The following is a 57671-nucleotide window of genomic DNA, read 5'->3' on the forward strand; positions in this document are numbered from 1 at the left end:
TCAGGTGCAGTGGCGGGGCGATCTGGCTGGGGCTGTAGCCGTAGCCGACGGTGGGGGCAGCGGCTTCTTTTTCGACATTGAGCAGGGTGAGCACCAGGGTATTGTCCAGTTCGGTGACAGGGCTGCCGTCCAGCTTGGTCAGGTTGGACAGGGTGACCAGCGGCAGCCGGGACGGCAGGCGGCTGGCCAGTTGGTTGGCCAGTTGCTTTTGCAGAAAATTCAGGATGGTTTCCAGCATGGGGCGGTCCTTGGAGAAAATGGGCTGCATGGTTTGACTGCGCTGCGCGCAGGGTTGATTGAGACGGGGAGGCACCCCGTGCGCGCCCTTCTTTCTTTGCTTCGCCAAAGAAAGAAGGCAAAGAAAGGCGACCCGACTTCCGCGCCCAGCCTGCGGCTGGGTGCCCTGCGCTTCTCAACCCTCAGGGCCGGCCCGGGAACTCGCGTCGGCTGCGCCGCCGCTCAAACAACCGTGCCGGACGTCCCCCTGAGGGTCTGCGATGCTCGGCGCTGCATACGGGGGGTAAAGCGGCTAGGCACCACCGCCCGGTGCTATCACCGGGATTCGTGATTCAGTCAATATGCAGTCACTAAATCCGTCCATCCTTGCGCTGCTCCCGCGCCACGCCTTGCAGCAAATCCGCCTGGACAATCTGCGCCGGATCGCGCTGCACCGCCTGCAGCGCGGCATAGCGCAACACATTGCTGATGGCTCCGCCGCTAAGCTCCACCTGCTCGGCCAGGGTGGTAAGGTCGCAATCGGCGGCCAGCGGGCAGGGCAGGGTAAAAGCGTTGCGCCACAGCTGCAGCCGCTCCGGCGCGGCGGGCAGCGGGAAATACAGCATCGACTGAAACCGGCGGGAAAACGCCTCGTCGATATTGTTTTTCAGGTTGCTGGCCAGCAGGGTCACGCCGGGAAAATCTTCTACCCGCTGCAACAGATACGCCACTTCCTGATTGGCGTAGCGGTCGTTGCTGCTATTGGTCTGGCTGCGCTTGCCAAACAGCGCGTCGGCCTCGTCAAAAAACAGGATCCAGTTCTGCCGCTCAGCCTGGTCAAACACCCGCGACAGGTTTTTTTCGGTTTCGCCAATATATTTGGATACCACCAGTGACAGGTCTACCCGATACACCGGCATGCCGGTGGCCTTGCCCAGCAGGGTGGCGGTCAGGGTTTTGCCGGTGCCGGGCGGGCCGTAAAACAGGGCGCGAAAGCCGGGCTTGAGGTGGCGGTTCAGTTGCCAGTCGTTCATCAGCGTATGCCGGTGGCGAATCCAGGCGATGATTTCGCTCACTTCCTGGCGCAGCCCGCCGGGCAGCACCAGATCGTCCCAGTCCAGCGGGGTGGTGATGCGCTGGGCCGGAAAATCCTTGCCATAGTTGGGCTGGTGGGGCTGGCCGCTGGTCAGCAGGCTCAGGCTTTCCGGGCTGAGCTGCAGCGCTTGGCCCAGCAGCGCGGACAATGCCGGCGCATCGCTGGCGGGCAGCCCCCAGCTCAACACCCCGGCCCGGCGCAGGGGCGCATCGGCGGCAAACAGCGGGTACACCGGCAGGCGTCGCGCCATATCGTGGCCGGCCAGCAAAAACGCAGCGGTTTCCGCGCTGGGCCAGAAGCCGCGATGCTGCGGGCTGGGGCAGCCGGCAAATTCGGTAAATGGCTGGCCCAGCGTGCTGTTGGTCAGTAGTAGCAAATCCAGCGCCGACGGGCGCACATGCGGTGCCAGTGCCAGAATCAGCACCAGCCGCTCTGCCTCAGACAAACCCCATGCCGTCACCGCCTGGGTGTAGGCGGCGTCTTTCACCAGCGCGGGCGCGGGCGGCGGGGTGAAGGGCTGGTTCTGGAAATAACTGTCCAGCGCCTGGCTGATCCAGTGCTGCAGCCAGGCCAGCTCCTGCTCCAGTGCATGGGCGTGGTGCGCATTCCGGGTGGACGGGTGAAGGTGAGGGGGATGTGTCATGGTTTTATCTCCAGTGCACCCAGAGCACGCGCGGCATCCAGGGCAGTTTGATCATCGCCAGCCGCCACGGCAGGCTGTCGAGCAGCATGTCGTAGGCGCGTGGCGATACACTCAGGGTCAGGCGGTCATCGTGGTCACGCAGCTGGCCGTCGCGCAGCAAAAAGCTTTCGCGCAGGCCCGCCACCGAGGTGTGTTTCAGCTTGTCCCAGCGCTGGGTCACCATGTGCAGCAGGCTTAGCCCCAGCTGGGTGGCGTGTTCGTCTGGCGCGGCGGTCCACACCGGCGATTCGCTGGCCGGCATGCCGCACAGCAGCTTGTTCAGCCACAGCGCCGATTCCTCGTCATCGGCGTGGCCGCTGGCCAGAAACTGCAGCAGAAATACCGCCTGACTGCGGGCTGCGGCATCGACAAATACGCCGTCCACCACCAGGCCCAGCCGCTCGAAGTAATGGCCGATAAATGGCCATAGCAACACCAGCCCGGCGTTGCCGATGGCAATGGCCGGGCCGCTGCTGGCCGTGTCGGTTTCGGCATCGCGGCCAGCAGCGGGCTCAGCCGCTGGCACGCTGGCCGGGCGTGGCGGCGTTTCGGCTGGCAGGCTGTGCGCCACGGCCAGCTGCCACAGCGCCTGCACCTGCCCACGCGCCACCCTGGCGGCGCTGCCGGCCTGAGCGCTCAAGCGTGCCAGCAGCGCTGGCTGCCAGTGCGAGGCGCTCAGGCCTGTGTGACGGCGCAGCGATGGGCTGAAGCGGGCCAGCCAGTGCTGTGCCAGCCGTGCCCGCCGACCTGGGTCGGCCAGCAGGGCCAGCAGATGGTCCCAGGCCAGCGCCATGCCACGTTGACGCTGGCCAGCCGGCAGGCTGTGTGCCAAGGCGTCCAGCAGGCAGGCCAGCGCTGCGGCCTGAGGGTCTGGCAGCCACAGCCAGAGCAAACGCAGCCGCAGTGCTGGCGGCAGCTGCTGAATCAGTCGTTGCCGCAGCGGCGCGTGCGTCAGACCGGGCTGCAACGCGCGCCGCCAGTGCCGTCGCCAACCGCTGCTGCGCTGCGCCAGAGCGTGGCTGACGGCGTACAGCTGGCCCAGCTGCTGCCGATCCAGCGGCTGGCCGTGGCTGAGCAGGCGCTGCAGCGCGGCCAGTGCCACGGGTGCGCTTGGCTTTGCCGGGGCAGGCGCGTCCGGCGGGGGGCGATAGATCGGGCCTGGCCGGGGCGCGTGGGTGGCTGGGGTTGCCGCAGCGGCATCTGCGTCTGCGTCTGGCTGCGCGGTGTGCTCTGCCAGCCAGGCGCGAAACGGTGCTGTGGCCGCGCCGCCCTGCTGGCTGGCCGTGTCCGCCATGGCCTGACGGTACGCCGCCTGCGTCAGCCCCAGCGGCCCGGCCAGGCTGGCACTGATCTGCTCCAGCCACGCTTCGGCGGAGGGCGGTCCGGTCTGGCTGAGCTGAGCCAGGGCCATCTGGCCGTGCAACGCCAGGCAGTGCCGCCGCGCCGGTGGGCTAAGGAGCGGGTGCTGCGCCAGCGCCTGTGCGGTCCGCCACCAGTCAGCCAGCACACGGCTCAGACCGGGGTGTAGCTGTTGCCACAGGCATAGCAACGGCGCAGGCGGCAGGCTGGCCAGCAGACGCTGTTGCACATCAGGTCGGCCCAGTAGCGGGCGCAGTTGCGCCAGCCATGCGGCACCATCGGCGCGCTGCAGCTGGCGCAACAGGCGTCGCGCCGGGTCGGGCGAGCGGGTGCCGACCACAGGCCATTGGCCATGCTCCAGCCAGCGGTACAAGGCGGCGCGTTCGTCGGCGGCAGACGGCGGACTGCTGGCAGCCGGTGGTGGTAGAGGGCGTGTTGGTGCTGCTTCACCGTTTAACGCGGCCAGCACGTCAGCGTAGTCGCGCAGCAGGTGCAAGGCCAGCGCCTGTGCCAGCCGGGGCCGCGACCAGCCGTGCAGCCAGGCGTGCGCCACCCAGGGGCTGAGCTGGGCGGGGGGCAGCGCCAGCTGGCGGGTCAGCTGCCGCCAGTCCACGCCGGGGGCCAGGCGCGCCCACAGCGGCGCGTGTGCCTCGGCGGGAAGGCGGGCCAGATCGGGAAGCAGAGACGGCAAGCTCTGGCGCAGCCAGTGGGGGTCAAGCCGGGCTGCGCCATCGGGCGTGGCCAGCGCGTGGGCCAGCGTCTGATACCGGCTGGCGGGATGGCCGCTGGCCAGTGTCGGGGCCAGCGATGCAGGGCGGGGGTCTGGTGCGCTGGCTGGTGATGGCCAGCGCTGGTGCATGGCGGCCAGGTGGCGTGTCCAGGCGCTGGCGTCGCCCGTCAGGGCGGCATGCCAGTGCTGCTGCAAGCCCTCCCACAGCGGCCCGGCGGGACGCGCTTGCCGGGCCTGCGCATAGGCGGCGGTCAGCCAGAGGCGCGGCGGCTGGCCGCTGATGGCCGCCAGCGCTGGCCACAGCTGCGTCAGCCAGTCGCTGGCGGAGAGCGTGGCCGGGACGGTACTCCATACCGCCAGACAGGCGTCGGCCAGCCAGTCTGCCTGCAGTGGGGCGGCCCAGGCGCTGGTGCCAAGCCAGCTGGCCAGCTGCTGATGCTGGCGTTGGCGCGACAGTGACAGGCCCAGCCAGCGCCACAGCGGCTTGCGCTGGGCCGGGTTCAGGCTGCGCAGCAGACGGCGGCGGGCGGCTGGGTGGGCCAGTTCGGCGCGCAGCAAGGCCGCCAGGTGGGCTGGCTGGCTGTGCGCCAGCTGGGCCAGCAGCCCGGCCAGTGCCGGAGTGTGCCGGTCGGCGTGGCCGCGCAGGTGGGCACAGACTGCTGCGCTGTCGTGCTGGGCCGGGCTTTGCCGCGTCACGCCATCGGCCAGCGCCAGGTGTTCCAGCGTGTCGAGCAGGCTGCCGTGCTGGCCGGCACGGGTTTGCCAGTCTTGCAGGGTGGCGGTCAGCTGCTGCAGCAGTTCGGCGTAGTCCACCTGGTAATGCCGGGCGATGCGGCGCAGGGTGGCGGCGATGAAACTGCGCCGGTTGAACTCCGAGCCATGACTGACCAGCAGGTCGTGCAGGATCACCGACCACAGCGTGGTGTGAAACCCGGCGGCATCGCTGCGGACCAGCGCCTGTTGTTGCTGGCGCTGGCGCAGCTGCCGGGCGTAGCCGACGATGGCGTCGGCATGGCTGGGTTGCAGCAGTTGCACCAGCTGGCCCAGCAGCGCTTCCGGCAACTGGCTGGCCAGCCGGACGCTGACGGGCTGCGCGGCGCTGGCGTACAGCAGCTGGCGCAAGCTGGCTGGTGTGTAGGTCAGCGCGGCAGTCACCAGCGCGGCGGGCTGCAGGCGGGTTTGCCGGGCGAGCGCACCGTGTTCCAGCCACTGGCGCAGCGCCTGCCAGCGCTGCTGGCCGAGCGCGGTGTCTGCTGCTTCGGCGGTAGGCGTGGCGTGCAGGCTGCGCCCCAGTGCGTACAGCAGGGTGAGCAGGCCACTGCGCTGGCCGGCGCGTTGCAGCTGTTGTTCCAGATGGGCGGTCAGTTGCGCCAGCAGCACGGCGTAGTCCAGCCGGTAGCGCTGCGCCAGCCGGCGCAGGGTGGCGACCACAAAGCTGCGCCGGTTGAATTCTGAGCCGTGGCTGGCCAGCAGGTCGTGCAGGATCACCGTCCACACGCTGGCCTGAAACCCCTGGCGGTCGCTGCTGATGGCCAGTGCGGCCTGGCGCTGCTGCAACTGGCGGGCGTAGCTGACTATATAAGCGGCGTCGCTGGGCTCAAGCAGCGTGGTCAGCCGCGCCAGTGCGGTTTCCGGCAGGGTATGGGCCAGTTGACCGGCCAGCCGGGCCGGGTCGCGCTGGCTCAGCAGCAGCGGGCGCAGCGCCCCGGCATGGTTGTCCAGCGCCGTGGTCAGCCAGTCGGCCAGTTGCGCCGGGCTGGCGTGTGACTTGCCCTGGCTGATCCAGTCGCACAGCGCCTGCCAGCCGGGTGGCAGGCGGGGGGCTGACGGGCGCGACGGCGCGGGCAGGCCCAGCCGCTGCAGCTGGCTGCGCAAGGCATTGGCCAGACGGATGGGCAGCTCGCGCTCCAGGCTGGCCGCCGGCAGGCTGCCCAGGTCCAGAGTGAGCTGGCGCAGGTGCAGCCAGTCTTCGCCCGGTGCCGCCGCGTCCAGTGCGGCCTGCAGGCCATGTTCCAGCGCGCTGGGGCAACAGGCGGTGAGCCGCTGTTGCAGCGCCTGGCCGTGGCCCAGCCGGTCGGGGCTGGCGCATTCAAAGCGGATGTCCAGCCGCAGCTGGCCAATGCGGTGATGGCCGGGCAGTGCAGACATGGTCAGGGGGCCGGCGCGGGCAGCGCCTGCAAGAACTGGCGCAGCGCCTGGGTGGCCGCTTCAAGCTGGGCTGATGGGGTAGTGGCGCGCAGGCTGAGGGTTTTTTGCCTGGCCCAGGTGGCGTACAGGGTTTCAAACTGGCGCATCTGGTCAATGCCCAGCCAGTGGCAGCGGGCATCCAGATGCGCCGGGCAGTACTCGGCCAGCAGCACGTTCACGTAGGCGCGAAACTCCGGATTGCAAAAACGGATCGGCCAGTCAGGCAGCAGCACGCTCAGCCGGTAGCGGTAAAAGTCTTTGTCTGCCTCGCTGAGGGCATCCAGCTCGGCAGTGGGCGGGCGCAGCAGCAGGTGCTCCACCACATACAGCCCTTCTCCGGCGTACAGCGACGCCCATGCCGGCCCCTGGCGGCGCAGCCAGGCAATCAGCCGGTCGCGACTGTGCTCCAGTCCGGCGCGGTGGTGGCCGCGCAGGATGGGCTTCTGGCTGCCGTCCGGATAGCTGAACAGCAACTGATGGAAGCAGCCGCAGTCCGAGTGCGTGATCTGATAACGCACTTCATCGGTGCCGTACTTGAACAGCATGCCCAGCAGATTGGGGTCCTGGCTGAAAAACTGCAGGGTATGGTGGTCGTCGGCCTGGCTATTGGCCAGGCTGATTGGCGGTGTGGCGCTGAGTGGCGCGCGTGAGCGCGGGTAGCGCTGCAGCGGCTGTGTACCGCCCAGTCCCAGCCGCGCTGCCAGCAACTGCTCCAGCCCGGAGCCGCACGGCAGCGGCTGGGCCAGCCGCAAGGTAAAGTTGTGGCCATGGCCGCGTCGGGCGCTCCACAGCGGGTAGTTGAACAGCAGCGCGGCTTTCCAGCTGGCCAGTTCAAGCAAAAACCCATCGGTATGGGCCGGACGGGGGTCAAAGCTGTGCAGCAGCGCATCGTCAAAGTGCTCGTTAAAGCGCGCCAGCAAGTGGTTGAGAAAGCGGTTGCGCCGTTCCGGGTAAGGGGCGAAGCGCGCCATCAGGCGGTTCAGTTCGGCCAGATAATGCTGGCGCAGCGACGGACCGGGCGGCGGTGCATCCTGTTCGGGCAGCAGTTGCAGGTGCTTGCCAGTGGGCGCGCACTGGCAAGCCAGCTGGCGCACCCAGTCGGCCAGCGCGTGTGCGGCATGGCAGCAGGCGGTTTCGCTGGGGTGGCGTTGCGGGCTGACGGCCAGGGTGTGGCCGTCCGGGTGACGCAACACCAGCCCCCAGTGGCCGTCTGGCCAGCGTCGGTAGCTGTAGTGGTGCGGGTAGCGGCCAAAAAACAGCACGTCGTCCACTTTGGCCGGGCGTTCGGCCAGCCGACCCGGCCAGTAGGCGCACAGCAGCAGCTCGCCCCTGGCCCCGGTGATGCGCAGGCCCAGCGTGCCTTGCCGATGCTGGCGGATGGCATGCTGGGCCTGCGGCTGCGACAGCTGGCCAAGCAGGCGCTGAATCAGCGCCTGGGCGTCGGCGGCGCTGGCGCTGGGCTGCACCGCGTAGGCCAGCGCCACGCCGTCGTCATCACACAGCTGCACTTGCACCCGGCCCTGGCCATCGGGCTGCTGTCGGTAATTGCCCGGCTGGCGGCCTGCCTGGGCAATCCGCTCTGCCAGACGGGATGCCGCCTGCGGGCTGGCCAGCCGGGCGCTGCGCAGGCACAGGGTATGGCCGTCCAGATACACGCAGACAATCTGTCGCCAGCGGTGGTCTGGCTCTGCTGGCGGTTCGGGCGGGGCCAGCACCTCCAGGGTATTGGGCGGCGCGTAAGGCTGGCTGGCGTCGCCCACCAGCGACTGGGCAAAATAGCTTTGCGCGCTGGCCGGGGCCAGGGCAAACAGCTGGCGGGCATTGGCCAGCTGGGCAAAGGCATTGCTCAGCACCTGCTCAAACAGCAGCAGATAGGCACGCAGCTGCTTGACCTGGGCCTGGCGGCGCACGCCAGCGCTGACCACCTCCGGCGCAAACAGCGCACTTTCGTCATTGGCCTGCCAGTTCAGGTCGGCGGGCACGCCGTAGCGGCCCAGGCCATAGGTTTGCGGAAACTGATGCTGGATGGAGTCGTAGCGACCAATCTCCAGCGCCCGCCCGCTGGGCAGCTGGCCATAGGCCAGGCTGGCGGTGGACAGCTTGACGGCGGCTTCGCGGGTCAGGCCATCCGAGCGGTTTTTCAGAAAATAATGGCGCACCCGCGCCGCGTTGAGGGTGACTGGCGTGCCCTCCGCATTGATCACCTGAAACGGCCAGTCCGCGCCGGCTTCCGGCAGGTCGATAAAGGGGATGGAATCGGGGTCGAGTGTCAGGGTTTCCTGGGTGGGGTCGGGGACAAAATGCAACTGGCTGAGCCGTTGCACGCCCGGTGTGGCCAGCACAATGCTGGCGATGTGCTGCAGACTAACCTGGGTGGGCCGGGGTTGCAGATCGGCGTCGTCGATGCTGCCGTAGTGCAGCAGCGGCCCCTGATAAATCTCGTCCGGTGGTTCGCCGGCGGCCAGGCGGGCGTCGATGGGCCGTGGAATCGGGCAGGGTGCCAGCTTGAGGTCGAGGTTGAACAGCACGTCGCCCATCACCTGGTCGGCCTGGTAGCCCGGCTTGAGCTGGATCACCCCGTGCAGCGGCAGCGCCTGCTGCCTGAGCACCGACACGCTGACCAGCTCGTCGCCCAGCAGGCGGTTGGCGTGCAGATGGCGGCTGACGTCGGCCATCAGCGCATCATCGTCGCCCCAGCGGAATTTCTCGATCAGGCCACGGTACAGCCCCGGCAACGCGCCCACCACCGGCTCCAGCCAGATGTTTTTCAGCCCGGCCACCCGGTCGTACAGGTATTTGCGGTAGTCGTTGGGCGTCAGTGGCGCGCAGGTCAGGATGTCATTGCCGGTAAACAGGCTGTTGCGGTCGATGCGGCCATTGGCGTCGGCCAGCAGGTCTTCCACCCGGTAGTGGCCGCGCAGGCCCAGGTCTGTCAGCGCGTAGGCCAGCTGCTCCAGGATGGTCAGGCCGGGGTCGTGCTCGTTGTAGTCGGTCCATTGGTCCGACGACATGGCCTGGGTGGCCTGAATACCTTCGGCCAGTAGCCCGGCAAAGTCCATGCTGGGCGGCAAGGGGTCGGGAAAGCTGTCCAGCAGCGGGGTCGGAGAAGACGGTTCACGCATCGCTTAGCTGTCCTGCGGCGTCAGCTGGCAATCGATCTGCGCCGGGTTGCCATAGCTGTCCACGCCAAAATCGCTGCGCGCGCGCAGGCTGAGCTGGAACTGGTCCTGCGGGCCGGGCAGCCAGCCAAACTGCACGCTGTGCCAGGGCAGAATGCTGTCGCGGCTGACGGTTTGCTGGATGCGTTTGTGATTGCTGCCGATTTCCACCCTGGCGTGGTTGCTGATCCGGTAACTGGCGCGGGCACTGACCGTGCTGGCCACACACAGCCAGACGCCGGGGGTGGCTGTGGTGACGGGCAGGGTGTACCAGCGTCCGTCGGCAGCCACGGTAAAGCGCCGGCTGTCGGGCTGCTCGGGGGTGGGGGCTGGTTCAGGCGCGGGCGGCGTGGGATCGGGTGGCGTCGGCTCTGGCGCGGGCGGATCCGGCAGCGGGCTGGGCGCAGGATCTGGCACAGGATCTGGCACAGGATCGGGCGCGGGCGTTGGTGTCGGCGCAGGGGTGGGCTGCGGCGTGGGAGCGGGCTCGGGCGGGTCGCTGTCCGGATGGCGGCTGCGCCAGGCGGCAATCATCTCGCGCAGGGTGCGCAACTCGGTTTCGGTGAGCTGGTCACGCGGAATGAACGAGTCGATCAAATTGGCAAAATCGGCCCCGGTGGGAATGGCCCCATCGGCAAAGGCCTGTTTCAGGTCGTCAGGTTTTTTGACCATGGCGCTCGCGCTCGTGTGCAGTATCGGGCAGGGCCGAAACAGGCAAGTTCAGAAAATAATAAGGAGAAGGCGGGCTGGCCTGCAGGCAGTCGGGGGCCGGGGCGTACTCGAAGCTCATCACATCTTCGCCCACCACCATCTGGCCAATGCCATAGCGTTGCGGCGGCGGGCTGATAAAGTGCTGCCGGGCTGGCACCAGCACCGACCAGGGCGTGGACGGAATCAGCGCGTCGTCACGGCCCAGCCAGCGGGTGCAGCGCTGCTCGCCCTGGGCAAACACATGCAGGGCGCTCAGCATCACCACCCTGGCTACGCCGGGCTGGTTGGCCAGATAAACATACAGATCGTTCATATTGCTGTTGCCGCCGCCAATCGGCAGCGCCTGGCTGCTGTCGCTGCGCCAGGGGGCCAGCCAGGCGCTAATCTGGCGGTTGAGTTGATTCCGGTAGTAGGCAAAGTCGCTGCCGGAAACCAGCTCGACCTGCACGCACACCTTGATGTCTTCGTATTGCGGACTGAACACCCGGATGTCCGGCACGCTGGCGCTGCTGTGCGCCAGCAGCAACTGACGGATGGCGAGCAAGGTGGGCACCGGCACGCTGGGCTGGTCGCTGAAGGCGCTGCCCGCCGCCGGCTGGGGGACCACCACCACGCCCAGCGTGCCTGGTGCCAGCGGCGCACACGGGTAGGCGCGCTGGCGCAGGGTGGCCGGGGTGATGCACTTGGCCTGCGAGACGCTGGCAAAAGCATCCAGCGTCAGTTGTTCAATGTCCAGCGCACGCACCACCCGCTGCTTGTGGCGCAGCCGCTGGCTGACCCGCACCCGGAAAGCCTGGGCGCTTTCCGCCGACACGCCGCCGGCGGTGGGCAGCGCCTGGCGCAGGCCCTGAATGCCCGCCGGTTTGCTGACAAAACCCTGCAGGCTGTTGGCCGGTTGCGCAGCGGCGGCCATCGGGTTCAGGCCGGTCAGCACCTGGGTGGCCAGCGCGCCCTGGGTATCCAGCAGCGTGGTATGGCTGTGGGCGGCGGGCTGGTCGCTGACTGCCGCCAGCCAGAACAGGCCGGACGGCATCAGGGTGTTGTCCTGATTCTGCCGGCGCGGCTGGGTTTGCAGCCGCAACACGCCGCTGCCGGTCAGCCCTTGGGTGCTGTCGGACAAGCGCTCGCTGGCGGCAAAGCGCTGCCACTGGTTATCCAGCAGATAATACCAGTCCACCGTGCCAGGGCTGGCTGCTGTGCTGGCGCTGTGCGGCCAGCCCTGGCGGATGGCCTGCTGCTGGGCGTCGGTTTCGTGCATGCCAAACAGCAGGGAAATGACTTGCCCCGGCTGCACGCCGCTCAGCCCGATATACAGCTGGCCAGGACGTTGCAGGCCGTCGAGCAGGGTGTTGCCATGCGCGGGGGCGGCGCAGTGGCCAAACGGCCCCAGATGAAAGAAACACGGCATCAGCGTACCCAGCTCATCCATTGCCCGGCTGCCGTACAGCTGCTCACTGGCCTGGTAGTCCAGGCTCAGGCGGCTGGCTTGCGGGCTCAGCGGCGGGTTGGGCCAGCACACGCTGGGTGCCACCGGGGCTGGTAGCGGCGGGAGTGGGGGGGCAGAGGGGGCGGCGACTGACGAGGTAGCGGCGCTGCCTGGCGCGGGTGCATTGACCGGGGCTTGCAGGCTGGCGATGGCGTTGTGGGTCAGTGCAGCGGCGGCCTGCAGGCTGGCGTTGGTCAGCAGCTGTGGATATTGGGCATGGCCAAAGCCGCCAGCAGGTGCCAGCAGCTGCATCGACAGTTGTTCCCACGGCTGTGCAGTCTGGCCGCTCTGGCGCAGGGTAAAGCTGACCGAGGTTTGCTGCGGCGCATCGGGTTGGTTGCTGAAGCTAAACAGCGGCTGGGGCGCGCCCAGCTGGCTGCGCCGCCCGGCCTGGGTCAGGGCAAAGCCTACCTGGAAACTGCTGTTGTACACGGTGGGCGGGCCATAGCCGGCGTAGTGCTGGGTCAGGTCCAGCGGGGCCAGCGGCAGGTTGAACCAGTCAAGGCGCAAGGTGGCCCACTGGATGGGCTTGCTGGCCAGCTCCGGGTCACGCAGCTGCAGATAGCTGCCCACCACTGGCGCGCTGCCCAGCGGGAAAAACGGCTGGGCCGGGTTCAGCGCCCCCTGGCTGTTGGCCAGCTGCGCTGGCGTCAGCCCCACCACGGTGGCGCGCAGGGTGATCTGGCTCAGCTTGAGCTGTTGCAAATAGGCGTAGGGGTAGACTGGCGCATCGGGGCGCAGCAGGAGTTTCAGCCGGGGCCAGGGTGATTGCCCGCCGGCTTCCTGCGGGCAGGCTGGCCCGGCTTCGATGGCCGGAAAGCTGGCCGGCAGCAGCAGGATCAGCTCCAGCCAGCCCTGCTGGCGATTGCCACAGACGCTGACCTGGCTGACCTGCTGCCAGCCGGCGGCGGTGGTCAGCCAGATATCGCAGCTGGCGTTGATGGCGCTGGCCACCCGCGCATTCAGTTGCGCTGGCAACAAGGCCGCGCCATCGCTGAGGGTATTGGCCACTGCGTTACGGTAGGCGCTGGCCACCTGGTCAAAGCTGGCCGACATCACCGTGGTGCTGTCGCTGGCCGGGTTGGCCAGCGGCGAGCGCGGCAAGGGGCTGGGCTGCTGCTGATATTGCAGGCGCACGCGCAGTGTGCGGCGTCCGCCGCGCAGCAGCAGCAGCGGCGAGGTCAGCAGCAGCCCGATGCTGGCCAGCGGCGCGCTGCTGCCGGCCACCGGGTTCTGGCTCCAGTCCTGGCCAAAGGTGGGCCAGCCCGCGTCCGGCGCGCTCAGCGGCGCGCCCAGCCCATCGGCAGAATCCGCCTGCGGCGAGGCGTACAGCCGGCCAACGCCTGCCGGGCCATCGGGCCACAGTGGCCCGCCCGACGCGGCGTAAACCGTGCTCAGTGCGGCCATCCGGTCCTGATTGACCACCAGATCGTAGTCGAGCGTGTAAAGCAGGTCCTGGCCATTGGGCAGCTTGCCGGCCTTGATCAGGCTGCCCGCCGGCACCAGGCTGCCCTGGCTGCCGGGGCTGGGTTGCAGGCTGAGCAGTGCATGGTCCGGGGTGGGCGCACGCTGTTGCAGGCGCAGCACGGTGCGGTAATAAAATTCCAGATGCCGGTCGGTCAGCGCGTTGGCGTCGGCCTGGGCGTGGCCCAGCAGTTGCAGGAAGGCGGTAATCAGCGCGGTATGCGGCTGATGGCCAAAGGTGGTGGTCAGGCTGTCGGCAAAATACGCACGCATTGGCGGCATGCTGTGCTGGATGCGCTCGATGAACGACTGCGCCACGGTATGCAGGTCAGGCGTTTCCAGCGGGTTTTGCTCGCGCGCACTGCATTGCCATAGCCCGAGCAGCCAGTCGCGGTCTACTGGGCCAAGCTGCTGGCGGGTCAGCCAGGCTTGCTGCCAGCGTTGCCAGCGCTGGGCGGTGTCAGGGCTGGCGTTCAGGCTTTGATACAGCGGCGACAGTTGCTGACGAATCAGGTTTTCCAGGCTCAGGCTGGTGGGCGTGCCCAGGCTGGCACTGGCGCTGATGTCCTTGGCCTTGAGCGCCCACTGGCTGACCTGTTCAAACAGCGCAAACAGTTCGGCCAGCAAGTGGGTGTTGCGCCGCTCGGGCTGGCTTTCGCCGTGGACAATCCGTTCCACCCGATGCCACTGCTGGCGCGGGTCAAAGCACAGGATGCGGGCGAGCAGAAAGCTCAGGTCATCGTCCAAAAACCCTTGCCAGTTGCCCTGGCGGCTGCCGTCCAGCTCGATAAAGCTCAGCTGGCGGGAAAAATCCGCCACAAAGCACATCAGTTGCGCCAGGTCGCGCCCGTCCACCGGGGCGTAAGCCGGCGTCAGCGCGGCCAGGCCGCCGTGGCTGCGCTGGGTGCCGGTGTGCGCGCGGGCCTGGCCCGAGCGGGCAGCCAGCGCCATCCGGTCAACGATCAATGCGGCGCACATTGCTGCCCTCGGCAAAGTAGAACGGAAACACCATATTGCTGCGGGTATTGGTCTGGCGGATCAGGTACACCAGGGTAATGCGCAACTCGCCACCCAGCGCACCCTGCGTGTCAAACTGCACATCCTCGAGCAGAATGCGCGGTTCGTAACGCAAGATGGCGTCCTGAATCAGGCTGTGCAGCTGGGTCAGGTTGTGCTGGTTCATGGCGTCGAACACATGCAGATGCAGCGGGCAGCCGTAACCGGGCAGCATCACCCGTTCACCCGGCACAGTGGAAAACAGCACCATCAGGCTTTGCCGGATATCGGTTTCGGCGCTGACCATCTGCACCTGATGCTGATGGCGGTCAAAGCTGGGCGGAAACGCCCAGCCCCGGCCAAGAAACTGGGCGTTGTTGGCGCGGGCCATGGCTTAACCGCCAATCAGCACGGTAAAGCAGCCCAGCACCACGCTGCCGCCATGGGCGGTGCTGTCACCCAGGCGCGCAGCGGGCTTGCCGCCAATCAGCACGGTGGAGGAACCCTTGATCAGGGTGTCGGGCGGGCCAACGCACACCAGCGAATCACCCAGCACGGCAGCAGGCAGGCCGCCAATCAGCACGGTGGGCACACACGGGCCGATCAGCGGGCCGCCCACATGCGGAATCGGCGGCAGGCCGGGGGTCTGCATCGGGCAGGTGTGCATATCGGTCAGGCGGGCGGCGGGTTGTCCCATGGGGTGGCCTTTGTGCTCAGTTGATCATCACCAGCGCACCTTTGACCGTGGTCTGGCCCGAGGCGCTGAGTTCGGCGGTGGCGCTGCCGGCAAGCTTGGCCCCGATCTGGGCGGTGGCCTCGACATTCAGCCCGGAGGCTTTCAGGTCTTGCGTGGCGGTCAGCGTGGTCTTGCCGGTGCTGGAGGTGGCGATATCGCCAGTGGCGGTCAGTTTGATATCTTTCGGGCTGGACAGGGCAATGCCGCTGCTGTCCAGCTTGATCTGGTTGCCGTGGCTGTCCTTGATCAGGATGGACTTGTCGTCGTCGCTCATCACCAGCTGATGGCCGCCTGGCGTGCTGGCGGTGAGGATTTTTTTCTCGTCGTCGAAGGTCAGCTTGAGCTGGCTGCGGGTCACCAGCGATTTCAGCGTGTTCTTGTTGTCCGGCGTGGCCGGCGGGGTGTGCTGGCTGCTGTACAGGCTGCCCAGAATCACCGGAAAGCGCGGGTCGTTGTTGATGAAGCCCACCACCACTTCGTCGTTGATTTCCGGCATGAACTGAATGCCAAAGCTGTTGGACGCATACGGCGAACCCAGCCGCGCCCACACGCCGTTGCTGTCGGCGTCAATCAGCGCCAGCTTGACCTGCACCCGGGTCTGCCCTTGTGGATCGCTGTCGATCTTCATTACCGTGCCGGTGTGCAGCCCGGAAATGGCCGGTAGCTGGCCGGCCGCCGGGGCGGCTTCGATGTGCTGGGTGGTATCGACAAAGCCTTGTGGCGACAGGCCAAAGCCCACTTCGGTCAGCCAGTTGCCATCGGCCAGGGTGTGACCAACGCTGGCGATGAAGGCATCGCCGTTGAAGCGTGCGCCCAGCCCGGCCAGCTCCAGGGTTTTGCCCGGCACGGCCTGCGCATTGCCCTGAAACACCACGGTGCCGCGAATCCGCGCTAGGCGAATGCGCAGCAGGCGGGCGTTGGCCCAGTGCTTGAGGTCGGCCTGTTCCAGCGGCGCGTTCGACATCAGCTGCAGCGCGCCAGTATCCAGCACCTTGGCCAGGGTATCGCCGCTGAGGTTGCCCTGGGCATTCACGCTGGGCGCGCTGCTGCTGGCGCTGAGCGTGGCCTGGCTGCTGATGTCCCAGGCCATGGTGGACACTTCGCTGACCTGCGGGCGGGCGTCGATATCGGCGTCCAGCGCGCGCAATGCCTCGCCGTAGCGCACCACCAGCCCGCAGCTGTCTGATACCGCCGGGGCCTGCACGCTGACCGCGCTGTCGTTGACCACCACCAGCAGGCCATTCAGGTCGGCGCGGCTGAGGAGGTAATCCCAGTCGCTGCTGTTGTGGCGCACCAGTTCTTCGTAGGTGACCGGGGTGCTGTCCACCGTGGCGCTCAGGCCGGCGTCACCAATCAGCTGCTGGATCACTGCCTGGTCGGTTTTTTTCAGGTACACCGCGCTTTTGCGCCCGATGGTCATTTTGACTGCGCTGTCGGCACATTCCAGAATCAGCTGCGCCGCGCCGCGTTCGCGCACGCGGATGCTGTGCTTGACGATCAGCCCCTTGAACACGGTGGCCATCTTCTGGTGATAACCGAACTGGATTTCCACCTTGGCCCCCGGCACCAGCAGGCTGCTTTCGCTCAGGGCAAAGGTTTCCTGGCTGGGGTCGCCGTCGTTCAGCACTACGCGCGCGCTGCCGATGCGGTTGACTTCGCGTCGGGTGGTCACGCTGACCAGCTGGCAGGTGTCGGGCAGGGTTTTGCCATTGATCAGCAGCGTGGCGGAGACCAGGTCAGTCTGGCCTGCAAGCGGAGAGGTGTTCATGGCGCTCACAAAGGTGGAAAAATAATGGTCTGACCCGGCTGCAGGTCGCGCAGGTGGGTCAGACCATTGTGGTTGGCCACCATCAGGTAGTGGCGGCTGTCGCCGTAGATGCGCTGGCACATCAGCGGCAGGGTGTCGCCTGCGCCCACCTGACGCAGGTGGGTCATGTCTGGTGAGTTTTTGCCACTGAGTTTGGCAATATCGTCCGGCGACAGATATTGCTCGAAACTCGGGGTCAGTTTGGCGCGCAAGGGCAGGCCATTGCTGTCGAACAGGGTGTATTCGATCGACAGCTGGGTCAGCCGGCATTTCAGCGACAGGGTGCCCCAGATCAGCATCAGGTAGTTGGGGCTGTGAATCGTGCCGTTGTACTGGTAGGCCACTTGCCGGAATTTCTTGATTTCATCGCTGACGGTCAGCGTGCTGACCACGCCGGTGCCATCCAGGTAAAAGCTGAAGCTCAGGGTTTCCGGGTTGATGCGGTGGTATTTGGTGGTGGTGCCTGCCGTGTCGGTGGTGGTGCCGGGGCTGTAGCTGGTGGAATGGGTGTGGCTATAGGTTTCCGGGTTGATCTGCACGCTGTAGCTGTTCGTGCCGGAAGCCTTGCTGGTGTATTGTTCGTCGCTGTAGGCAACAAGCGTCAGCTTTTGCAGGCCCATCGGCGTCACTCAACTTTCCTGATGAACACGATCAGCGTTCGCTGGCGTGCTGCAGCTGGGCGCGCAGGGTTTCCTGGCATTGTTCCAGAATCTCCTGCTTGGCCTGTTGCAGTGCGGCTTCCCAGTCGGGCGTCGCGCCCGCCGGGGGATCGGTGACCACCAGGCGGATGGTCAGTTCATGAATTTCAATCGGCATTGCCTAGCTCCTGCGCAATTGCCGGTAGGCAAACTCCAGCGTTTCCACGGCAATATCGTTCTGGTTGGCGTTAAAGGCCCCCACGCTCCATTTTACCGGCCAGGCGTGGGCGCAGTTCCAGGTCAGCAGCGGGCTGCCGGTTTCATCCAGCAGAAACACGTTCAGATCGTAGCATGTCACACTGCCGGCCCATTCGGCCTGCAGCACCGACTGGCACCATTGGGCAAACTGCGAGCCCTGGGCCAGAATGCCACGCTTGAGAATCAGATTGCCATACTTTACCCGCCCTGGCAGCCGGTGGCTGAAGGCATTTTCGCCCCCTTCCCTGATTTCTTCGACCTCGATTTCGCTGTCCAGACCCGATACTTCGCTGAATGCCGCGTCGTCGTCGGACGACGACCCGGCAATCTGCACCTTGAAATAAAAGCCCGCCGGCGGGTAGTAGCTCATACTCAGCTATTGGCGATGGTCAGCCCTTCGTGGGCAATTTCCAGCGTTTCCACTGCCACCTCATTGCCGTCAGCCTTCAGGTCGGTGCCGGTAATTTTGGTGGGCCAGGCGTTTTGCAGGGTCCAGACCATGGTTGGGTTGCCCTTCTCGTCCAGCAGCTTGATCACCACCGGCACACGCTTGATGGTGTTCATGCTGATTTGCGAGTACCAGTCCCAGAACTTGTTGTCCTTGACGAAAATGCCTTTTTTCAGCGTGACATTGCCCACCTTGTTGATACCGGGCATCTTCACCGTGGAGAACTGCTTGCTGTTGCCGGCCCGGTATTCAATGATCTGGGTTTCGGTATCCAGCCCGGATACTTCCTGGAAAGCCAGGTTTTTCTGGTCGCCGATATCCACGGAAAAATGGAATTTCGGTAGCGGCCAGATGCTTGGATCTTGTGCTTCACCTGCCATGGCGAGGGCTCCTCTGGGTCAATCAGGAAACTTGCATTTGTTGTTGGAAGGTCAGCTCGATGAATTCTGCCGGGCGAACAATCGCCACCTTGACCGTCACCCGCATATAGCCGTCCAGAATGTCGTCGGCGGTCATGGTGGAGCCCAGCCCCACCGCCACGCTGAAGGCATCCTGCGCCTTGGCACCGGCCAGCGCACCGTTTTTCCACTGGTTGATCAGGAAGTTGGAAATCATGTTCTGCACCGCCACCCAGGTGGAGGCGTCGTTAGGGGCAAACACATAGCTGATGACGGCAGCCTTGATTGATTGCTCCAGCATGATCAGCGTGCGGCGCACATTGATGTAGCGCCAGTCCTGGCTGTTGCCGTCCAGCGTGCGTGCGCCCCACACCACCAGGCCACGGCCCGGAATGGTACGGATGGCGTTGACCGCCTTGCCGTCCAGCGGCATGTTCAGGTCTTCCTGATCGTCCGAGGAGATGTCCACCGCCGGCGATACTGCCAGGGCAATGCTGGTGTTGGCCGGTGCCTGCCACACGCCCTGATTGGCGTCAGTCAGCGCATACACCCCCACCATGGCGCTGGCGGGCGGCAGCAGGTTCACCCGCAGCAGCATGTCGCTGATGATGCGCTGGTACAGCGGGCTGACTTGCATCAGCTGGCTGTGGTTGCGGGCAATGGTGGCCGGGTCGGGTGTGGTGGCTGCCGTGGCGGCGGCATCCGGGGTAACTGGCTTGTCGGTATCGGTGCCGGTATCTGTTGCTGGCGCAGGGGCTGGCGTCGGAGCCGGCGTGCGCGCCAGGCTGGCGTACAGCGCCTTCATATTGGTGGCCATCGGCGCGGCAGGCTGCGGGTTCATGCTGGTCAGCTCGCTGTTCAGCGCGGTGATCAGCAGGCTCAGCGAAGCATCGTTCAGGTTGTTGTAGCTGATGGTGCTGGCGTCCACCACATTGAAGTTCATCCACGGGTAGTAAGCCGCCGCGTAGTTGAGGAAGTTGGTGCCAATTTTTTCGCGAAAGCCATTGGTGCCGGAAATGATGTCGGTGTCGGCATCATGGGTACGCGCGTTGTCGCCACCGCAAATATCGATGATGGCCATGCGGCTTTGCATCTTGTTGCAGTGCTGCAGCGCCTGGCCCCACACCCCGTTCCAGTCGTCGATGGCCAGTAACGTGGTGTCCGGCGCCACCACCAGAGTGACATCCAAGACCTTTTTCAGCGCATCGAATGGCGCTTCTGGCAGCGGGTTTTTCGGGTCTGGCGTGGGCAGGAAGTCGGTCATCAGCTTGCCGTTCTTCACGGCGTCAGCATAGCTGCCCACCGATATCACATAGGCCGGGCCGCCACCATTGGCAAAAAACAGCGCCACGCTGTGGTAAAGGAAGAAGCGGCTCGTTTCCTCTTGCGCCACGGTGTAGGACTTTGTGTCCGCGCTGGCCGTCAGGGTGAACTGCGGCGCGTAAGGCCCGCCAAAAAACTTGATGTAGTCGGCCATCGAGGCGATGTAGGTGGGCACGTATTTCTTGCTTACCGGGCCGTCAGCGGCGGTTTCGGTGTAGCCAAGAAATACCGGAATCGCAGTGGGCACCGCCACCACCGTATTCGGGAACGCATCTTTTTCGACGATGTACACGCCGGGTGTCTTGTATTGCATCATCCCTCCGATTTCTGGATGCCGCCCACGGGCAACGTCATGCCGCTGCGGATCGGGTCATGAAAGCCAGGCTGTCTGGATGGACAGCCCGGTGATTGCCGGATGGTGACAGCCGGTGCGCCACGCCTTGAGCATGCAGCTCCACACGCCCGTCATTCAAAAGCGTATCGGATTGTTATGGATTTTGACGGGTATTTCAAGGGGGAGGTAAGGATAATGTGCTGAAGCACGCCGAGCGCCTGATGATGTGGCAATGCAGCAATGGCGTGGTATTTTGGGATTTTATCGGATTGAATTATAATATATTTTTATTGATTTTGCCGTTGACAGGCTGGGAAAAAAACATAAAAAAGATAAATAATGTTATAAATCAAGTATTTGATAAGCTGTTTCTGTAAAGTTGTCTGAGCGTTTTTCTGGGTGGGCGCTGTGTCATCACATGTTATTGTGTTGATGGCGCGGGGTATGTTACAAGCCAGCCCAATCTGCATGGCAAGCTGAGTGATTTCAATTGATTTCAGCGTGCTGTTTGTTGCTGTTCTGGGTGGGTGTTTTCTGGTCTTGGCTGTTTTTGTCATGTTATGGCGGAAAGACACCAGAGGAAGGCGCATGCCAGATGGTAAAGTGTTTGCCATCTGGCATGCACCGATGTGGGCTATCCTCAGCCTTGCCATACCTGTTGCCGACGGTCTTCCACCCGCTTGGCCTTGTGTGTGGCGCGTGGCAGCGTATCAGGCGGCAGAATCGCCACCTGGGCGCTCACCCCGGTCAGCGACTTCAACTGGCGGGCAAACTGCTGGGCCAGTTGCGCATCCTGGCTGGCGTCGGCGCTGGCGCGCTCCACTTCCACCCGCAGCTGGTCCAGATGCTGTTCGCGCGCCACAATCAGTCGGTATTCCCCGCTCAGGGCATGGTCCTGGCGCACGATGGCCTCAACATCGCTGGGAAAGATATTCACGCCCTTGATTGACGCTGCCGCGTTTGAGCCACGGGTGCGCCGCTTTGTCCAGCGCTTGCCGGCGGCTGCGCCGCCCTTGCCGATGGATGTGTCGCGCAATGCCGGGCGGTTGAGGTATGCGTGGTAGTCGTGCGGCCCGGCGTGAATGGAATAGTCGCCACTGACACGAAGTACAGACCGTTGCACATCACCGCTTTACCCCCGTGTGCAGCGCTGAGCATCGCAGGGGTTGACTGCGCTGCGCGCAGGGTTGATTGAGGCGAGAGTGCGTCTGAACTGTGGTCGGCGGCGGGGGAAGCCCCGCGCGCCCTTCTTTCTTTGCTTCGCCAAAGAAAGAAGGCAAAGAAAGGCGACCCGACTTCCGCGCCCAGCCTGCGGCTGGGTGCCCTGCGCTTCTCAACCCTCAGGGCCGGCCCGGGAACTCGCGTCGGCTGCGCCGCCGCTCAAACAACCGTGCCGGATTTCCCCCTGAGGGTCTGCGATGCTCGGCGCTGCATACGGGGGTAAAGCGGTGACGCGCAACGGGCCGCGCTACTCCTGCAATACCGGGCTGAGCGCCTGCCGCACCGACGCCTCGTCCAGCACCGACGAGCACAGCGAAATAAACCGGTACGCATAGCTGCGCAAGTAATGCCCCCGGCGCACGGCAATCCGTGCCGTCTGGTAGCCAAACAGCGGTTCGCCATCCACCACGCACAAATTCTGATCCCGCTGCGGGTCAATCGCCAGCGATGAGACAATGCCCACCCCCATGCCCAGCTCCACATAGGTCTTGATCACATCCGCATCCAGCGCCGCCATCACGATGTCCGGGTTCAGCCCGGCGTCGGCAAAAGTGCGGTCGATGCGGGCGCGGCCAGTAAAGCCCTGGTGATAGGTAATCAGCGGGTAGTCGGCCAGGGTGTCCAGCGTCAGCGGCTGCTGGTGCAGCGGATGCGTTGGCGGGGCAATCACCGCGTGGTGCCAGCTGTAGTAGGGGAACGACACCAGCTCGGACACTTCGGCCACCGCTTCGGTGGCAATGCCAATATCGGCTTCGCCTTCCTGCAGCAGGCGCACCAGCTCGCTCGGGCTGGCCTGATGCAGCACCAGATGCACTTTCGGGTAGGCTTTCTTGAAGGTGGTGACCACTTGCGGCAGCGCATAGCGCGCCTGGGTGTGGGTGGTGGCGATGATCAGCTGGCCTTCGTCGCGCTGGCTGAACTGCTCGGCCAGCCGGCGGATATTGCATGCGTCCAGCAGCATGCGCTCGACAATGGTCAGCAGCTCCTTGCCGGGGTCGGTCAGGCCGAGAAAGCGCTTGCCCTTGCGGATGAACAGCTCGACGCCCAGCTCGTCTTCCAGGTCCTTGATGTGCTTGCTGACCCCGGATTGCGAGGCAAACAGCGCACTGGCCACTTCGGTCAGGTTGAAGTTCTGCCGCACGGTTTCGCGGATGATGCGCAGTTGCTGAAAGTTCATGGCCCGGCTCCGGTCGGTCCCCGCAGCCAGTGGGCTGCGGCGTTATTCTGTGTTCGAACGGCACAGGATAGGCGGCCAGGGCTTGCCGGATAAAGAAGCAATGCTTTGTGGTTTATTCGATCTTGATCGAAGACAAAGCGCGACAAAGCGGCAATCCGCGCGCTGGATCGGGCTTATTGTGCCCGCTGCCAAGCTAGGCATGCCGCACCATTTCTACATACAAATAAATTATTCGTTGGTATTGTATAGGGTTACTGATGCCAGACCGCCTGCTGGCCTGAGGGCGCGCGGTCGGACATCCATCGTTTTTGCTGCTTTCCCGAGGGTCAACCACATGTTCCAGAACTTGAAAATCGGCGTTCGGCTTGCCATTGGCTTTGGCCTGCTGGTCTGTCTGCTGATTGCCATCACCGCATTGTCGTACTTGCGCATCAACCAGATTGATGACTCGATCGAAGAAGTGAGCAAGCGCAATATGCCCAAGGTGGCGCAGGCGCATGAAGCGATTGATCAGGTCAATGTCACGGCGCGTGCGCTGCGCAACGCCTTGCTGGTGCGCTCAACCGACGAAGCGCAAAAGGAATTCGAGCGGGTAGTGGTGGCGCGCCGGGAAGCTACCGAACTGTACGCCAAGCTGGACAAGGAAATTACTTCGGCAGAAGGGCGCAAGCTGTTTGATGCGGTGATGAGCACCCGCAAGATCACCGTGGCCGACCAGGATCAGATGATGGCCGCGTTCAAGGCCGGGCGCAGGGATGAGGCGGTGGACCTGCTGATCAACCAGATCCGCAAAAGCCAGGCTGATTACATCAAGAGCCTGGAAAATCTGATTGCCCACGAAACCCGGTTGATGGAGCAGACCAACGAGCGCAGCAATCAGCTGGCCGAAGAAACCACTCGCCTGCTGATTATTTTTGCCGTGGCTGCCGTGCTGATTGCCGTGTTCAGCGCCTGGGCGGTGACCCGCAGTGTCACCAGGCCGGTGAATGAGGCGGTAGACGCCGCCAAGCGGCTGGCCAAGGGCGACCTCACCGTGTCGGTGCGCACCGAACGCCGCGACGAGATGGGCCACATGATGAATGCGCTGCAGGACATGATCAGCAAGCTGTCGCATATCATTGGCGAAGTGAACGAAGCCGGTGCCTCACTCAATGGTGCCGCCCAGCAGGTTTCTTCCACCGCGCAGAGCCTGTCGCAATCGTCGTCGGAACAGGCCGCCGCGGTGGAAGAAACCACCGCCAGCATCGAGCAGATGACCGCCAGCGTGAACCAGAACAGCGACAACGCCCGGGTAACCAACGACATGGCGGTGAAGGCCGCCAGCGAAGCGCAGGAAGGCGGCACGGCGGTGAAGGAAACCGTTGAGGCCATGCGCAAGATTGCCGACCGGATTGGCATCATCGACGACATCGCCTACCAGACCAATCTGCTGGCGCTGAACGCCGCCATTGAGGCCGCCCGTGCTGGCGAACATGGCAAGGGCTTTGCCGTGGTGGCCGCCGAAGTGCGCAAGCTGGCTGAGCGCAGCCAGGTGGCCGCGCAGGAAATCAGCCAGGTGGCCGGTTCGTCGGTGCGCATGGCGGAAAAAGCCGGTGGGCTGCTGGATGAAATGGTGCCAAATATCCAGCGCACATCCGATCTGGTGCAGGAAATCTCCGCCGCCTCGCTGGAGCAATCGTCGGCCACCGACCAGATCAACAACGCCATGAGCCAGCTGAACAAGGCCACCCAGCAAAACGCCTCGGCGTCGGAACAACTGGCCGCCACCTCAGAAGAAATGAGCGCCCAGGCCGACCAGTTGCAGGCGCTGATGGGCTTTTTCCAGCTGGAAGACGGCGCGTCGGTCAAATCGGCGCGCGGCCAGGGCGGCAGCGCCCGCCCGGCACCTGGCAAACAGGCCGCTGCCCCGCGCAGCCTGAGTGCAGCGCCGGTGTTCAAACCGGCGGCACAGGTCAGCGAGCAGGATTTCGAGCGGTTTTAACCCCGCACGTCGGGCGCGCGCCCCGGTGTAACGCACGCCCGGCGGCCTTTTTCTCTTGTCTTTGCTGATTTGGCGTGGCATCCGGCTTGCCAGGTGCCACGCCCCGCATACGACAATCCAGACACCATCCCGGCACGGCGCACACCCATCGGGGCGACGCATCCCTTGCCAGGCTTCCTGATTTGTCTCGTTCCTCAGGCAATTCCCTGGCCGCATGCAGCACAAGCATGCCGGCCACGCGGCTATCCGGTATCCTTACAGATGCATCCCCCCTGGCACATCGGCCCACGCTGATGTAATTGTCGTTCTCTCCCTGTCTGGCTGCCCATTGCGCGGGACAGCCCCGCTCAAAGCCTATGAACCTGAACCTGTTTCAGCTGAGCTCGCTCAAGACCCGGATCACCCTGTTTACCCTGCTGATTTTTGTGGCCAGTATCTGGTCGCTGGCGCTGTACATCAGCCGTGGCTTGCACGACGACATGCAGCGGCAGCTGGGCGAGCAGCAACTGGCCACCGCATCGCTGATTGCCGACGACATCAACCAGCAACTGACCGACCGGCTCGACGCCCTGGCGGCGATTGCCGACGAACTGCCTGCAGAGTATCTGACACGGCCAGGTCTGCTCCAGGCCCGGCTGGAGCAGCGCCCGCTGCTGCACATCCTGTTCAACGGCGGGGTATTTGCCACCGATGTTCACGGCACGGCCATTGCCGATGTGCCGCTGTCGGTGGGGCGGATTGGCACCAATTATCTGGACCGCGATTCGGTGGCGATTCCGCTGCGCGAAGGCCGGGCGATGATTGGCCGCCCGGCGCTGGGCAAAAAGCTGCGCGCGCCAATCTTCAGCCTGGTGGCCCCCATCCGCAATGGCCAGGGCCAGGTGATTGGCGTGCTGGTCGGCACCATCAATCTGGGCTTGCCCAATTTTCTGGAAAAAGTCACCAAGCGCCATTACCACATGGCAAGCAGCTACCTGCTGGTGGCCCCGCAGCACAAGCTGTTTGTCACCGCCACCGATAAAAACCTGATCATGCAGCCGCTGCCTGCCGTGGGCGTTGCGCCGATGCTCGACCGTTATATTCGCGGCTACGAAGGCTATGGCATTGCCGCCAATGGCCAAGGGGTGGAAGAGCTGTCGGCTGCCAAGGGCATTCCGGTGGCGGGCTGGTTTGTGGTAGCCGCCTTGCCCATGGCCCAGGCCTTTGCGCCCATCCGTGACATGCAGGAGACGATCTTGTGGGCATCTGCCGTGCTCACCTTGCTGGCCGGCGGGCTGACCTGGCTGATGCTGCGCCACCAGCTGGCCCCGATGACCCGCGCCGTGACCACGCTGGCGGCGCTGGCACACAGCCAGCGCACCCCGCCGCCGCTGCCAATTGACCGCCGCGATGAAATCGGCCAGCTGCTGATGGGCTTCAACCACTTGCTCGACAGTCTGCGCCAGCGCGAACAGGCGCTGCAGGAAAGCGAAAGACGCTTTCGCCACATGGCCGACCAGGCCCCGGCGCTGATCTGGATGAGCGACACCGAAAATGCCGGCACCTGGTATAGCAAGCGCTGGCTGGACTACACCGGGCGCACGATGTCGCAGGAGCTGGGGTTTGGCTGGGTGGACAATATCTACCCGGAGGATTTGCAGCGTTGTGCCAGTCATTGCCAAGCCGCTTTTGATGCCCGGGAAACCTTTGACATGGAATTTCGTCTGCGCCGGGCCGATGGCAGCTACGGCTGGGTGGTGGATATCGGCACACCACGCTTTGACGAGGGCGGCACATTTTTAGGCTATATCGGCTACTGCTGGGACATCAGCGCGCGCAAGGACATTGAAGCCCGGCTGATGGAGCGTGAAGCGTATTTGCGCGCCATCATCGAAAACGAGCCGGAATGCATCAAGATTCTCGACACCGAGGGCCGGCTGACGCAAATGAACCCGGCGGGCCTGACCATGATCGAGGCAGATTCATTTACCCAGGTGGCCGGGCGGCCGATGCTGGAGTGGATTGCCCCGGAATACCGCACCGCCTTTGCCGAAATGCATCAGCGCGTGCTGGCAGGCGAAACCCTGCGCATGAAGTTTGAAGTCATCGGCCTGAAGGGCGGACGCTGCTGGCAGGAAACCCACGCCGCACCAATGCAGGACCGCGATCAAGTGGTGCTGCTGGCGGTGTCCCGCGATATTTCGGCGCAGGTGCGCGCCGAAGCCCAGCTGCACCTGGCCGCCAGCGTGTTTACCCACGCCCGCGAAGGCATCACCATCACCGACGCCGATGGCGTGATCATCGACGTCAACGACACCTTTTGCCGGATTACCGGCTACCACCGCGACGAAGTGCTGGGGCGCAACCCGCGCATGCTGGCATCGGGCCGGCAAAGCCAGGCGTTTTATGTGGGAATGTGGCGGGCCTTGCTGGACAAAGGCCACTGGTATGGCGAAGTGTGGAACCGGCGCAAGGACGGCGAGGTGTACGCCGAACTGATCACCATCAGCGCCGTGCGCGATGCGCTTGGACAGACCCGCAACTATGTCGCGCTGTTTTCGGATATCACCGAAATCAAGGACCACCAGCGCCAGCTGGAGCATATTGCCCATTACGACGCGCTGACCAAGCTGCCCAACCGGGTGCTGCTGGCCGACCGCATGCACCAGGCCATGGTGCAAACCCGCCGGCACGACGGCCAGCGGCTGGCGGTGGCGTATCTTGATCTGGATGGCTTCAAGGCAGTCAACGACCGCCATGGCCACGACGCTGGCGACCAATTGCTGATGGCGGTGGCCGGGCATATGCGTGAAGCGCTGCGCGAAGGCGACACCCTGGCCCGGCTGGGCGGCGATGAATTTGTGGTCATGCTGCTCGATCTGGCCGATGTGGCGGCCAGCGTGAGCGTGCTCACCCGGCTGCTGGCCGCTGCCGCCGAGCCGGTACGGATTGGCGAACTGGTGCTGCAGGTGTCGGCCAGCGTGGGGGTGACTTTCTTCCCGCAGCCGGAGGATATCGACGCCGACCAATTGCTGCGCCAGGCCGATCAGGCCATGTATCAGGCCAAGCTGGCCGGCAAGAACCGCTACCATATTTTTGACGCCGAGCAGGACCGCAGCGTGCGCGGTCACCACGAAAGCCTGGAGCGGATTGAACGCGCACTGGCCGAGGGCGAGTTTGTGCTGTACTACCAGCCCAAGGTGAATATGCGCACCGGCGCGGTGATTGGTGCCGAAGCGCTGATCCGCTGGCAGCACCCGGAAGACGGCCTGCTGTCGCCGGCGCTGTTTTTGCCCATGATTGAAGAACACCGGCTGGCAGTGGACATTGGCGAATGGGTGATCGACACCGCGCTGGGACAAATGGCCAGCTGGCAGGCTATTGGGCTGGCCATTCCGGTTAGCGTGAATGTCGGTGCGCGCCAGTTGCAGCACCCGGACTTTGTCCCGCGTCTGCGCGCCCTGCTGGCTGCCCATCCAGAGGTCAGCCCGTCTGACTTGGAGCTGGAAGTGCTGGAAACCAGCGCACTGGAAGACCTCAACCGTGTGTCCAAAGTGATCGAAGCCTGCCGCGATATCGGGGTGAACTTTGCCCTGGACGACTTTGGCACCGGCTATTCCTCGCTGACCTACCTGAAACGCCTGCCGGTGGCCCAGCTGAAAATCGACCAAAGCTTTGTCCGCGATATGCTGGACGACCCGGACGACCTGGCGATTCTGGACGGGGTGATTGGCCTGGCCGGCGCATTCCGCCGTCAGGTGATTGCCGAAGGGGTGGAAACCGTCGCCCATGGCGCGATTTTGCTGCAACTGGGCTGCGAGCTGGCGCAGGGCTTTGGCATTGCCCGGCCCATGCCGGCCAGCGAGCTGCCCGGCTGGGCGCGCGCCTGGCGCACCGACCCCACCTGGGGCCGGCTCAGCGCCATCGACAGCCACGACTTACCCTTGCTGTTTGCCAGCGCCGAACACCGCGCCTGGGTGCAGGCCATTGCCGCCTACCTGCACGGCGACAGCCTGAGCCTGCCGCCGCTTGACCCCCGGCTGTGCCGGTTTGGCCAGTGGCTGGACGGCGATGGCCTGGTCCATCACGCCGGGCAGCCGGCGTTTGAGCAATTGCAACTGCTGCACCATCAACTGCATGCCGTGTCAGCCGAACTGTGCCAGCTCAAGGCCACCGGGCACGGTACCGAGGCACTGGCCCGCCTGCCCGAACTGCAGCAGCTGCGTGATGCCCTGCTGACCCAATTGCAGCGGCTGCTGCCGTAGGCGGTATGGGGCTGGCACGATCGCTCAGGCCCACCAGCGCCAGGCATTCGGCCACCCGTGCCGCCCGTTCGGCGGCGGGCCAGCCAGCAATTTCCAGCGGAAACGCCACGTTGTCGGCCACGCTACGGTTGGCCAGCAGATTGAATTGCTGAGAAATCATGCCGATGTTCTGGCGGGCGCGGCGCAGGGCCGGGGCGGAGAGTTGAGTCAGGATCTGGCCGTCCACCACCACCTGGCCGGTGTCGGGGCGCTCCAGCAGGTTGATCAGGCGCAGCAGGGTGGATTTGCCCGCGCCAGACGGGCCAATCAGGCCAAAAATGTCACCGGCCTGGAGGGTGAGGTCAGTGGCAGCCAGTGCGGTAAACACGCCGCCGTCGGCTCGGGTAAAGCGTTTGCTTACCCGTTCGAGCGTAATCTTGACATCCTCCCCGCCCTCTCGCTTCGCGAGCCGGTCTTGAAACCGGAAAGGACGGGGATTTCTACCGCGTCTGGCCGCTAGGCAGCCAGATCGCCTCGGTGGGTTCCTGCTGCTGGCGGTATGACTGCGCCGCTCACTTCACAGGCTATCTGGGCATTGTCCTGCCCTTGTTCAAGCAGTGCCTCGCCACGGCGAAGCACATTGATCGCGCCAACCAGATCGGCGTTTTCCTCGAATCCGCATTCGACGCAGCGGAATTGCGCCTGCGTCTGGCGGTTATCCGCAGACACATGATCGCAGCACGGACAGGTGCGGCTGGTATTGCGTGCTGGCACCGCAATCAGGAATCCTCCGCGCCAGGCCAGCTTATAATCCAGCTGACGCCTGAACTCGAACCAGCCCTGATCGAGGATCGCCTGGTTCAGGCCGGATTTTGCCCGCACGTTCCTGCCCGGCTGGTCGGCATCGCCCGCCGCAGACTTCGACATCGCCCGCACCTTCAGGTCTTCGAGACAGACAATCGCGTGGTTTTGGCTGATTGCGTTCGTCGCCTGGTGCAGGAAGTCTTTGCGGATGTTGCCGATGCGGGCATGAAGCTGTTGGACGCGGGCTTTTGCCTTCTTCCAGTTGTTCGAGAATTGGGTTTTCCGGCTTAGCGCCTGCTGCGCCTTGCGCAGCGCGACCTGGTGCTGTTTGAAGCTGTTGACTGGGGCGATAAAGCTGCCATCGCTCAAGGTGGCAAAGCGGGTGATGCCCAGATCAATGCCGACGATGCCGCCTTGCGGGACAGACTGCGCCACTTCGCGCTCGGTCTGGATGGAGACAAACCACTTTTGCGCATGCAGGCTGACGGTGACGTTCTTGATCGCACCCAATACCTCGCGGCTGTTGCGGTAGCGCAGCCAGCCGAGTTTCGGCAGGAAGATGCGATTATTCGCCTGATCGAGCTTGCAGCCTTGTGGATAGCGGAAGCTGTCGCCTTTACCCTTCTTCTTGAAACGGGGAAACGCCGCCCGTTTGGCGAAGAAGTTGCTGTAGGCGCGTTCCAGGTCCTTGAGTGACTGCTGCAAGGTTTGCGATGGCGAGTCTTTGAGCCATTGCGTTGCCGGGCAATTTTTCCATGCTGGAAGCAGGTTATTGAGGGCAAAAGCGCTCAATTTTTTCTCGCCCTGGTCGTGTCGCGCTTTCTGCAAAGCCAAGCCCTGATTGAATACGAAGCGGCATGCCCCGGCGAAGCGGCGCATGTTGCGCTGTTGCTCGCCGTTCGGCATGAGTTCGTATTTGAAGGCCTGGAGTCGTTGCATGGCGTCAAGATACCGATTTACCTGAAGACGGCGCAAGGGTGTTTCTCAACGACAGGACGCCTGCGGTATCCGCGCCTTATATCACCGCCCTGAAGGATGGTGTTTTACGGTGCGTCGGATAAAGCACCTGCATTTCACCTGACTGTGCAGCATTCATCCCGCACCGCCTGCCTGGCACGGCTTGCATCCACTGGGTACGCGCCCGTTTATACGATTTATGAATAACAAACCCAGTTTTACTTGTTAATCGTACTGAAGCCAGCTTGCTACAGTGGGGGCCTTGCCATCACTCCCGCTGGAGCCAAATATGACCCATCCTGCCCTGAAATCCTTGTATCTGGCCTTGGCCGTGCTGGCTGGCACTGCCTCGGCAGCCGACCCGGTGACGGTGGCCTATCAGACCGGTATTGACCCGTCCAAGGTGGCGCAGGCCGACGGTGCCTACGAGGCCGCCACCGGCAGCAAGATCAACTGGCGCAAGTTTGAAAGCGGTGCCGAAGTGATTGCTGCGGTGGCTTCCGGCGATGTGCCGATTGGCAATATCGGCTCCAGCCCGCTGGCCGCTGCCGCCAGCCGTGGCCTGCCGATCCAGACTTTTCTGGTGACCGCCGAAATTGGCGATTCCGAAGCATTGGTGGTGCGTAACGGCAGCAATATCACCAGTCCAAAAGACCTGGTCGGCAAAAAAGTGGCGGTGCCGTTTGTCTCCACCACCCACTACAGCCTGCTGGCCGCGCTCAAGCATTGGGGCATTGACGCCGGCAAGGTGAACATCATCAACCTGCGCCCGAGTGAAATTGCCGCTGCCTGGCAACGTGGCGACATCGATGCCGCTTATGTGTGGGAGCCGGCGCTAGGCACCGCCAAGGCCAGCGGCAAGGTGCTGGTCAGCTCGGAGCAAGTGGGCAAATGGGGCGCGCCCACTTACGACCTGTGGATTGTGCGCAAGGATTTTGCCGAGAAGCATCCGGACTTCCTCACCCAGTTTGTCAAAGTGACGGGTGCCGCCTACGCCAAGTACAACGCCGACCCGAAGGGCTACGCCGCCAATAGCGCCAATGTGGACAAGATTGCCCGCCTGACCGGTGCCAAGCCGCAGGATGTGGCGCTGTTGCTGTCTGGCAATACCTATCCCTCACTCAAGCACCAGGCCGAATTGCTGGACAAGCCGTTTGCCGAGGCAGTGGGCAAAACCGCTGAATTCCTGCGCGCGCAAGGCAAGGTGGAGCAGGTGCAGTCGTCGTACAGCCCGTATGTGACGTCGCGCTTTGTTCACGCTGCGCTGAAGTAAGCAGGCCCGATCATGTGCGCCCTGCTTGCCCAGGATGTCAGTGTGTTCTACCCCGGCCAGCCGGAGCCCGCGCTGTCGCAGGTGAATCTGAGCCTCGGCGAGGCATCGCTGACCGTGGCGCTGGGGCCATCTGGCTGCGGCAAGACCACGCTGCTGAACGTGCTGGCCGGATTCATTGCCCCCAGTCAGGGCCGGGTGACGCTGGATGGTCAGCCGGTGACCGGGCCAGGGGCGGACCGGGCCGTGGTGTTCCAGCACGACGCGCTGCTGCCATGGCTGAATGTGCGTGACAACGTGGCGTTTGGCCTGCAGTTGCAAGGCGTGGGCCGCGCCGAGCGTCAGCGCCGCGCCGATGACATGCTGGCGCTGGTTGGGCTGGATGCGGTGGCCAAACAAAAAATCTGGGCGTTGTCCGGCGGCATGCGCCAGCGGGTAGGCATCGCCAGGGCGCTGACCAGCCCATCGCAGGTGTTGCTGATGGACGAGCCGTTTGGCGCGCTGGATGCGTTTACCCGCGAGCAGATGCAGGCGCTGCTGCTCAAGGTGTGGCAGCACACGGGCCGACGGATTTTCCTGATTACCCACGATATCGAGGAAGCATTGTTTCTGGCCACCGAACTGGTGCTGATGTCGCCAGGGCCGGGGCGGATTGTCGAACGGATTCATCCGCCGTTCAGCCAGCGCTATCGGGCGGGTGAATCGGTCCGCCAGATCAAGTCCGACCCGGCGTTTATTGCCCTGCGTGAACAGCTGCTGAGCACGCTGTACCGCCATCGACTGTCTCCCGAGGAGCTTGCCCCATGACTGCCCTGGACCCTGCCTTGCCCGCGACGGCGGCCCGCCTGACCGCGACCGCCCGCTGGCAACTCACCCGTCACCCGCTGTGGCTGGGCCTGATCAGCGCCGGCAGCGGCCTGCTGCTGTGGTGGGCGCTGGCCAGCAGCGGCCTGGTGGCCAGCCTGTTTTTGCCGCCGCCGCAGGCGGTGCTGGCCAAGCTGTATCTGGCCGCCACCCAGGGCTTCATGGATGCCACGCTGTGGCAACACCTGACCGCCAGCCTGGGCCGGATTGGCCTGGCGCTGCTGGCTGCCACCGTGCTGGGCATTCCGCTGGGCCTGCTGATGGGTACGCGCCCGCTGGTGCGCGGCCTGCTCGACCCGCTGATTGAAGGCTACCGCCCGGTGCCGCCGCTGGCCTACCTGCCGCTGATCGTGATCTGGTGCGGGATTGGCGAGCTGTCCAAAGTGCTGCTGATTTTTCTGGCCATGCTGGCACCCATCATCATGGCCACCACCCATGGCGTCAGCCGCGCCAGCCAGAGCCGGATCCGCGCCGCCCAGTCGCTGGGTGCCAGCCCACGCCAGGTGTTGTACCGGGTCATTTTGCCCACCGCCCTGCCCGATATCCTCACCGGCCTGCGCATTGGCCTGGGCGCTGGCTGGTCCACCCTGGTGGCAGCAGAACTGGTGGCCGCCACCCAGGGGCTGGGCTTCATGGTGCAGTCTGCCGCGCAGTTTCTGGTGACCGACATGGTGCTGGCCGGCATCGCGGTGATTGGCGGCATTGCCTTTGTGCTGGAGCTGGGCCTGCGCGCGCTGCAACGGCGGCTGTGCCCGTGGCACGGCCAGCAGGACTGAATCCTTTCTTCACCTTTCCGGATCACCGATATTTTCCCGCCTGGCCACTGGCGCGCCAGGCGGCAAGGAGCTTTGCATGACCCTGAAACTCACCCGACTGAGCCCGGCGCTGGGCGCGGAAGTCCACGATATCGACCTGTCGCAGCCGCTGGACGATGCCCAGTTTGCTGAACTGCGCGCTGCCTGGCTGCAACACCAGGTGCTGTTTTTCCGTGGGCAAACCCTGTCGCCGCGCCAGCAGCGCGACTTTGCCGCCCGCTTTGGCCCGCTGCACACCCACCCGATCTACCCACAACACCCGGACGCGCCGGAAATCATGGTGCTGGACACCGAAGCCTTTGATCTGCGCGACAACGCCATCTGGCACACTGACGTGACCTTTACCCAAACCCCGCCGCTGGGCGCGGTGCTGGCGGCGCGCAAGCTGCCGGAAGTGGGGGGCGACACGCTGTGGGCCAGCGGCACAGCGGCGTTTGCCGCACTCTCGCCAGCGCTGCAAACCCTGCTCACCGGCCTGACCGCCACCCATGACTTTGTGCATTCCTTTCCGCTGGAACGCTACGGCACCCGCCCGGAAGACCTGGCGCGCTGGGAACAAACCCACCGCGACTATCCGCCGGTGCATCATCCGGTGATCCGTACCCATCCGGAAACCGGCCAGAAAGCGCTGTTCGTCAACGACGGCTTCACCACCCGCATCAACGAACTCAGCCAGGAAGAAAGCGACGCGCTGCTGCCGCTGCTGTTCCAGCATTTTGCCAAGCCGGAATTCACCATCCGCTGGCGCTGGCAGGCCGGTGATGTGGCACTCTGGGACAATCGCGTCACCCAGCACTATGCCACCGACGACTACCGCCCGGCCCACCGCATCATGCATCGCGCCACCATCCAGGGCGACGTGCCGTTCTGAGAGTCGCTGACAAAACCCTCCTGGCGTTGTTGCGCGGCCTTGCCGTACTCCTTGTACTGTCTGCGGCCGCGCGTCTAGCCAGGATCGCTTCGCTGGGTTTTGTCAGCGACTCTGAGCGACGGCCCGGCTGCACGGGCATGACGAGGTGGGGCGCATCGGGCTGTGGGTGTGCAGACATCCGCCCTGCTGCATGAACATCCCTCATCCACGTCATCCCCGCGCAGGCGGGGATCCAGAGGCATCCACGCCGTGCAATCACGACACCGCGCCTCTGGTCTGACTCGCCAGGCCGTTTTGGTGGATGATGATCGGTTTTTCGCTGCCCGCCCCTGTGCGGGCAGCGCTGTTTTCAGGAGTGCAGCATGCAAGCGCATTGGGGGTATCTGGGCGTGGCGATTGTGGCGGAAGTGATCGCCACCTCGGCGCTGAAAGCCACCGAGGGGTTTTCCCGGCTGGGGCCGTCGGTGCTGGTGGTGGTGGGCTATTGCACCGCGTTTTATTTCCTGTCGCTGACCTTGCGCACCCTGCCTCTGGGCGTGGCCTACGCCTTGTGGTCGGGGGTGGGCATTGCCCTGGTGACGGCGTTTGGCTGGCTGTATTACCGGCAGACGCTGGATGCGGCCACCCTGTGCGGGTTGGGCTTGATTGCCGCCGGGATTGTGTTGATTCAACTGCGTGGCGGGCATTGATTCAGGCTATTGATCTGGCAAAAACAATTGATTGGTTATTTCACTGCGCTTGGCCAACACTATAAACACGAACTCAAGCACGGTTCGTGTTTCGCCAAGGAGAAACCCTCATGTCCGCCTTCGTTCACAGCGCCACCGTCCGTGCCCATGGGCACCCCGTGCGTTTCAGCATCGGCAGCCTGATTGTGTTGGGCGGCGCGCTGGCCGTGCTCGCCCGCCTGGCCGGGATGGCCTGACGCCATGGCCGCGCCGTTGATCCCCACTGCGGATTGCCCGGACAGTACAACACCGGCCCTGCTGCCGGCCTGGCGCAAGGCTGTTCGGCGTCAACCCTGGCTGGCGGCCAGTCTGCTGGCCTTGCTGTTGGCCATGCTGGCACTGAGCGCACAGGGGGTGTGGCGGTTATTTGCCGCCGACGCGCCGCTGGCCTGGCGTGAGGGTCTGCTGGGCGGGCTGGCCGGGGCCGTGACCACGGCATTGGGCGCAGCGCTGGCGCTGGGCTTGCGCCAGGTGTCGGCGCGCAGCGAGGACGCCATGCTGGGCTTTGCCGCTGGCATGATGCTGGCGGCCAGTGCGTTTTCGCTGATTCTGCCCGGCCTGGCCGCTGCGCGTGAGCTGACCGGCCATGGCGGGCTGGCGGCGCTGGTGGTGTGTGCCGGCATCAGCCTGGGGGTGGTGCTGATGCTGGGGCTGGATCAATTCATGCCGCACGCGCATCCGCATGGTGGGCCGTGCGGGCCGGGGCATGCGCGGGTGGGCCGGGTGTGGCTGTTTGTCTGGGCGATTGCCCTGCATAACCTGCCCGAAGGCATGGCGATTGGCGTGGGCTTTGCCCAGAACGATTGGCAGGTGGCCATGCCACTGACCACGGCGATTGCTGTGCAGGACATCCCGGAAGGGCTGGCGGTGGCCATCAGCCTGCGCGCCGCCGGTATGGCCGTGGGCCGCGCCGTGCTGCTGGCCGCCGCCACCGGGCTGATGGAGCCGCTGGGCGCGCTGCTGGGGGTGAGCCTGTCCAGCGGCTGGGCACTGGCCTACCCGCTGGGCCTGGGCCTGGCCGCCGGGGCGATGCTGTTTGTGGTGTCGCACGAGGTGATTCCGGAAACCCACCGCCACGGCCATCAAACCACCGCCACGCTGGGGCTGATGGCGGGGTTTATGCTGATGCTGGCGCTGGACACCGGGCTGGGTTAGTAGTCATTCACCCTGATATGAACCGATCATTGGCACCGATACCCAAGGTCAGCGCGCTCGCCTGCGTGTGGGTATTTCAACGGGACGGCGACTCGACCGCTTTCGGCATGAGTCTCACCTCACATGTCGTTCCCGCGCAGGCGGGAACCCAGACCGCACCACAGCGTGCGCCGTTGGAAGCTTTAGCATGGCGGGGCGGTGGTGAGCGTACGCACCCGCTGCACGCTGTGGATGCTCCTGGATTCCCGCCTGCGCGGGAATGACACGATGGGGCGCGGTGGGCAGTTCGCTGTGGCAAATTAAGGTTTTGTTTTAACCAAAATTAAACCGAGATTCCCGGTATAAACTTGCTCGTATGAACCCTTGTATTTCAACGTGACTGACGACTAGTAGCCAGTCACGTTGAAACACGATGGCTCACGTTCCACGACGAACCACTCGCCGCGCCCCACCGCGTCATTCCCGCGCAGGCGGAAATCCAGGCGTGTCCACAGCGTACAGCGGGGTGAGCGCTCACAGCGCTACCTGCGCCATGCCCACCGCGCCCGCTGTGGCGCGGTCTGGGTTCCCGCCTTCGCGGGAACGACACCTGAGGTGAAACTCATGCCGAAAGCGGTCTAATCGCCTGTCAGTCGATTCAGATCATGGTGACTGGCTACGAGGGACTGCCGCTCTCCGTGGCGAGGGCGCGGTGTTTTCCGCGCCCGGCTCAGCCGCGATTTATCCCAAACGCCCCCGCCGCAGGCGCACGCCACCGGCGGTCAGCGCCTGCAGGGCGGCGCTGTGGCTATGGTTGGCGTGGCACAGCGCCACCGCCAGCGCGTCGGCGGCGTCGGCTTGCGGCGTGCCGTTGAGCTTGAGCAGGCGCACCACCATGGCCTGTACCTGTTCCTTGGCGGCGTGACCGTTGCCCACCACCGATTGCTTGACCTGCAGTGCGGTGTATTCGGCAATCTCCAGCCTGGCCAGCACCAGCGCCGACAGCGCCGCGCCGCGTGCCTGGCCCAGCAGCAGGGTGGAGGCCGGGTTGACGTTGACGAACACTTTTTCTACTGCCGCTTCGCTGGGCTGGTGCAGGCTGACCACTTCGGCAATGCCGTCCAGAATGGTGCGGATGCGCACGGTGAGGGTGGCGTTTTCCGGAGCGCGAATGCAGCCGGAGGCCACGTAATGGCGCTGCTGGCCCAGGATGTCGATCACGCCAAAGCCGGTGACCCGCGAGCCGGGGTCGATGCCCAGCACCCGGCGCGGCGCGGCGCTCATGCGCCAGCAGCCAGGGCGCGGGCGTCTTCCAGCCGTGCCGGCGTGCCCACGTCCAGCCACTGACCATGCCAGATTTCGCCGCTGACCTGACCGCGTGCCATGGCGGCGCGCAAGAGCGGGGCGAGTTTGGCCGGGGTATTGGCCGGGGTATCGGCAAACAGCGCCGGGTGGTATGCGCCGATCCCGGAGAAGGTCAGCCCCGGCGCATCACGCACGCGGCCTTCTTCATCCAGGGCAAAATCGCCGTTGGGGTTGTGCTCTGGGTTGGGCACCAGTACCAGATACGCCAGCATGCCGTCGGCGCGCAGTTGCGGCGCACGTGCCAGCAGGCGGGCAAACGGATAATCGGTGTACACATCGCCATTGACCACGATAAATGGTCCATCGCCCAGCAGCGGCAGCGCGGTGGCAATGCCGCCAGCGGTTTCCAGCGCGGTGGGCTCGGCAGAATAAGCCAGGTGCAGCCCCCAGGCGGCACCGTCGCCCAGCCGGGTTTCGATCTGCGCGCCCAGGTGGGCGTGGTTGACCACCCCCCGCTGCACGCCGGCAGCGGCCAGCCGGCGCAGATGCCAGCCAATCAGCGGCTCGGCCCCCACTTGCAGCAGCGGTTTGGGCGTGGTGTCGGTCAGCGGGCGCATGCGCTCGCCGCGCCCGGCGGCCAGCACCATGGCCGGGCAGACGGGGGCGCTCAAAAGGTGAAGCCCACTTGCACGGTTTCACCGGTCAGCGACTGGATCAGCCGGCCCAGCGGCAGCAGCTCGCTGTAGCGCTTGCAGGTGCGCTTGAGGTATTCCACCACCAGCGGGATGTCCTGCAGGTAAGCGTCCTTGCCGTCGCGGTGCGACAGCCGGGCAAAAATGCCGGCCACTTTCAGGTGGCGCTGCACGCCCATCCATTCGAAATCGCGGTAAAAGTCGTCGATGTCTGCCGGCAGCGGCAGGCCGGCCTTGCGGGCCTTTTCCCAGTAGCGGATGGCCAGATCAAGGATGAAGTCTTCCGGCCATTCCAGGTAGGCGTCCTTGAGCAGCGACACCAGGTCGTAGGTGAGCGGGCCGTACACGGCATCCTGAAAATCCAGCACGCCGGGGTTGGGGTCGCTCACCATCAGGTTGCGGCAGTGGTAGTCGCGGTGCACCACGCCGCACGGCTGGGCGGCAATATTGTCCAGCAGCAGGCGCTGGGCGTCCTGCCACACCGTCAGCGTGGCGTGGTCAAACGGCTTGCCCAGATGGCGGCTGGCAAACCATTCCGGAAACAGGTTCATTTCGCGGGTGAGCAGCGCTTCATCGTAGTTGGGCAGCACGCCAGCCGGGGCGGCCCGCTGGATGCGGATCAGCGCGTCGATGGCGTCCAGGTAGCGGCTGCGGGCGTTGGCTTCGGTCATGCCGGCCAGATAGGTGGTGTGGCCCAGGTCGTCCAGCAGCAGAAAACCCTGCTGCAGGTCTTGCGCCCGCACGCTGGGCACATGCACGCCAGCAGCGCCCAGCAGGGCGGCCACCTGCACGAACGGCGCGCAGTTTTCCTGTTCGGGCGGGGCGTCCATCACAATCGCGCTGCTGCCATCCTCGAAGGTGGCGCGAAAGTAGCGGCGGAAGCTGGCATCGCTGGACGCCGGCTTGAGGGTGAAGGTCTGGCCGGGGCATTGCGCGGCCAGCCAGGCGGAAAGGGAATCGAAACGAGCAGTCATCAGGGGCGCCAGAATTGCGGTAAACGCTAAAGTATGCGATTTTATACCGCCTTGATTTCCAACGTACACGGGCTTTTTCGCCCTGACGGATGTTCCATGCCGCTCTTCCGCCTGACCCCGATCGCCGCCGCCCTGGTAATGTGCTGCGCCCATGCCGACCCTGTTGAGCCCGCCGAGCCGGTGGCGGGCCAGATTGCCGTAGAAGCCGACCGCATGAGCGGGGTGGGTTCCGAACGCCTGCGCGCCGATGGCCGGGTGATTGCCGTGCGCGACAATGAACGGGTGGAATCCGACTGGCTGGAGTATTTTCAGCTGCGCCAGCGGGTGCGCGCCGGCGACCGGGTACACATGACCCGGGGCGACGACGACCTCACCGGCGAGCAGCTGGACTACAGCATGGACGACGAGCAGGGCACCCTCAGCCAGGCCACGGTGTACCGCAACGCCCCCGGCCTGCGCGGCGCGCCGGGCTATCGGGCGTCGGGCGAGCTGGTGCGCATGACGGGCAAGGATCTGTACCAGATCAGCGCCGCACGCTTCACCACCTGTGCGCCAGGGCGTGATGACTGGTATGTGCGGGCGGGGGAAATGGACCTCGACTACGCCGGCAATGTAGGCGTGGCGCGCAATGCCAGGGTGGAGTTCATGGGCGTGCCGATGCTGTACACGCCGTGGGTGGACTTTCCGCTGCAGGAACGGCGCAAGAGCGGCCTGCTCGCGCCCACGCTGAAGCTGGGCGGCGGCAATGGGGTGGAGTTTGCCCAGCCTTACTATTTCAATCTGGCCCCCAATTACGACGCCACGCTGACCCCGCGCCTGCTGGCCCTGCGCGGCATGATGCTGGGCGGTGAGTTCCGCTACCTGATGCCGGATTACAGCGGCCAGATGGCGGGCGAAATCATGCCCGACGACCGCAAGCACGGCAACGACACCCGCTTTGCCTATACCCTGACCCACGCCCAGCGCCTGGCCGCACAGAATGTGTCGTTTGGTTACAACGTGCGCTACGCCTCCGACAACGACTACTTCCGCGACTTTGGCGACCGTCGCTCGATTGCCGACGGCAGCAACCTGCTGCGTGAAGGCTGGGTCAACTGGGGCAGCCCACTGGGCCAGTTCACCCTGAAGGCGCAGCGCTACAAAACCATGCAGGACAGCAAGGCGCTGGTGGATGAGCCGTATGCCCGGCTGCCACAGCTGACCTGGACCTATGGCCGCGCACTGCCAGGGGGGCTGGAAGCCAGCCTGCTGGCCGATTTCAACCAGTTTGGCCATGGCCAGCAGGTGATCAACAACGGCTTGCAGGCGCGCCAGGACGGCAAGCGCCTGACCTTCTACCCGAGCGTGTCGCTGCCGCTGCAGGCCAGCTATGGCTTTATCACCCCCAAGGTGGGCCTGCATTACACCGAATACCAGCTGTCGGCACAAAATGCCCCGCAACACGGTGAAACCGGCGGTGTCAGCCGGGCGCTGCCCGTGGCCAGCCTGGACGCCGGGCTGATGTTTGAGCGCGAGTCCAGCTGGTTTGACCGCGCGCTGACGCAAACGCTGGAACCCCGGCTCTACTACGTCTACATTCCTTACCGCGATCAATCCCGGCTGCCCAACTTCGACAGCGCCCGCTACGACACCAGCTTTGCCCAGCTGTTTACCGAAAACCAGTATTCCGGCGGCGACCGCATCAACAACGCCAACCAGCTGACTGCGGCCATCACCTCCCGGCTGATTGACAACGACACCGGCATCGAGCGCCTGCGCGTGTCGCTGGGCCAGCGCATGTATTTTGACGAGCAACGGGTGACGCTGGACGCCAACGACATCCGCCGCACCAAAACCCTGTCGGATTTTCTGGCCTCGGTCAGTGGCCAGCTCAACCGCGATACCTGGCTGGACACCCACTACCAGTTCAACCGCGAGCTGGGCAAGACCGAGCGCTACAACCTGGGCCTGCGCTATAACCCGGCGCTGGGCAAAACCCTCAGCCTGCGCTTTCGCTACGAGCGCGACACCGAAGTGGCGGGTGCCAGCCTGCGCGGCCCATCGCGCCAGATCGACCTGGCTGGCCAGTGGCCCATTGCACGCAACTGGTATCTGGTTGGGCGACAAAACTATTCGTTTACCGGCAAACAATCGCTGGAAACCCTGCTTGGGGTGGAGTACAACGCCGACTGCTGGGCCTTGCGCCTGGTGGGCCAGCGCTATGTCAAAGACCTGAACAACAACGCCACCACTTTCTACCTGCAACTGGAACTCACCGGCCTGGGCGGCATCGGCTCCAACCCGATGCAAACCCTGCGTCAGAGCATCCCTGGTTATAGCAAGATCAACGACGTTCCCGGAAAACTCAGATGAAGAAACTGCTCATTGCCGTGCTGATTGCTGCGGCCATTGCCCCTGCCGGCGCCGCTGTGCGTGAGGCCGACCGCATTGTGGCGGTGGTCAACAAGGACGTGATCACCGAAGTCAGCCTGCGCCAGCGCGTGGCCGACGCCCAGGCCATGCTGAAAAAGCAGAACGTGCCGCTGCCGCCCGCCGACGTGCTGCGCAGCCAGGTGTTCGAGCAGATGGTGACCGAGTCGGTGCAGCTGCAATACGCCGAGCAAACCGGCATTCGTCTGGATGACACCGAACTGGACCGCACCCTGGAGCGAATTGCCGCCGGCAACAAGCTGTCGCTGGCCGAATTCCAGCAGCGCCTGAGCCGCGACGGAGTGAACATGGCGTTGTTCCGCGAGCAGGTGCGCCGTGAAGTGGTGCTGGAACGCCTGCGCGAACGCGAAGTGGACAACAAGGTTCAGGTGTCCGATGTCGAAGCCGAGCTGTTCATGAAAAGCGCGGTAAACGCCAACCGTACCGAATACCAGCTGGCGCATATTCTGGTGTCGCTGCCGGAACAGGCCGGCCCGCAAGTGCTGGAAACCCGCGCCCGCCGTGCCGAAGAAGCGCTGCAAAAAATCCGTGCCGGCAGCAACTTTGCCCAGATTGCCGCCAGCTACTCTGACGCCCGCGACGCGATGAGCGGTGGCGAACTGGGCTGGCGTCCGGCCAGCCAGCTGCCGGCGGATTTTGTCCGCGCACTGGAAGAACTCAAGCCCGGCGGTGCCACGCCGATTTTGCGCTCTGGCGCGGGCCTGCATATTTTCAAGCTGCTGGACAAGCGCAGCCGTGGTCAGTCGCATGTGATCGAACAGGTGCAGGCTCGCCACATCCTGATCAAGACCAACGAAGCCATCAGCGAGGCCGACGCCAAGCGGCGCATCCTGCAAATCCGCGACCGCTTGCAAAGCGGCATGAAATTTGAAGAGGCCGCCCGCCTGTACTCGGAAGACGCCAGCGCCAACCGGGGCGGCGATCTGGGCTGGATGGCGCAGGGCGACACGGTGCCGGAGTTTGAACGGGTGATGCTGTCGCTCAAGCCGGGGGTGTTGTCTGAGGCGGTGCGCTCGCCGTTTGGCTGGCATTTGATCGAAGTGCTGGGCCGGCGCAACCAGGATGTGGGGGCTGAGCGCGACGTGCAGGCGGTCAAGCGTGAAATCCGCGCCGGCAAGGTGGAACAGCAATACCAGGACTGGGTTCGCCAGCTGCGCGACAGCGCCCACGTTGAAACCTACCTGACCGAGCAATAAGCCATGGCCACCTTGCCGGTGATTGCCATCACCGCTGGCGAACCCGCCGGCATTGGCCCCGACCTGCTGGCGCTGCTGGCCGCCCGCCCGGTGCCGCCCGCCGGCGCACGCTGGGTGGTGATTGCCGACCGTACCCTGCTGGCGGCGCGCGCCGCGCAGCTGGGCGTGGCGGCACAGTGGAGCGACTTTCAGCCCGATGCTCCCGCGCCTACGCGCGGCCTGGAGGTGCTGCATGTGCCGCTGGCCGTCCCGGCTGAGGCCGGCGTGCTCAACGCCGCCAATGGCCGCTATGTGCTCAACACCCTGGATGCAGCCATTGACGGCTGTGTGTCCGGCCAGTTTGCGGCCATGGTCACCGCGCCGGTACACAAGGGCGTGATCAACGACGCTGGCGTGGCGTTTTCCGGGCATACCGAATACCTGGCCGAACGCACCCACACCCCGCGCGTGGTGATGATGCTGGCCGGCGGCGGCATGCGCGTGGCGCTGGCCACCACCCACCTGCCGCTGGCGCAGGTGGCATCCACCCTCACCGCGCCGCTGCTGGATGAGGTGCTGTCTATTGTCCACGCCGATTTGCGCGACAAGTTTGGCATCGCCCAGCCGCATATTCTGGTGGCCGGGCTGAACCCGCACGCTGGCGAAGGCGGCCATATGGGCCGTGAAGAACTCGACGTGATCATCCCGGCGCTGGACGCGTTGCGCGCACAGGGTCTGCACCTGACCGGCCCGCTGCCGGCGGACACGCTGTTCAACCTGGCCACGCTGGCCGGTGCCGACGCGGTGCTGGCGATGTACCACGACCAGGGTCTGCCGGTGCTGAAATACGCCAGTTTTGGTCATGGCATCAACATCACCCTGGGCTTGCCGATCCTTCGCACCTCGGTAGACCACGGCACCGCGCTGGATCTGGCCGGGACGGGCCGTATCGACCCCGGCAGCCTGGATGCCGCGATGGCGCTGGCGGCGGCGCTGGCCTGCGCGTAGCGGAGACGGCGCATCGTGCGCTGGCCGCTGCCCGCCACTACGCTGCTCCTCCGGCAAAACCGCCGGTTTTTGCCGGTTTTGCCCTTCTTTACGTCACCTCGGGAATAACCTTGTTTCCGAACGTGTTTTTCGCAGCGCGTCAATTCCGTTAAAATGCAAGACTTTCCGTATTTGGCCGCCTGCCGCGAGTTCCAATGAACGCACCCACCCCCCGTTTGCGCGAAATTCCGTACAACTACACCTCGTTTTCTGACCGCGAGATTGTCATCCGCCTGTTGGGCGAGGACGTTTGGGCCGTGCTCAACGAATTGCGCGGCGAGCGCCGCACTGGCCGCTCGGCGCGCATGCTGTTTGAAGTGCTGGGCGATATCTGGGTTGTGCGCCGCAACCCCTACCTGCAGGACGACCTGCTGGACAATCCGCGCCGGCTGACCCTGCTGGTGGAGGCCATGCGCCACCGGCTGAATGATATTGGCCAGCGCCGCGCCGGCAATGAGCGCGTCAGCCAGATGCTGGCCGCCACCCATCAGGCGGTGGACAGCTTTGCCGCCGGTTTTGCCGAGATGGCCGCGCTGCGCCGGCGCATCCAGGGCCGTTTTGCCGGCATCACCCGCAAGGACAACGTGGCCTTTGACGGCCTGGCCCGCGTGGCCCACGTCACCGACGCCACCGACTGGCGGGTGGAATATCCGTTTGTGGTGCTCTACCCGGATACCGAAGCCGAAATTGCACCGATGGTCAAAGCCTGCATCGAGCTGGGCCTGACCATCATCCCGCGTGGCGGCGGCACCGGCTACACCGGTGGTGCCGTGCCGCTGTCGCCCAAGTCGGCGGTGATCAACACCGAAAAACTCGACCGCCATCAGGGCGTGGAATACATCGAGCTGCCGGGGCTGGAAGGCAAGCACGCCACCATTCAGTGTGGCGCTGGCGTGGTCACTGCACGGGTATCCGAAGCCGCCAGCGCCGCTGGCGTGGTGTTCGCCGTCGATCCGACCTCGGCGGAAGCCTCCTGTATTGGCGGTAATGTGGCAATGAACGCCGGCGGCAAGAAGGCCGTGCTGTGGGGCACCGCGCTGGACAACCTGGCCAGCTGGAAAATGGTGGATCCGGACGGCCACTGGATGTTGGTCGAACGCATCGGCCACAACTACGGTAAGATTCACGATGTGGACGTGGCCAGCTTCCGCGTGCGCCGCTTTGCCGAAGACGGCAAAACCCTGCTGTCGGAAAACACCCTGGACATCCCCGGCCCGTCGTTCCGCAAGGTGGGCCTGGGCAAGGACGTGACCGACAAATTCCTGGCTGGCCTGCCCGGCGTGCAAAAAGAAGGCACCGACGGCATCATCACCAGCGCGCGCTTTGTGCTGCACCGCATGCCCAAGCACACCCGCACCGTCTGCCTGGAATTCTTTGGCACCGTGGCCGAAGCCACGCCGGCAATTGTGGAAATTACCGATTACTTCAAGCCCGGCGGCGGCGGCGTGCTGGCTGGCGTGCAGCTGGCTGGCCTGGAACACCTGGATTGGCGCTATGTGCGCGCAGTGGGCTACGCCACCAAGGCCAAATCCAAGGGCCGGCCCAAGATGGTGCTGATCGCCGATATTGTTTCGGACGACGAAGCCGCTGTGGGCGAGGCCGCCAGCCATATCGTGCGCCTGGCCAATGCCCGCACCGGCGAAGGCTTTATCGCCGTCACCCCGGAAGCGCGCAAGAAATTCTGGCTGGACCGCAGCCGCACCGCCGCCATTTCGCGCCACACCAACGCCTTCAAGATCAACGAAGACGTGGTGATTCCGCTGCCGCGCCTGGGGGACTATTCTGACGGCATCGAGCGGATCAATATCGAGCTGTCGATGGCCAACAAGCTGCGCCTGCTGGAACAACTGACCGAGTTTTTCCATGGCCGCCTGCCGGTGGATACCCTGGGCAGCGCCGTGACCGCCGACGAACTGCTGGGCGACCGCCGCGAAGCGGCGCTGGCGCTGATCGACGCGGTGCGCGAGCGCTGGAGCTGGATCAACACCCAGCTGGATGCGCCGTTTGCCGACTACACCGCCCGCTACCCGGATGCACCGCTGGAACCCAGCGCCGCCAGCCTGAGCCCGGCCACGGTATTCCACGCCATGCGCGACTTTGCCCTGCGCGTGTCGTGGAAACGCGAGCTGCAGGACAACCTGGACACGCTGTTTTCCGGCAAGACCGACGCGCCGATCCGCCAGGCGGTGCAGGATATTCACCAGCAGGTGCTGCGGGGCCGGGTGTTTGTCGCCCTGCACATGCACGCTGGCGACGGCAATGTACACACCAACATCCCGGTGAACTCCGACGATTACGACATGCTGCAAACCGCACACAAGGCGGTGGCGCGCATCATGGCGCTGGCGCGCGGGCTCAACGGGGTGATTTCCGGCGAACACGGCATTGGCATCACCAAGCTGGAATTCCTGCACGACGATGAAATTGCCCCGTTTGTCGCTTACAAGCAGCAGGTGGACCCGAACGGCCATTTCAACCAGGGCAAGCTGTTGCCGGGTGCCGACCTGCGCAACGCCTACACCCCCAGCTTCGAGCTGCTGGGCGCAGAAAGCCTGATTCTGGAGCAATCCGACCTGGGCGAGATTTCCGCCTCGGTAAAAGACTGCCTGCGCTGCGGCAAGTGCAAGCCGGTGTGCTCGACCCACGTGCCGCGCGCCAACCTGCTGTACAGCCCGCGCAACAAGATTCTGGGTGTGGGTTTGCTGACCGAGGCCTTCCTGTACGAAGAACAAACCCGGCGCGGCGTCAGCCTCAAGCACTTTGACGAGCTCACCGACGTGGCCGACCACTGCACCGTCTGCCACAAGTGCGTGAACCCCTGCCCGGTGAAGATCGACTTTGGTGATGTGTCGGTGGCCATGCGCAACTTCCTGCGCAAGGCCGGCAAGAAAAAATTCAACCCCGGCACCGCCGTCGCCATGGCCTTTCTTAACGCCAAAGACCCGGCCACCATCAAGGCCATGCGTGCGGGCATGATGGGGCTGGGCTACAAGGCGCAGCGCGCCGGCCACCAGCTGTTCAAGCGCCTGGGCCTGATCCAGGAGCAAACCAGCCAGCCGCCGTCCACGGTGGGCAAGCCGGCGGTGAAGAGCCAGGTGATTCACTTCTTTAACAAGCCGATGCCGGGCAACCTGCCGAAGAAAACCAGCCGTGCCCTGCTGGACATCGAAGACCCGAACATCGTGCCGGTGATCCGCGACCCGCAAAAAGCCAGCGAAGGTGCCGAAGCGGTGTTTTACTTCCCCGGCTGCGGCTCGGAGCGCCTGTTCAGCCAGGTGGGCCTGGCCACCCAGGCCATGCTCTACCACGCCGGCGTGCAAACCGTGCTGCCGCCGGGTTATCTGTGCTGCGGCTACCCGCAAAACGCCACCGGCAACGCCGACAAGGGCCAGGCCATCACCACGGAAAACCGCGTGCTGTTCCACCGCGTGGCCAATACGCTGAACTACCTGGACATCAAGACGGTGATTGTCTCGTGCGGCACCTGCATGGACCAGCTGCAAAAGTACGCCTTTGGCCAGATCTTCCCCGGCTGCCGGATTCTGGATATCCACGAATACCTGCTGGAAAAGGGCATCAAGCTTGATGGTGTGCAGGGTATGCGCTACATGTACCACGACCCTTGCCACTCACCGATGAAAACCTACCAGCCAATGACGGTGGTCAACACGCTGATGGGCAGTGAAGTGAAGCTGACCGACCGCTGCTGCGGCGAATCCGGCACCCTGGCCGCCACCCGCCCGGACGTGTCCACCCAGGTGCGCTTCCGCAAGGAAGAAGACATCGTCAAGGTGGCTGCCGGCCTGCGCACGCAAAGCCCGGACAGCGAAGTGAAAATCCTCACCTCCTGCCCAGCCTGCCTGCAGGGCCTGTCGCGCTACCACGACGACGCCAACGCTGATGCTGACTACATCGTGGTGGAAATGGCCAAGGCGGTGCTGGGCGACAACTGGATGGCGGATTATGTGGCCAAGGCCAGCCAGGGCGGGGTGGAGCGGGTGTTGCTGTAAGCGCCGCTTTGCAAACCCGTCTGCTCGGCGTGCTGCCTTGCCGTTGTTTGCGGCGGCACGCCTAAGGAAACGCTGAAAAAATCGTCATTCCCGCGAAGGCGGGAATCCAGGACGTTGATTTTGCTGTGTTTTGCTTTTGGCAAAAACGATTTTTCTGAATCAATCAGCGCCTCCCTAGAGGGCTGTGAGCCGCGCTAAACGCCTGGCAGATGCGCTCCCGTGCCGGGGCGCGCCGCGATGGCCAACCCTGCGGAAAATTCGATGAAGACGCTACACACGCTGACCATTGAGGGTTTTAAATCCATCAAGCATGCCGAGCTGGCGCTGGGTGACCTGAATGTGGTGATTGGTGCCAATGGTGCCGGCAAATCCAACCTGATCGGCGTGTTTCGCCTGCTGGAACAGGTGCTGTCGCGTCATCTGCAAATCCATGTGGCCAGCGAGCCGGATCGTCTGCTGCACCATGGTCGCAAAAAAACCCCCACCCTGACGGCAAAATTTCAGTTTGCCCAATGTGTGTATGACTTCACCCTGGATGCCGTGCAGGACTCGCTGGTTTTTGCGCGAGAGGGCGTTCTGTACGTTGGCAGTGGCAATATGGGCACCGCTATCGCCGTTGGCCACAAGGAAAGCCAGTTGGATGAGATGGCGCAGGCCAAAGGCATATCACGCGCCGCCTTGCCCGATGTCCGCCATCTGGCGGTGCATCACTTTCACGATACCTCGGACAGCTCACCGGCCAAGCAAGGCTGCTACATCGACGACAATCGCTTTTTCCGCCCGGATGCGGCCAATCTGCCGGCCTATCTGTACTGGCTGCAAGAGCAACACCCCACCCAGTTTCGCCATATCGAAGAGCACATCCGGCTGGCCGCGCCGTTTTTTGAGCGCTTTGAATTGGCACCATCGCGGCTGAACCCGCGCAAAATCAAGCTGGAATGGCGGCAAACCGGCTCGGATGCCTATTTTGACGCCTATTCACTGTCGGATGGCACCTTGCGCTTTATCTGCCTGGCCACCCTACTGCTGCAACCCACGCCGCCGGCGCTGATCTTGCTGGATGAGCCCGAGCTTGGCTTGCACCCGTTCGCCATCCGCATGCTGGCCGACATGCTGGAAGCGGCATCCAGCTGCGCGCAGGTGTTGCTGGCCACCCAATCGGTCACCTTGCTCAACCACATGGCCCCCCAGGATGTGATTGTGGCCGAGAACGACGGTGTGCAAACCGACTTTCGCCGGCTGGACGAGCACGCCCTGTCAAGCTGGCTGGAGGCGTTCAGCCTGGGTGAACTGTGGGAAAAAAACCTGCTGGGCGGCCGGCCATGACCCGGCTATTGATGCTGGTGGAAGGCCAGTCGGAAGAAAGCTTCGTCAAGCGTACCCTGGCTCCGCATCTGGCGGAATATGGTGTATTTGTGCAGGTTATCCTACTGTGGACCAAACGCCTGCCCAGCGGCAGCGGCCATCGCGGCGGCGCCTGCACATGGGCGCAAATCCGCAGCAATCTGGACAAACTGCGCACTGACCGCCACGCCTGGCTGACCACCTTGCTGGATTTTTACGGTCTGCCCGACGATGTGCCAGGTTATCAAGAGGCCATCTTGCCCGGCGATCCGCGCCAGCGCGTCCAGCGCCTGCAAGATGCCCTGGGCGAGGCCATCCGGCATCCGCGCTTTATCCCGTTTTTGGCCCTGCATGAATTTGAAGCCTGGGCGTTTGCTAACTGCCAGGTGCTGGCCACGCACTTTGGCCGCGCCGATCTGCAACAGCAAGCGGCCAAAATAGTTGCCATGGCCGGCGAGCCCGAGCGCATCAACCATGGCCCCGACACCCATCCCAAAGCGCGCCTGCGTGCGATGGGCGTGGGCTACAAAGAAACCTCGGACGGCCCGGTTTTATTGGGCAAAATCGGTATTCCCGCCATCCGTGCCGCCTGCCCACACTTTGCCGACTGGCTGAGCCAGCTGGAAAACCTCCCCACCCGCACGAAAGAATGCCCACCATGACCTCAGCCTGTGAACTCTGCGCCACCGACGGTGGCGAACTGCTCTACCGCGACGCCAAGCTGCGCATCGTGCTGGTCAACGACGCCGATTATCCCGCGTTCTGCCGGGTGATCTGGAACGCCCATGTGCGTGAAATGACCGACCTGCCGGCGGTGGACCGCTACTACCTGCTGAACACGGTGATGCAGGTGGAAGCCTTGCTGCGCGAGGTGCTGCGCCCGGACAAGATCAACCTGGCCAGCCTGGGCAATGTGGTGCCGCACCTGCACTGGCATGTGATTCCGCGCTTTACCGACGATCGGCACTTCCCTGCCCCGGTCTGGGCCACGCCACAACGCGAGGTGGCCACCGCGCACAGCCGGCCCAATCTGGCCGAATGTTTGCGCGAACGGCTGGCGACGCTGCATCAGCATCCGTGATGTAGCACAGCCATCTGAATTGGGTGGATGGCTGGTCGCTTTGGCCGTGTTTACACTGTCGCCCCCCGCCCGGCACAGGTAGAATCAGTCGTTCGACCTGACGATTTTCCCTGCCATGCTGGAGCCCCCCATGTTCTCCACCCTGATTTCCGTCGCCCAACTGGCCGCCCGTCCGGTGGGCAGTACCGTGCTGATTGACTGCCGCCATCAACTGCCCGATCCGGCATATGGCCGGCGGGTGTACGCCGAAGGCCATTTGCCGGGTGCGCATTTTTTGCATCTGGATGACGATCTGTCCGGCCCGCGCACCGGGCGCAATGGCCGCCACCCGCTGCCGGATGTGGGCGCGCTGGCGCTGACACTGGGCGAGCTGGGCATTGGCCCGGATACGCAGGTGGTGGCGTATGACGACGCCGGCGGCATGTTTGCCGCCCGTGCCTGGTGGCTGTTGCGCTGGCTGGGTCATGCGGCGGTGGCGGTGCTGGATGGCGGGCTGCCGGCCTGGCAGGCGGCGGGCTTGCCGCTGGACTGCGCGGTACCGGCCCGGCACAGCGGCGGTGGATTCCTGCTGCGCCCGGCGCTGGAGTTCACCCTCGACGCCGACGCGCTGCTGGCGTGTCTGGCTGACCCGCAGCTGCGCCTGATCGACGCCCGCGCCGCCAACCGCTTTGCCGGCCAGGACGAAACCCTCGACCCGGTGGGTGGGCATATTCCGGGGGCGCTAAACCGCTTTTTTCAGCTGAATCTGGCCGAAGGGGGCGGGTTCAAGCCGGCCAGCCGCCTGGCCGAGGAATGGACCGCGCTGCTGGCTGGCCAGCCCGCCGCCAGCGCCATTCACCAGTGCGGTTCTGGCGTGACGGCCTGCCACAATCTGCTGGCGCTGGCGCATGCCGGGCTGGGGGGCGGGCGGCTGTATCCGGGGTCGTGGAGCGAATGGTGCGCCGACCCGGCCCGCCCGCTGGCCACCGGCCCTGCCTGCTTATCCGGCGCGTGGACTTTGCCATGAAGCGGCCAGGCACACCGGGCAAGCGGGCCGCATCCTGATGGACGCGATGGAAAAAGACCTGACCGCGCAGTCGCTGGCCCGGCTGCAGCTATGGGCCATGGTGGGCATTTCCCTGCTGGTGGCGCTGGTGCTGGGCCTGTATTTTTTTCTGGCCCAGCGCGCCGACTTTGACAGCACGCTGTCGGCGGTCAAGGCGCGTGCGCTGCAGGAACAGCAAAACCTGCTGACCAAGCAGATCGAGGCCATCCGTCACGATCTGGACTACCGGCGCAGCAGCACCGAATCCATCTTGCGCCGGGAAATCCAGCAACGGGTGGACCACGCCTACAGCATTGCCGACACCCTCTACCAGCAAAACCAGGGACGGCTGAACCCGCAGCAGATTCGCGCGCTGATTGTCGAAGCCCTGCGCCCGCTGCGCTTTTTTGAGGGGCGCGGCTATTACTTCATCGACACCCTGGACGGCATGTGCGTGCTGCTGCCCACTGCGCCGCAGCTGGAAGGCACTTCGTTCTGGGATAACCGCGACCCCACTGGCCACTACATCATGCGTGGTTTGGTGGACGCCACCCGCAACCCGGCACAGGCCGGGTTTTCCCGCTACCACTGGTATCCGCCCCAGCAAAAAACCATGCAGGAAAAAATTGCCTACGTGCGGGTGTTTGCCCCGCTGGGCTGGGTAATTGGTGCCGGCGAATATGTGTACAACGTGGAACAGGACTTGCAGCGGGCCGCCCTGTCGCAGCTGCGCACGCTGCGCTTTGGCCGCGATGGCTATGTGTCGGTGTTTGATGCACAGTTTCGCGTGCTGGTGTCTCCCGCCCGGCCCGATTCTGAAGGCAAGACCGTCGACGCATTCAGCGGTCTGGAAAAACGCTCGGTGGAGACCATTATTGCCCAGGCCAGGCGCGGCGATGGGCTGGTGCGCTACCAGTGGTATCGGCCCGGTTCCACCCTGGCCGTGGACAAACTGTCCTACGTGGCCCGCTATGCGCCATGGGGCTGGACCCTGGTGACCGGCATGTATCTGGACGACCTGGACAGCGTGATGGCCGCCGAGCGCCAGGCGATGGAAGCGCGCACCCGGCAACGGCTGATGATTGGCGGGATGATTACCCTGGGCGTGCTGACGGTGGCCTTGCTGTTTTCCTGGATGTTCAGCGTCAGGATGCGCGGGCTGGTGCGCCGTTATCAGGCGCGGCTGGAGCAAAAAAACCACGAACTGGAAGACAACGCCCGGCGTTTGCAGCTGTCGGCGGCGGTGTTTGAAAGCGGCTGTGAAGCCATCATGATCAGCGATGCAGACAACCGTATCATCGCGGTCAACCAGCCCTTTACCCGGATTACCGGCTATCAGCCGGAAGACGTGATTGGCCAGGCACCGCAACTGTTTGCCAGCAGCCATCCGGGCGGGGATTTTTACGCCGAGCTCGGGCAGGCGCTGCTCAGCCACGGCCAGTGGGATGGCGAAGTGTGGAGCCGGCGCAAGGATGGCTCGGTGTTTCCGGAGTGGCTGCGGGTGGCCACGGTGAAAAACAGCGCCGGGCAGATTGAATACCATATTGCCACGTTTTCGGATATTTCCGAGCGCAAGAACGCCGAAGAGCAAATCCGCCATCTGGCGTTTTACGACCCGCTCACCGGCCTGCCCAACCGCCGGCTGCTGCTCGACCGTCTGCAGCAGGCGCTGCTGCACAGCGAACGGGTGGGCTGCCACGCTGCCGTGCTGTTTATCGACCTGGACAATTTCAAGTCGCTGAACGACACCAAGGGGCATGACGTGGGCGACCTGCTGCTGATTGAAGTCGCCAGCCGGCTCAAGCACAGTGTCCGGCAAACCGATACCGTGGCCCGGCTGGGGGGCGATGAATTTGTGGTGATGCTGGAAGACCTGCCCGGCGATTTTGCCCAGGCGGTCAGCGATACCGAAAAGCTGGCACACAGCCTGATTGCCGCCATCGAGCAGCCATTCGGGCTGGCGCAGTACCAGCACCATTGTTCGTGCAGCATTGGCATCAGCGTGTTTTATGGCCAGCGCGAAAGCGTGGATGAGCTGCTCAAGCATGCCGACACGGCGATGTATCAGGCCAAGGCCGCTGGCCGTAATACCGCCCGCTTTTTTGTGCCGTCGATGCAGGCGGCGCTGGAAGCCCGCCTGCAGCTGGAAGCCGAACTGCGCCACGGTATTTTTCATGACCAGCTGCGGCTGTTTTATCAGGTGCAAATTGGCGTGGACCAGCACGCTTCCGGTGCCGAGGCGCTGGTGCGCTGGCAGCATCCGCAGCGCGGACTGGTGTCGCCGGGCGAGTTTATCGGGCTGGCAGAAGAAACCGGGCTGATTGTGCCGCTGGGCTTGTGGGTGCTGGAGCAGGTGTGCCAGCAACTGGCCCGCTGGGCGGCGGCGCCGCTGACCGAACCCTTGCAGATTGCGGTGAATGTCAGCGCCCGCCAGTTTCATCAGGCCGGCTTTGTCGATGATGTGTGCCAGTTGTTGCAGCGTTATCAGGTCAATCCGGCGCGGCTGAAGCTGGAGCTGACCGAAAGCCTGCTGCTGGACAATGTGGCCGATTCAATCAACACCATGCATGCCCTGCGCGCGCTGGGCATCCGCTTTTCCATGGACGACTTTGGCACCGGCTATTCCTCGCTGACCTATATCAAGCGCCTGCCGATCGACCAGCTGAAAATCGATCAGTCGTTTATCCGCGACCTGGCGGTGGATCACGACGATGAAGTGATTGTGCGCGCCATCATTGCCATGGCGCACAGCCTGAAGCTGGACGTGATTGCCGAAGGGGTGGAAACCGAAGCACAGCGGGCGTTTCTGGAGCAACACGGCTGCCACGCCTTCCAGGGCTATCTGTTTGGCCGGCCCATGCCAGTGGCGCAGCTGGAGGCGCTGCTGGCGCAATGGGGCAAGCCCTCCGGGAAATCCTCCCTGTAAACGCGCTCACCCCAACTCCCCCGGCGCATCCGCAACGCGCCACTTCTCCGCGCCAGGATGGCCGCGCGCGCTCAATACCCGGCCACCTTGCCTTCCCGGCGCGGGTCGGCCCCGCCCAGATAGCCGCCTTCAGGCCGGCGCACGGCAATTGAGGTGCCGCTGGTCATCGGCAGCAGCTTGACCACATGCCCGCGCTGGCGCAGCGTGTCGGCCAGCGCTTCCAGCCCCCGGTCGGCTTCCAGCTCGGTGGGGCCGTTGCGGCTGCCGTAATGCGGCAGGTTGACCACCGCCTGCGGGTCGAGCTGCCACTCGGTCAGCGCCAGCAGCGAGCGCGCCACGTAGTGAATAATCAGGCTGCCGCCCGGCGAGCCCACGGCCATCTGCACCTTGCCTTGATCGTCCAGCACCAGCGTGGGCGACATGGCGCTGCGCGGGCGTTTGCCCGGTGCCACCCGATTGGCCACCGGCACGCCCTGATCGTCCGGACGGAACGAAAAATCGGTCAGCTGGTTGTTCAGCAAAAAGCCGCGCACCATGATCCGGCTGCCAAAGGCATCTTCTACCGAACTGGTCATCGACGCGGCATTGCCATGGCGGTCAAACGCCACCAGATGGGTGGTGGACGGCAGTTCTGGCGATTGATCTCGGCCCCAGGCACTGAGCTGCACGCCGTCAGGCTCGCCGGCGCGGGCCGGGCCATGGCTGCTGATCGGGTCAATCAGCTGGCTGCGTGCCGCCAGATAGGCCGGCGACACCAGCGCCGCTTGCGGCACCGCCACCTGGTCGGGGTCGGCCAGGTAGCGTTCGCGGTCGGCAAATGCCAGCCGGCCCGCTTCGCTGTACAGATGCGCGGCGTCAGCCGACAGCGGTGGCGTCTGGCTCAGGTCAAAGCGCGCCAGCAGGCCAAGAATCTGCAACACCGCCACCCCGCCGGAGCTGGGCGCGCCCATGCCGCAAATCTGCCAGCGGCGGTACGGCCCGCACAGCGGCGCGCGCTGGCGGGGCTGATAACCGGCCAGATCGGCCAGGGTCAAATCGCCCGGCGTGGGGTGGTGCTGCACCGCGCGCACCATGTCGGCGGCCACCGGCCCGCGATAAAATCCGGCAGGCCCCTGGCGGGCAATCCGGCGCAGGGTGTTGGCGTAGGCCGGGTTGCGCAGCACGCTCCCCACTGGCTGTGGCTGGCCATCGGCGGTAAAGAAATAGCGCCGCGCCTGAGGGTCAGCCTGTAGCCGGGTTTCCTTGCTCAGCAGCACATGCAGGCGCGGCGAGACGGCAAAGCCGCGCTCGGCCAGGCGAATGGCCGGTTGCGCCAGTGCAGCCCACGGCAGCCGGCCTTGCTGACGGTGGGCGGCGTAGAGCATGGCCACCAGGCCGGGCGCACCCACCGCCTTGCCACTGGCGACGGCTTCGGCAAATGGCAGCGGCTGGCCGGCGTCATCCAGAAAGCGGTCGGGCCGCGCCTGGGCCGGTGCGGTTTCCCGGCCATCCCAGCTTTGCACGCCATCACGGGCGGTGTGGCTGAGCAAGAAGCCGCCGCCGCCCAGCCCGGACGATTGCGGCTCGACCAGGCCCAGCACCCATTGCGCGGCAATCAGCGCGTCCACCGCGCTGCCGCCCTGGCGCAAGATGGCCGCGCCGGCGTCGCTGGCCAGCGGATTGGCGGTGACAATCATGGCGTGGTCAAACGCCACCGGCTGGGTGACGCTGGCCAGCCCACTGGCCGCTTCTGGCGGCGGCGCTTCGGCGTGGGCCACACTGGTGGCCCACAGCGCTAGCATCAGGCTGGCGAGGCGGCCATGGGCAAACACTTTTGACAAGACGGACATGCAAATCTCCTGGGTGACGTCGTGCAATGCGAAAGCTGGCGGGGCATTCACCATAACGCCAGAACCAGGGTGAGGTGAAGGGGCGGGCGGGCATTGGGAGGGGATGGCTGGCGCTATTCTCCGGGCAGACATGAAATTGTCACATTGGCTGTGGTATGCTTCATTTCAATACCTACTGGATTATTGGATTATGGATACCCACACTGCCGCCCAGTTGTTTGATGTCCTGTCGTCGCCGGTGCGCCTGGAAATTTACCGCCAGTTGGTCAAGGCTGGCCGCGATGGCCGGGTGGCGGGCGAGCTATCCAGCGCGCTGGACATTGCGCCAAGCAATTTGTCATTTCATCTCAAGGCGCTGTCGCACGCCGACATGGTCAGCGCCCGCGCCGAAGGCCGCTTTTTGCGCTACCGGGCCAATCTGGGCCAGATGCTCAATCTGGTGGATTTTCTCAGTGAGTCATGCTGCGAAGGGCATGCCGATTATTGCACCACCCTGCGCGCCCAGTCGCGCTGCCAGCCGATGCTGCAGCTGGTGGAATCCTGATGCTTTACTGGAGTGTTTTGCATGAATGTGCTGTTTTTGTGTACCGGCAATGCCTGCCGGTCGATTCTGGCGGAAGCCACCTTCAACCATCTGGCCCCGGCAGGCTGGCAAGCGATGAGCGCCGGCAGTCGGCCCACCGGGCAGGTGCATCCGCGCTCGCTGGCGCTGCTGGCCAGTGAAGGCATTGCCACCGAGGGCTGCCACAGCAAGTCGTGGGAGGCGCTGCCGGCCATGCCGGATATCGTGATCACCGTGTGCGGCAATGCGGCTGGGGAAACCTGCCCCGCCTATCTGGGCCCGGTGCTGCGCGCGCACTGGGGGGTGGACGACCCGGCGCATGTCTGCGGCAGCGAAGCCGAGATCAACGCGGCGTTTCAGCACGCCTACCAGGTGTTGCGCGCCCGCATCGAAGCGCTGCTGGCATTGCCGCTGGCCACGCTCAGCCAGGATCGCACCAGCCTGAAGGCCGAGCTGGAGCGGATTGGGCGGTGTGTACCGGGCTGATGTCATCGGCTGGCAATGCCGCGCTTTCATGCTGGAGGCCGGTCGGGGGGCATGACCTTCCCCGTCCGGTTTCCCCCGTCGGTGCTGCAAGCCGGCATCCGGGGGGTGGCGCAGTGTCCATTCAGGAGCATTTTCATGGCAGACAAGGTATTCAATGTGTTGTTTCTGTGCACCGGCAACTCGGCGCGCAGCATTATGGCCGAAGCGGTGATGAACCAGCTGGGCCAGGGGCGCTTTCACGCTTACAGCGCCGGCAGCCACCCGCGCGGCGAGGTGCACCCGCTCACCCTGCGCGCGCTGCACGAGCAGGGCTATCCGGTAGACGGGTTGAGCAGCAAGGGCTGGGAGGTGTTCAGCGCCGCCGATGCGCCGGCGATGGACTTTGTGTTTACCGTATGTGACCAGGCCAACGGCGAAGTCTGCCCGGTATGGCCCGGCCAGCCGATGACGGCGCACTGGGGCTTTGACGACCCGGCCCGCGCCGATAACCGCGACCCGGCGGTGCAGTACAAGGCGTTTACCTTTGTGCTGCAGCAGATTGTCACCCGTTTGCGGCTGTTTCTGAGCTTGCCGCTGGACAAGGTGGACCGGCTGTCGCTGCAGCATCAGCTGCATCAGATCGGTGGCGCGCAGGCTGGCGCATAAGCGGCGCGGGATAGCCCGGTGTGAGTTGTCCTGGGTTTGCGCGGCAGGGGCGTGTTGGGCCTGCGCCGT

General features: G+C 64.6%; 44 protein-coding genes (1 of these 44 only partly in view). 21 read left to right on the plus strand and 23 right to left on the minus strand.

Annotated features, from left to right (window positions below):
• From BXU06_RS00480 to BXU06_RS00550, 17 genes are all read right to left on the minus strand, one after another.
• Positions 1–268, minus strand: partial view of a DUF4255 domain-containing protein gene (locus BXU06_RS00480; RefSeq protein WP_077296000.1) — the start only. The gene continues 323 nt to the left of window position 1, outside the view; the window shows 268 of its 591 coding nt (coding positions 1–268); its start codon is at positions 266–268; the stop codon falls past the left edge of the window.
• A 319-nt stretch (positions 269–587) separates the two neighbouring features.
• Positions 588–1955: an ATP-binding protein gene (locus BXU06_RS00485; protein ID WP_077296001.1), complete on the minus strand. Its 1368-nt coding sequence runs from the start codon at positions 1953–1955 to the stop codon at positions 588–590.
• A gap of 4 nt (positions 1956–1959) precedes the next feature.
• A complete protein-coding gene (locus BXU06_RS00490) occupies positions 1960–6231 on the minus strand; it encodes a contractile injection system tape measure protein (RefSeq protein WP_077296002.1) in 4272 nt (1423 codons plus the stop codon).
• 2 nt (positions 6232–6233) lie between these two features.
• Positions 6234–9392 (minus strand): hypothetical protein, encoded by a 3159-nt coding sequence (locus BXU06_RS00495; RefSeq protein WP_077296003.1) that lies wholly within the window; start codon positions 9390–9392, stop codon positions 6234–6236.
• A 3-nt stretch (positions 9393–9395) separates the two neighbouring features.
• Complete coding sequence (locus tag BXU06_RS17805) at positions 9396–10100, minus strand: hypothetical protein (protein WP_216352516.1); 705 nt, start codon at positions 10098–10100, stop codon at positions 9396–9398.
• Complete coding sequence (locus tag BXU06_RS00505; RefSeq protein ID WP_150125050.1) at positions 10084–14067, minus strand: baseplate J/gp47 family protein; 3984 nt, start codon at positions 14065–14067, stop codon at positions 10084–10086. Before BXU06_RS00505 ends, BXU06_RS17805 begins: the two co-directional genes overlap by 17 nt.
• Positions 14045–14476: a GPW/gp25 family protein gene (locus BXU06_RS00510; protein WP_077296005.1), complete on the minus strand. Its 432-nt coding sequence runs from the start codon at positions 14474–14476 to the stop codon at positions 14045–14047. The genes BXU06_RS00505 and BXU06_RS00510 overlap by 23 nt, the downstream gene beginning before the upstream one ends.
• A 3-nt stretch (positions 14477–14479) precedes the next feature.
• Positions 14480–14782, minus strand: coding sequence for a PAAR domain-containing protein (locus tag BXU06_RS00515; RefSeq protein ID WP_077296006.1), 303 nt, complete (start codon positions 14780–14782; stop codon positions 14480–14482).
• A 16-nt stretch (positions 14783–14798) separates the two neighbouring features.
• Entirely contained in the window at positions 14799–16589 is a 1791-nt protein-coding gene (gene vgrG / locus BXU06_RS00520) for a type VI secretion system tip protein VgrG (RefSeq protein ID WP_171982066.1), read from the minus strand.
• A 5-nt stretch (positions 16590–16594) separates the two neighbouring features.
• Positions 16595–17248, minus strand: a complete 654-nt coding sequence (locus BXU06_RS17625; RefSeq protein WP_253189588.1) for a hypothetical protein — start codon at positions 17246–17248, stop codon at positions 16595–16597.
• A gap of 31 nt (positions 17249–17279) precedes the next feature.
• Complete coding sequence (locus tag BXU06_RS17630; RefSeq protein ID WP_171982068.1) at positions 17280–17444, minus strand: DUF5908 family protein; 165 nt, start codon at positions 17442–17444, stop codon at positions 17280–17282.
• A gap of 3 nt (positions 17445–17447) precedes the next feature.
• Complete coding sequence (locus BXU06_RS00525; RefSeq protein WP_077296008.1) at positions 17448–17894, minus strand: phage tail protein; 447 nt, start codon at positions 17892–17894, stop codon at positions 17448–17450.
• Between the two features lie 2 nt (positions 17895–17896).
• Positions 17897–18352 carry a phage tail protein gene (locus BXU06_RS00530; RefSeq protein WP_077296009.1) on the minus strand — a complete coding sequence of 152 codons (456 nt, stop codon included), beginning with the start codon at positions 18350–18352 and terminating at the stop codon, positions 17897–17899.
• A gap of 22 nt (positions 18353–18374) precedes the next feature.
• Positions 18375–20009 carry a phage tail sheath C-terminal domain-containing protein gene (locus BXU06_RS00535; RefSeq protein ID WP_077296010.1) on the minus strand — a complete coding sequence of 545 codons (1635 nt, stop codon included), beginning with the start codon at positions 20007–20009 and terminating at the stop codon, positions 18375–18377.
• A gap of 305 nt (positions 20010–20314) precedes the next feature.
• Positions 20315–20641 carry a hypothetical protein gene (locus BXU06_RS17160; protein WP_150125051.1) on the minus strand — a complete coding sequence of 109 codons (327 nt, stop codon included), beginning with the start codon at positions 20639–20641 and terminating at the stop codon, positions 20315–20317.
• Between the two features lie 26 nt (positions 20642–20667).
• Complete coding sequence (locus tag BXU06_RS00545; RefSeq protein WP_077296012.1) at positions 20668–21150, minus strand: hypothetical protein; 483 nt, start codon at positions 21148–21150, stop codon at positions 20668–20670.
• Positions 21151–21495: 345 nt separating this feature from the next.
• A complete protein-coding gene (locus BXU06_RS00550; protein ID WP_077296013.1) occupies positions 21496–22425 on the minus strand; it encodes a CysB family HTH-type transcriptional regulator in 930 nt (309 codons plus the stop codon).
• A gap of 334 nt (positions 22426–22759) precedes the next feature.
• Here BXU06_RS00550 and BXU06_RS00555 point away from each other — a divergent pair, with 334 nt between their 5' ends.
• The gene (locus BXU06_RS00555) at positions 22760–24406 is read left to right on the plus strand and encodes a methyl-accepting chemotaxis protein (protein WP_077296014.1); all 1647 of its coding nucleotides are present in this window, start codon (positions 22760–22762) and stop codon (positions 24404–24406) included.
• 356 nt (positions 24407–24762) lie between these two features.
• Positions 24763–28650: an EAL domain-containing protein gene (locus BXU06_RS00560; protein ID WP_077296015.1), complete on the plus strand. Its 3888-nt coding sequence runs from the start codon at positions 24763–24765 to the stop codon at positions 28648–28650.
• Here BXU06_RS00560 and BXU06_RS00565 read toward each other — a convergent pair.
• Both BXU06_RS00565 and BXU06_RS00570 read right to left on the minus strand, forming a co-directional pair.
• The gene (locus BXU06_RS00565) at positions 28550–29017 is read right to left on the minus strand and encodes an ATP-binding cassette domain-containing protein (RefSeq protein WP_374754320.1); all 468 of its coding nucleotides are present in this window, start codon (positions 29015–29017) and stop codon (positions 28550–28552) included. The genes BXU06_RS00560 and BXU06_RS00565 overlap by 101 nt on opposite strands.
• A gap of 128 nt (positions 29018–29145) precedes the next feature.
• Entirely contained in the window at positions 29146–30372 is a 1227-nt protein-coding gene (locus BXU06_RS00570) for an RNA-guided endonuclease TnpB family protein (protein WP_077296017.1), read from the minus strand.
• Between the two features lie 307 nt (positions 30373–30679).
• On the opposite strand from BXU06_RS00570, the gene tauA reads away from it, so the two are divergent.
• The 7 genes from tauA (at position 30680) to BXU06_RS00600 (ending at position 36093) form a co-directional block, all read left to right on the plus strand.
• The gene (gene tauA, locus BXU06_RS00575; RefSeq protein ID WP_077296018.1) at positions 30680–31663 is read left to right on the plus strand and encodes a taurine ABC transporter substrate-binding protein; all 984 of its coding nucleotides are present in this window, start codon (positions 30680–30682) and stop codon (positions 31661–31663) included.
• Positions 31664–31675: 12 nt separating this feature from the next.
• Positions 31676–32467 carry a taurine ABC transporter ATP-binding subunit gene (gene tauB, locus BXU06_RS00580; protein ID WP_077296019.1) on the plus strand — a complete coding sequence of 264 codons (792 nt, stop codon included), beginning with the start codon at positions 31676–31678 and terminating at the stop codon, positions 32465–32467.
• Positions 32464–33300 (plus strand): taurine ABC transporter permease TauC, encoded by an 837-nt coding sequence (gene tauC, locus BXU06_RS00585; protein ID WP_077296020.1) that lies wholly within the window; start codon positions 32464–32466, stop codon positions 33298–33300. The genes tauB and tauC overlap by 4 nt, the downstream gene beginning before the upstream one ends.
• A 76-nt stretch (positions 33301–33376) precedes the next feature.
• Complete coding sequence (gene tauD / locus BXU06_RS00590; protein ID WP_077296021.1) at positions 33377–34210, plus strand: taurine dioxygenase; 834 nt, start codon at positions 33377–33379, stop codon at positions 34208–34210.
• A gap of 362 nt (positions 34211–34572) precedes the next feature.
• The gene (locus tag BXU06_RS00595) at positions 34573–34899 is read left to right on the plus strand and encodes a multidrug efflux SMR transporter (RefSeq protein WP_077296022.1); all 327 of its coding nucleotides are present in this window, start codon (positions 34573–34575) and stop codon (positions 34897–34899) included.
• 110 nt (positions 34900–35009) lie between these two features.
• Positions 35010–35135 carry a hypothetical protein gene (locus BXU06_RS18330; protein ID WP_256364054.1) on the plus strand — a complete coding sequence of 42 codons (126 nt, stop codon included), beginning with the start codon at positions 35010–35012 and terminating at the stop codon, positions 35133–35135.
• 4 nt (positions 35136–35139) lie between these two features.
• Positions 35140–36093, plus strand: coding sequence for a ZIP family metal transporter (locus tag BXU06_RS00600; RefSeq protein WP_077296023.1), 954 nt, complete (start codon positions 35140–35142; stop codon positions 36091–36093).
• 720 nt (positions 36094–36813) lie between these two features.
• Here the strand turns inward: BXU06_RS00600 and ruvC are convergent.
• The 3 genes from ruvC to BXU06_RS00615 are packed head-to-tail and all read right to left on the minus strand — an operon-like array spanning position 36814 to position 39043.
• Entirely contained in the window at positions 36814–37356 is a 543-nt protein-coding gene (gene ruvC, locus BXU06_RS00605) for a crossover junction endodeoxyribonuclease RuvC (RefSeq protein WP_077296024.1), read from the minus strand.
• On the minus strand, positions 37353–38024 hold the full coding sequence (gene murU, locus BXU06_RS00610; RefSeq protein ID WP_077296025.1) for an N-acetylmuramate alpha-1-phosphate uridylyltransferase MurU: 672 nt from the start codon (positions 38022–38024) through the stop codon (positions 37353–37355). Before murU ends, ruvC begins: the two co-directional genes overlap by 4 nt.
• Before the next feature lie 20 nt (positions 38025–38044).
• Positions 38045–39043 (minus strand): aminoglycoside phosphotransferase family protein, encoded by a 999-nt coding sequence (locus BXU06_RS00615; RefSeq protein WP_077296026.1) that lies wholly within the window; start codon positions 39041–39043, stop codon positions 38045–38047.
• A 96-nt stretch (positions 39044–39139) separates the two neighbouring features.
• Between BXU06_RS00615 and BXU06_RS00620 the strand changes: the two genes are divergently transcribed.
• From BXU06_RS00620 to BXU06_RS00660, 9 genes are all read left to right on the plus strand, one after another.
• Positions 39140–41395, plus strand: coding sequence for an LPS-assembly protein LptD (locus BXU06_RS00620; protein ID WP_077296027.1), 2256 nt, complete (start codon positions 39140–39142; stop codon positions 41393–41395).
• Positions 41392–42669 carry a peptidylprolyl isomerase gene (locus tag BXU06_RS00625; RefSeq protein ID WP_077296028.1) on the plus strand — a complete coding sequence of 426 codons (1278 nt, stop codon included), beginning with the start codon at positions 41392–41394 and terminating at the stop codon, positions 42667–42669. Before BXU06_RS00620 ends, BXU06_RS00625 begins: the two co-directional genes overlap by 4 nt.
• Before the next feature lie 3 nt (positions 42670–42672).
• Entirely contained in the window at positions 42673–43656 is a 984-nt protein-coding gene (gene pdxA, locus BXU06_RS00630) for a 4-hydroxythreonine-4-phosphate dehydrogenase PdxA (protein WP_077296029.1), read from the plus strand.
• Positions 43657–43850: 194 nt separating this feature from the next.
• Positions 43851–47705: an FAD/FMN-binding oxidoreductase gene (locus BXU06_RS00635; RefSeq protein ID WP_077296030.1), complete on the plus strand. Its 3855-nt coding sequence runs from the start codon at positions 43851–43853 to the stop codon at positions 47703–47705.
• Positions 47706–47966: 261 nt separating this feature from the next.
• Positions 47967–49031 carry an AAA family ATPase gene (locus BXU06_RS00640; protein ID WP_077296031.1) on the plus strand — a complete coding sequence of 355 codons (1065 nt, stop codon included), beginning with the start codon at positions 47967–47969 and terminating at the stop codon, positions 49029–49031.
• Positions 49028–49711 carry a DUF4276 family protein gene (locus BXU06_RS00645; RefSeq protein WP_077296032.1) on the plus strand — a complete coding sequence of 228 codons (684 nt, stop codon included), beginning with the start codon at positions 49028–49030 and terminating at the stop codon, positions 49709–49711. Before BXU06_RS00640 ends, BXU06_RS00645 begins: the two co-directional genes overlap by 4 nt.
• Positions 49708–50130, plus strand: coding sequence for an HIT family protein (locus tag BXU06_RS00650; RefSeq protein WP_077302527.1), 423 nt, complete (start codon positions 49708–49710; stop codon positions 50128–50130). Before BXU06_RS00645 ends, BXU06_RS00650 begins: the two co-directional genes overlap by 4 nt.
• 130 nt (positions 50131–50260) lie before the next feature.
• Positions 50261–51136 carry a sulfurtransferase gene (locus tag BXU06_RS00655; protein ID WP_077296033.1) on the plus strand — a complete coding sequence of 292 codons (876 nt, stop codon included), beginning with the start codon at positions 50261–50263 and terminating at the stop codon, positions 51134–51136.
• A gap of 46 nt (positions 51137–51182) precedes the next feature.
• Positions 51183–54080 carry a cache domain-containing protein gene (locus tag BXU06_RS00660; protein WP_171982069.1) on the plus strand — a complete coding sequence of 966 codons (2898 nt, stop codon included), beginning with the start codon at positions 51183–51185 and terminating at the stop codon, positions 54078–54080.
• Positions 54081–54151: 71 nt separating this feature from the next.
• Here the strand turns inward: BXU06_RS00660 and ggt are convergent, their stop codons facing one another.
• Positions 54152–55909, minus strand: coding sequence for a gamma-glutamyltransferase (gene ggt / locus BXU06_RS00665; RefSeq protein ID WP_077296035.1), 1758 nt, complete (start codon positions 55907–55909; stop codon positions 54152–54154).
• Between the two features lie 190 nt (positions 55910–56099).
• Here ggt and BXU06_RS00670 point away from each other — a divergent pair, with 190 nt between their 5' ends.
• The 3 genes from BXU06_RS00670 to BXU06_RS00680 all read left to right on the plus strand — a co-directional run bounded on the left by BXU06_RS00670 (position 56100) and on the right by BXU06_RS00680 (position 57602).
• Positions 56100–56453 (plus strand): helix-turn-helix transcriptional regulator, encoded by a 354-nt coding sequence (locus tag BXU06_RS00670; protein ID WP_077296036.1) that lies wholly within the window; start codon positions 56100–56102, stop codon positions 56451–56453.
• Between the two features lie 21 nt (positions 56454–56474).
• Positions 56475–56957: an arsenate reductase ArsC gene (locus BXU06_RS00675; RefSeq protein WP_077296037.1), complete on the plus strand. Its 483-nt coding sequence runs from the start codon at positions 56475–56477 to the stop codon at positions 56955–56957.
• Between the two features lie 135 nt (positions 56958–57092).
• Positions 57093–57602 carry an arsenate reductase ArsC gene (locus tag BXU06_RS00680; RefSeq protein WP_077296038.1) on the plus strand — a complete coding sequence of 170 codons (510 nt, stop codon included), beginning with the start codon at positions 57093–57095 and terminating at the stop codon, positions 57600–57602.
• The last annotated feature ends 69 nt before the right edge of the window (positions 57603–57671 follow it).

The sequence above is a fragment of the Aquaspirillum sp. LM1 genome (assembly GCF_002002905.1).
Classification (GTDB): domain Bacteria; phylum Pseudomonadota; class Gammaproteobacteria; order Burkholderiales; family Aquaspirillaceae; genus Rivihabitans.

Excerpts from the sequence above, each read along its gene's own strand:
- ruvC (WP_077296024.1), bottom strand. The coding sequence starts at position 37,356 with ATGAGCGCCGCGCCGCGCCGGGTGCTGGGCATCGACCCCGGCTCGCGG.
- BXU06_RS00570 (WP_077296017.1), bottom strand. The coding sequence starts at position 30,372 with ATGCAACGACTCCAGGCCTTCAAATACGAACTCATGCCGAACGGCGAG.
- BXU06_RS00635 (WP_077296030.1), top strand. The coding sequence starts at position 43,851 with ATGAACGCACCCACCCCCCGTTTGCGCGAAATTCCGTACAACTACACC.
- vgrG (WP_171982066.1), bottom strand. The coding sequence starts at position 16,589 with ATGAACACCTCTCCGCTTGCAGGCCAGACTGACCTGGTCTCCGCCACG.
- murU (WP_077296025.1), bottom strand. The coding sequence starts at position 38,024 with ATGGTGCTGGCCGCCGGGCGCGGCGAGCGCATGCGCCCGCTGACCGAC.
- BXU06_RS00620 (WP_077296027.1), top strand. The coding sequence starts at position 39,140 with ATGCCGCTCTTCCGCCTGACCCCGATCGCCGCCGCCCTGGTAATGTGC.
- BXU06_RS18330 (WP_256364054.1), top strand. The coding sequence starts at position 35,010 with ATGTCCGCCTTCGTTCACAGCGCCACCGTCCGTGCCCATGGGCACCCC.
- ggt (WP_077296035.1), bottom strand. The coding sequence starts at position 55,909 with ATGTCCGTCTTGTCAAAAGTGTTTGCCCATGGCCGCCTCGCCAGCCTG.
- BXU06_RS00600 (WP_077296023.1), top strand. The coding sequence starts at position 35,140 with ATGGCCGCGCCGTTGATCCCCACTGCGGATTGCCCGGACAGTACAACA.
- BXU06_RS00615 (WP_077296026.1), bottom strand. The coding sequence starts at position 39,043 with ATGACTGCTCGTTTCGATTCCCTTTCCGCCTGGCTGGCCGCGCAATGC.
- BXU06_RS00640 (WP_077296031.1), top strand. The coding sequence starts at position 47,967 with ATGAAGACGCTACACACGCTGACCATTGAGGGTTTTAAATCCATCAAG.
- BXU06_RS17630 (WP_171982068.1), bottom strand. The coding sequence starts at position 17,444 with ATGCCGATTGAAATTCATGAACTGACCATCCGCCTGGTGGTCACCGAT.
- BXU06_RS00660 (WP_171982069.1), top strand. The coding sequence starts at position 51,183 with ATGGAAAAAGACCTGACCGCGCAGTCGCTGGCCCGGCTGCAGCTATGG.
- BXU06_RS17625 (WP_253189588.1), bottom strand. The coding sequence starts at position 17,248 with ATGGGCCTGCAAAAGCTGACGCTTGTTGCCTACAGCGACGAACAATAC.
- BXU06_RS00485 (WP_077296001.1), bottom strand. The coding sequence starts at position 1,955 with ATGACACATCCCCCTCACCTTCACCCGTCCACCCGGAATGCGCACCAC.
- BXU06_RS00595 (WP_077296022.1), top strand. The coding sequence starts at position 34,573 with ATGCAAGCGCATTGGGGGTATCTGGGCGTGGCGATTGTGGCGGAAGTG.
- BXU06_RS00675 (WP_077296037.1), top strand. The coding sequence starts at position 56,475 with ATGAATGTGCTGTTTTTGTGTACCGGCAATGCCTGCCGGTCGATTCTG.
- pdxA (WP_077296029.1), top strand. The coding sequence starts at position 42,673 with ATGGCCACCTTGCCGGTGATTGCCATCACCGCTGGCGAACCCGCCGGC.
- BXU06_RS00550 (WP_077296013.1), bottom strand. The coding sequence starts at position 22,425 with ATGAACTTTCAGCAACTGCGCATCATCCGCGAAACCGTGCGGCAGAAC.
- BXU06_RS00655 (WP_077296033.1), top strand. The coding sequence starts at position 50,261 with ATGTTCTCCACCCTGATTTCCGTCGCCCAACTGGCCGCCCGTCCGGTG.
- tauC (WP_077296020.1), top strand. The coding sequence starts at position 32,464 with ATGACTGCCCTGGACCCTGCCTTGCCCGCGACGGCGGCCCGCCTGACC.
- BXU06_RS17805 (WP_216352516.1), bottom strand. The coding sequence starts at position 10,100 with ATGGTCAAAAAACCTGACGACCTGAAACAGGCCTTTGCCGATGGGGCC.
- BXU06_RS00530 (WP_077296009.1), bottom strand. The coding sequence starts at position 18,352 with ATGGCAGGTGAAGCACAAGATCCAAGCATCTGGCCGCTACCGAAATTC.
- BXU06_RS00515 (WP_077296006.1), bottom strand. The coding sequence starts at position 14,782 with ATGGGACAACCCGCCGCCCGCCTGACCGATATGCACACCTGCCCGATG.
- BXU06_RS00645 (WP_077296032.1), top strand. The coding sequence starts at position 49,028 with ATGACCCGGCTATTGATGCTGGTGGAAGGCCAGTCGGAAGAAAGCTTC.
- BXU06_RS17160 (WP_150125051.1), bottom strand. The coding sequence starts at position 20,641 with ATGGCAAACACTTTACCATCTGGCATGCGCCTTCCTCTGGTGTCTTTC.
- BXU06_RS00560 (WP_077296015.1), top strand. The coding sequence starts at position 24,763 with ATGAACCTGAACCTGTTTCAGCTGAGCTCGCTCAAGACCCGGATCACC.
- tauD (WP_077296021.1), top strand. The coding sequence starts at position 33,377 with ATGACCCTGAAACTCACCCGACTGAGCCCGGCGCTGGGCGCGGAAGTC.
- tauA (WP_077296018.1), top strand. The coding sequence starts at position 30,680 with ATGACCCATCCTGCCCTGAAATCCTTGTATCTGGCCTTGGCCGTGCTG.
- BXU06_RS00650 (WP_077302527.1), top strand. The coding sequence starts at position 49,708 with ATGACCTCAGCCTGTGAACTCTGCGCCACCGACGGTGGCGAACTGCTC.
- tauB (WP_077296019.1), top strand. The coding sequence starts at position 31,676 with ATGTGCGCCCTGCTTGCCCAGGATGTCAGTGTGTTCTACCCCGGCCAG.
- BXU06_RS00495 (WP_077296003.1), bottom strand. The coding sequence starts at position 9,392 with ATGCGTGAACCGTCTTCTCCGACCCCGCTGCTGGACAGCTTTCCCGAC.
- BXU06_RS00555 (WP_077296014.1), top strand. The coding sequence starts at position 22,760 with ATGTTCCAGAACTTGAAAATCGGCGTTCGGCTTGCCATTGGCTTTGGC.
- BXU06_RS00525 (WP_077296008.1), bottom strand. The coding sequence starts at position 17,894 with ATGAGCTACTACCCGCCGGCGGGCTTTTATTTCAAGGTGCAGATTGCC.
- BXU06_RS00505 (WP_150125050.1), bottom strand. The coding sequence starts at position 14,067 with ATGTGCGCCGCATTGATCGTTGACCGGATGGCGCTGGCTGCCCGCTCG.
- BXU06_RS00625 (WP_077296028.1), top strand. The coding sequence starts at position 41,392 with ATGAAGAAACTGCTCATTGCCGTGCTGATTGCTGCGGCCATTGCCCCT.
- BXU06_RS00490 (WP_077296002.1), bottom strand. The coding sequence starts at position 6,231 with ATGTCTGCACTGCCCGGCCATCACCGCATTGGCCAGCTGCGGCTGGAC.
- BXU06_RS00535 (WP_077296010.1), bottom strand. The coding sequence starts at position 20,009 with ATGATGCAATACAAGACACCCGGCGTGTACATCGTCGAAAAAGATGCG.
- BXU06_RS00670 (WP_077296036.1), top strand. The coding sequence starts at position 56,100 with ATGGATACCCACACTGCCGCCCAGTTGTTTGATGTCCTGTCGTCGCCG.
- BXU06_RS00510 (WP_077296005.1), bottom strand. The coding sequence starts at position 14,476 with ATGGCCCGCGCCAACAACGCCCAGTTTCTTGGCCGGGGCTGGGCGTTT.
- BXU06_RS00680 (WP_077296038.1), top strand. The coding sequence starts at position 57,093 with ATGGCAGACAAGGTATTCAATGTGTTGTTTCTGTGCACCGGCAACTCG.